This window comes from Microbacterium sp. M1A1_1b (genome assembly GCF_053345565.1).
The window spans coordinates 1-56,123 of record NZ_JBKFAJ010000004.1; the positions used below are offsets into that span (position 1 = coordinate 1).

At 70.7% G+C, this 56,123-nt stretch carries 55 protein-coding genes (1 of these 55 running past the window's edge); 27 read left to right on the forward strand and 28 right to left on the reverse strand.

What is annotated here, in order from left to right; all coding sequences use genetic code 11:
* Positions 1–91 precede the first annotated feature (91 nt).
* From ACLBWP_RS10470 to ACLBWP_RS10480, 3 genes are all read right to left on the reverse strand, one after another.
* On the reverse strand, positions 92–730 hold the full coding sequence (locus ACLBWP_RS10470) for a TetR/AcrR family transcriptional regulator (RefSeq protein ID WP_243564472.1): 639 nt from the start codon (positions 728–730) through the stop codon (positions 92–94).
* Positions 731–813: 83 nt separating this feature from the next.
* The gene (locus ACLBWP_RS10475; protein ID WP_243563532.1) at positions 814–1,362 is read right to left on the reverse strand and encodes a MarR family winged helix-turn-helix transcriptional regulator; all 549 of its coding nucleotides are present in this window, start codon (positions 1,360–1,362) and stop codon (positions 814–816) included.
* An 18-nt stretch (positions 1,363–1,380) separates the two neighbouring features.
* Positions 1,381–1,563 carry a hypothetical protein gene (locus ACLBWP_RS10480; protein ID WP_243563533.1) on the reverse strand — a complete coding sequence of 61 codons (183 nt, stop codon included), beginning with the start codon at positions 1,561–1,563 and terminating at the stop codon, positions 1,381–1,383.
* A 181-nt stretch (positions 1,564–1,744) separates the two neighbouring features.
* Between ACLBWP_RS10480 and ACLBWP_RS10485 the strand changes: the two genes are divergently transcribed.
* Positions 1,745–2,425: an SDR family NAD(P)-dependent oxidoreductase gene (locus tag ACLBWP_RS10485; RefSeq protein ID WP_447655140.1), complete on the forward strand. Its 681-nt coding sequence runs from the start codon at positions 1,745–1,747 to the stop codon at positions 2,423–2,425.
* Between the two features lie 3 nt (positions 2,426–2,428).
* On the forward strand, positions 2,429–2,854 hold the full coding sequence (locus ACLBWP_RS10490) for an NUDIX domain-containing protein (protein ID WP_447655141.1): 426 nt from the start codon (positions 2,429–2,431) through the stop codon (positions 2,852–2,854).
* Between the two features lie 14 nt (positions 2,855–2,868).
* On the opposite strand, the gene ACLBWP_RS10495 is transcribed toward ACLBWP_RS10490, so the two are convergent.
* The gene (locus ACLBWP_RS10495) at positions 2,869–3,381 is read right to left on the reverse strand and encodes an AAA family ATPase (protein WP_447655142.1); all 513 of its coding nucleotides are present in this window, start codon (positions 3,379–3,381) and stop codon (positions 2,869–2,871) included.
* Between the two features lie 90 nt (positions 3,382–3,471).
* Here ACLBWP_RS10495 and ACLBWP_RS10500 point away from each other — a divergent pair, with 90 nt between their 5' ends.
* On the forward strand, positions 3,472–4,704 hold the full coding sequence (locus ACLBWP_RS10500; RefSeq protein WP_447655143.1) for an ATP-binding protein: 1,233 nt from the start codon (positions 3,472–3,474) through the stop codon (positions 4,702–4,704).
* Between the two features lie 28 nt (positions 4,705–4,732).
* Here ACLBWP_RS10500 and ACLBWP_RS10505 read toward each other — a convergent pair whose 3' ends face one another.
* Positions 4,733–5,470, reverse strand: coding sequence for a GntR family transcriptional regulator (locus ACLBWP_RS10505; RefSeq protein WP_243563537.1), 738 nt, complete (start codon positions 5,468–5,470; stop codon positions 4,733–4,735).
* A 132-nt stretch (positions 5,471–5,602) separates the two neighbouring features.
* Between ACLBWP_RS10505 and ACLBWP_RS10510 the strand changes: the two genes are divergently transcribed.
* The 8 genes from ACLBWP_RS10510 (at position 5,603) to ACLBWP_RS10545 (ending at position 12,626) form a co-directional block, all read left to right on the forward strand.
* Positions 5,603–6,466, forward strand: coding sequence for a class II fructose-bisphosphate aldolase (locus ACLBWP_RS10510; RefSeq protein ID WP_447655144.1), 864 nt, complete (start codon positions 5,603–5,605; stop codon positions 6,464–6,466).
* Positions 6,463–7,251, forward strand: coding sequence for an HAD-IA family hydrolase (locus ACLBWP_RS10515; protein ID WP_447655145.1), 789 nt, complete (start codon positions 6,463–6,465; stop codon positions 7,249–7,251). The genes ACLBWP_RS10510 and ACLBWP_RS10515 overlap by 4 nt, the downstream gene beginning before the upstream one ends.
* A complete protein-coding gene (gene dhaL, locus ACLBWP_RS10520) occupies positions 7,248–7,877 on the forward strand; it encodes a dihydroxyacetone kinase subunit DhaL (RefSeq protein WP_447655146.1) in 630 nt (209 codons plus the stop codon). Before ACLBWP_RS10515 ends, dhaL begins: the two co-directional genes overlap by 4 nt.
* Before the next feature lie 146 nt (positions 7,878–8,023).
* Positions 8,024–9,019, forward strand: coding sequence for a dihydroxyacetone kinase subunit DhaK (gene dhaK / locus ACLBWP_RS10525; RefSeq protein ID WP_447655147.1), 996 nt, complete (start codon positions 8,024–8,026; stop codon positions 9,017–9,019).
* A gap of 56 nt (positions 9,020–9,075) precedes the next feature.
* Positions 9,076–10,296, forward strand: coding sequence for a formaldehyde dehydrogenase, glutathione-independent (fdhA, locus tag ACLBWP_RS10530; protein WP_243563542.1), 1,221 nt, complete (start codon positions 9,076–9,078; stop codon positions 10,294–10,296).
* Positions 10,297–10,460: 164 nt separating this feature from the next.
* On the forward strand, positions 10,461–10,661 hold the full coding sequence (locus ACLBWP_RS10535) for a hypothetical protein (protein ID WP_447655148.1): 201 nt from the start codon (positions 10,461–10,463) through the stop codon (positions 10,659–10,661).
* 43 nt (positions 10,662–10,704) lie between these two features.
* A complete protein-coding gene (locus tag ACLBWP_RS10540; protein WP_447655149.1) occupies positions 10,705–11,958 on the forward strand; it encodes a sensor histidine kinase in 1,254 nt (417 codons plus the stop codon).
* Entirely contained in the window at positions 11,955–12,626 is a 672-nt protein-coding gene (locus ACLBWP_RS10545) for a response regulator (RefSeq protein WP_243563545.1), read from the forward strand. Before ACLBWP_RS10540 ends, ACLBWP_RS10545 begins: the two co-directional genes overlap by 4 nt.
* Here the strand turns inward: ACLBWP_RS10545 and ACLBWP_RS10550 are convergent.
* The 11 genes from ACLBWP_RS10550 to ACLBWP_RS10600 all read right to left on the reverse strand — a co-directional run bounded on the left by ACLBWP_RS10550 (position 12,623) and on the right by ACLBWP_RS10600 (position 27,310).
* Positions 12,623–13,066 (reverse strand): VOC family protein, encoded by a 444-nt coding sequence (locus ACLBWP_RS10550; RefSeq protein ID WP_243563546.1) that lies wholly within the window; start codon positions 13,064–13,066, stop codon positions 12,623–12,625. The two genes, ACLBWP_RS10545 and ACLBWP_RS10550, sit on opposite strands and share 4 nt — an antisense overlap.
* A gap of 21 nt (positions 13,067–13,087) precedes the next feature.
* Positions 13,088–13,879, reverse strand: coding sequence for a triose-phosphate isomerase family protein (locus tag ACLBWP_RS10555; protein WP_447655150.1), 792 nt, complete (start codon positions 13,877–13,879; stop codon positions 13,088–13,090).
* The gene (locus ACLBWP_RS10560) at positions 13,876–15,582 is read right to left on the reverse strand and encodes a dihydroxyacetone kinase family protein (protein ID WP_447655151.1); all 1,707 of its coding nucleotides are present in this window, start codon (positions 15,580–15,582) and stop codon (positions 13,876–13,878) included. The genes ACLBWP_RS10555 and ACLBWP_RS10560 overlap by 4 nt, the downstream gene beginning before the upstream one ends.
* Entirely contained in the window at positions 15,579–16,961 is a 1,383-nt protein-coding gene (locus ACLBWP_RS10565) for an MFS transporter (RefSeq protein ID WP_447655153.1), read from the reverse strand. The genes ACLBWP_RS10560 and ACLBWP_RS10565 overlap by 4 nt, the downstream gene beginning before the upstream one ends.
* 87 nt (positions 16,962–17,048) lie before the next feature.
* Positions 17,049–17,816, reverse strand: a complete 768-nt coding sequence (locus ACLBWP_RS10570; protein WP_447655154.1) for an SDR family NAD(P)-dependent oxidoreductase — start codon at positions 17,814–17,816, stop codon at positions 17,049–17,051.
* Positions 17,817–17,827: 11 nt separating this feature from the next.
* Entirely contained in the window at positions 17,828–18,781 is a 954-nt protein-coding gene (locus ACLBWP_RS10575) for a 3-hydroxyacyl-CoA dehydrogenase family protein (RefSeq protein WP_447655155.1), read from the reverse strand.
* Entirely contained in the window at positions 18,778–19,776 is a 999-nt protein-coding gene (locus ACLBWP_RS10580) for a sugar phosphate isomerase/epimerase family protein (RefSeq protein ID WP_447655156.1), read from the reverse strand. The genes ACLBWP_RS10575 and ACLBWP_RS10580 overlap by 4 nt, the downstream gene beginning before the upstream one ends.
* 572 nt (positions 19,777–20,348) lie before the next feature.
* Complete coding sequence (locus ACLBWP_RS10585; RefSeq protein WP_447655157.1) at positions 20,349–21,065, reverse strand: GntR family transcriptional regulator; 717 nt, start codon at positions 21,063–21,065, stop codon at positions 20,349–20,351.
* 37 nt (positions 21,066–21,102) lie between these two features.
* On the reverse strand, positions 21,103–22,968 hold the full coding sequence (locus ACLBWP_RS10590; protein WP_447655159.1) for a S9 family peptidase: 1,866 nt from the start codon (positions 22,966–22,968) through the stop codon (positions 21,103–21,105).
* Entirely contained in the window at positions 22,965–24,761 is a 1,797-nt protein-coding gene (locus ACLBWP_RS10595) for an N-acetylglutaminylglutamine amidotransferase (RefSeq protein WP_447655160.1), read from the reverse strand. The genes ACLBWP_RS10590 and ACLBWP_RS10595 overlap by 4 nt, the downstream gene beginning before the upstream one ends.
* Positions 24,761–27,310 (reverse strand): glutamate--cysteine ligase, encoded by a 2,550-nt coding sequence (locus tag ACLBWP_RS10600; protein WP_447655161.1) that lies wholly within the window; start codon positions 27,308–27,310, stop codon positions 24,761–24,763. Before ACLBWP_RS10600 ends, ACLBWP_RS10595 begins: the two co-directional genes overlap by 1 nt.
* A gap of 165 nt (positions 27,311–27,475) precedes the next feature.
* Between ACLBWP_RS10600 and ACLBWP_RS10605 the strand changes: the two genes are divergently transcribed.
* Positions 27,476–28,822: an alpha/beta fold hydrolase gene (locus ACLBWP_RS10605; protein ID WP_447655162.1), complete on the forward strand. Its 1,347-nt coding sequence runs from the start codon at positions 27,476–27,478 to the stop codon at positions 28,820–28,822.
* Entirely contained in the window at positions 28,819–30,408 is a 1,590-nt protein-coding gene (locus ACLBWP_RS10610) for a GMC family oxidoreductase (RefSeq protein ID WP_447655163.1), read from the forward strand. The genes ACLBWP_RS10605 and ACLBWP_RS10610 overlap by 4 nt, the downstream gene beginning before the upstream one ends.
* 478 nt (positions 30,409–30,886) lie before the next feature.
* Here the strand turns inward: ACLBWP_RS10610 and ACLBWP_RS10615 are convergent, their stop codons facing one another.
* The 5 genes from ACLBWP_RS10615 to ACLBWP_RS10635 are packed head-to-tail and all read right to left on the reverse strand — an operon-like array spanning position 30,887 to position 36,546.
* Positions 30,887–31,756 carry an ABC transporter permease gene (locus ACLBWP_RS10615; protein ID WP_447655164.1) on the reverse strand — a complete coding sequence of 290 codons (870 nt, stop codon included), beginning with the start codon at positions 31,754–31,756 and terminating at the stop codon, positions 30,887–30,889.
* Positions 31,753–32,676, reverse strand: a complete 924-nt coding sequence (locus ACLBWP_RS10620; protein ID WP_447655166.1) for an ABC transporter permease — start codon at positions 32,674–32,676, stop codon at positions 31,753–31,755. Before ACLBWP_RS10620 ends, ACLBWP_RS10615 begins: the two co-directional genes overlap by 4 nt.
* On the reverse strand, positions 32,673–33,881 hold the full coding sequence (locus ACLBWP_RS10625; RefSeq protein WP_447655167.1) for a polyamine ABC transporter substrate-binding protein: 1,209 nt from the start codon (positions 33,879–33,881) through the stop codon (positions 32,673–32,675). The genes ACLBWP_RS10620 and ACLBWP_RS10625 overlap by 4 nt, the downstream gene beginning before the upstream one ends.
* Positions 33,878–35,068 carry an ABC transporter ATP-binding protein gene (locus ACLBWP_RS10630; RefSeq protein ID WP_447655168.1) on the reverse strand — a complete coding sequence of 397 codons (1,191 nt, stop codon included), beginning with the start codon at positions 35,066–35,068 and terminating at the stop codon, positions 33,878–33,880. Before ACLBWP_RS10630 ends, ACLBWP_RS10625 begins: the two co-directional genes overlap by 4 nt.
* 29 nt (positions 35,069–35,097) lie before the next feature.
* Positions 35,098–36,546, reverse strand: a complete 1,449-nt coding sequence (locus ACLBWP_RS10635; protein WP_447655169.1) for a gamma-aminobutyraldehyde dehydrogenase — start codon at positions 36,544–36,546, stop codon at positions 35,098–35,100.
* 113 nt (positions 36,547–36,659) lie between these two features.
* Here ACLBWP_RS10635 and ACLBWP_RS10640 point away from each other — a divergent pair, with 113 nt between their 5' ends.
* The 4 genes from ACLBWP_RS10640 to ACLBWP_RS10655 are packed head-to-tail and all read left to right on the forward strand — an operon-like array spanning position 36,660 to position 41,282.
* A complete protein-coding gene (locus ACLBWP_RS10640) occupies positions 36,660–37,142 on the forward strand; it encodes an Lrp/AsnC family transcriptional regulator (protein ID WP_056120925.1) in 483 nt (160 codons plus the stop codon).
* Complete coding sequence (locus ACLBWP_RS10645; RefSeq protein ID WP_447655170.1) at positions 37,139–38,569, forward strand: aspartate aminotransferase family protein; 1,431 nt, start codon at positions 37,139–37,141, stop codon at positions 38,567–38,569. The genes ACLBWP_RS10640 and ACLBWP_RS10645 overlap by 4 nt, the downstream gene beginning before the upstream one ends.
* A gap of 2 nt (positions 38,570–38,571) precedes the next feature.
* The gene (locus tag ACLBWP_RS10650; protein WP_447655171.1) at positions 38,572–39,936 is read left to right on the forward strand and encodes an NAD(P)/FAD-dependent oxidoreductase; all 1,365 of its coding nucleotides are present in this window, start codon (positions 38,572–38,574) and stop codon (positions 39,934–39,936) included.
* Positions 39,937–39,965: 29 nt separating this feature from the next.
* Positions 39,966–41,282: a flavin monoamine oxidase family protein gene (locus ACLBWP_RS10655; RefSeq protein WP_447655172.1), complete on the forward strand. Its 1,317-nt coding sequence runs from the start codon at positions 39,966–39,968 to the stop codon at positions 41,280–41,282.
* A 147-nt stretch (positions 41,283–41,429) separates the two neighbouring features.
* Here ACLBWP_RS10655 and ACLBWP_RS10660 read toward each other — a convergent pair whose 3' ends face one another.
* The 3 genes from ACLBWP_RS10660 to ACLBWP_RS10670 form a co-directional block, all read right to left on the reverse strand.
* Positions 41,430–41,738: a hypothetical protein gene (locus ACLBWP_RS10660; protein ID WP_447655173.1), complete on the reverse strand. Its 309-nt coding sequence runs from the start codon at positions 41,736–41,738 to the stop codon at positions 41,430–41,432.
* A gap of 516 nt (positions 41,739–42,254) precedes the next feature.
* Complete coding sequence (locus tag ACLBWP_RS10665) at positions 42,255–42,662, reverse strand: DUF4304 domain-containing protein (protein ID WP_447655174.1); 408 nt, start codon at positions 42,660–42,662, stop codon at positions 42,255–42,257.
* Between the two features lie 4 nt (positions 42,663–42,666).
* Entirely contained in the window at positions 42,667–44,436 is a 1,770-nt protein-coding gene (locus ACLBWP_RS10670; RefSeq protein ID WP_447655175.1) for an RHS repeat-associated core domain-containing protein, read from the reverse strand.
* Positions 44,437–44,448: 12 nt separating this feature from the next.
* Between ACLBWP_RS10670 and ACLBWP_RS10675 the strand changes: the two genes are divergently transcribed.
* Positions 44,449–45,033 carry a hypothetical protein gene (locus tag ACLBWP_RS10675; RefSeq protein WP_447655177.1) on the forward strand — a complete coding sequence of 195 codons (585 nt, stop codon included), beginning with the start codon at positions 44,449–44,451 and terminating at the stop codon, positions 45,031–45,033.
* A 143-nt stretch (positions 45,034–45,176) separates the two neighbouring features.
* Here ACLBWP_RS10675 and ACLBWP_RS10680 read toward each other — a convergent pair whose 3' ends face one another.
* The gene (locus tag ACLBWP_RS10680) at positions 45,177–46,103 is read right to left on the reverse strand and encodes an SDR family oxidoreductase (protein ID WP_447655178.1); all 927 of its coding nucleotides are present in this window, start codon (positions 46,101–46,103) and stop codon (positions 45,177–45,179) included.
* An 86-nt stretch (positions 46,104–46,189) separates the two neighbouring features.
* On the opposite strand from ACLBWP_RS10680, the gene ACLBWP_RS10685 reads away from it, so the two are divergent.
* The 5 genes from ACLBWP_RS10685 to ACLBWP_RS10705 all read left to right on the forward strand — a co-directional run bounded on the left by ACLBWP_RS10685 (position 46,190) and on the right by ACLBWP_RS10705 (position 49,112).
* Positions 46,190–47,080, forward strand: a complete 891-nt coding sequence (locus tag ACLBWP_RS10685; RefSeq protein WP_447655179.1) for a helix-turn-helix transcriptional regulator — start codon at positions 46,190–46,192, stop codon at positions 47,078–47,080.
* Positions 47,077–47,364 carry a hypothetical protein gene (locus tag ACLBWP_RS10690; protein WP_447655180.1) on the forward strand — a complete coding sequence of 96 codons (288 nt, stop codon included), beginning with the start codon at positions 47,077–47,079 and terminating at the stop codon, positions 47,362–47,364. Before ACLBWP_RS10685 ends, ACLBWP_RS10690 begins: the two co-directional genes overlap by 4 nt.
* Positions 47,364–47,915 (forward strand): hypothetical protein, encoded by a 552-nt coding sequence (locus ACLBWP_RS10695; protein ID WP_447655181.1) that lies wholly within the window; start codon positions 47,364–47,366, stop codon positions 47,913–47,915. Before ACLBWP_RS10690 ends, ACLBWP_RS10695 begins: the two co-directional genes overlap by 1 nt.
* A 110-nt stretch (positions 47,916–48,025) precedes the next feature.
* Positions 48,026–48,568, forward strand: coding sequence for a DUF4240 domain-containing protein (locus tag ACLBWP_RS10700; protein ID WP_447655182.1), 543 nt, complete (start codon positions 48,026–48,028; stop codon positions 48,566–48,568).
* 43 nt (positions 48,569–48,611) lie between these two features.
* Positions 48,612–49,112, forward strand: a complete 501-nt coding sequence (locus ACLBWP_RS10705) for a tetratricopeptide repeat protein (RefSeq protein ID WP_447655183.1) — start codon at positions 48,612–48,614, stop codon at positions 49,110–49,112.
* Here the strand turns inward: ACLBWP_RS10705 and ACLBWP_RS10710 are convergent.
* On the reverse strand, positions 49,084–49,647 hold the full coding sequence (locus tag ACLBWP_RS10710; protein ID WP_447655184.1) for a TetR-like C-terminal domain-containing protein: 564 nt from the start codon (positions 49,645–49,647) through the stop codon (positions 49,084–49,086). The two genes, ACLBWP_RS10705 and ACLBWP_RS10710, sit on opposite strands and share 29 nt — an antisense overlap.
* Entirely contained in the window at positions 49,640–50,491 is an 852-nt protein-coding gene (locus tag ACLBWP_RS10715; RefSeq protein WP_447655185.1) for an alpha/beta fold hydrolase, read from the reverse strand. Before ACLBWP_RS10715 ends, ACLBWP_RS10710 begins: the two co-directional genes overlap by 8 nt.
* 103 nt (positions 50,492–50,594) lie before the next feature.
* Between ACLBWP_RS10715 and ACLBWP_RS10720 the strand changes: the two genes are divergently transcribed.
* From ACLBWP_RS10720 to ACLBWP_RS10730, 3 genes are read left to right on the forward strand one after another with little or no spacing between them, the layout of a single operon-like run.
* Entirely contained in the window at positions 50,595–51,467 is an 873-nt protein-coding gene (locus ACLBWP_RS10720; RefSeq protein WP_447655186.1) for a phosphotransferase family protein, read from the forward strand.
* Between the two features lie 4 nt (positions 51,468–51,471).
* Positions 51,472–52,557, forward strand: coding sequence for a nitrilase-related carbon-nitrogen hydrolase (locus ACLBWP_RS10725; protein WP_447655187.1), 1,086 nt, complete (start codon positions 51,472–51,474; stop codon positions 52,555–52,557).
* Positions 52,554–53,564 carry an agmatine deiminase family protein gene (locus ACLBWP_RS10730; RefSeq protein WP_243563578.1) on the forward strand — a complete coding sequence of 337 codons (1,011 nt, stop codon included), beginning with the start codon at positions 52,554–52,556 and terminating at the stop codon, positions 53,562–53,564. Before ACLBWP_RS10725 ends, ACLBWP_RS10730 begins: the two co-directional genes overlap by 4 nt.
* A 40-nt stretch (positions 53,565–53,604) precedes the next feature.
* Here the strand turns inward: ACLBWP_RS10730 and ACLBWP_RS10735 are convergent, their stop codons facing one another.
* Positions 53,605–54,723, reverse strand: coding sequence for an alpha/beta hydrolase (locus ACLBWP_RS10735; protein WP_447655188.1), 1,119 nt, complete (start codon positions 54,721–54,723; stop codon positions 53,605–53,607).
* Positions 54,724–54,968: 245 nt separating this feature from the next.
* On the opposite strand from ACLBWP_RS10735, the gene ACLBWP_RS10740 reads away from it, so the two are divergent.
* A protein-coding gene (locus tag ACLBWP_RS10740; protein ID WP_447655189.1) for an NAD-dependent succinate-semialdehyde dehydrogenase crosses the window boundary here: on the forward strand, positions 54,969–56,123 show its 5' portion. 216 nt of this gene lie beyond the right edge of the window; 1,155 of the gene's 1,371 nt are visible here — the first part of the coding sequence; it begins with the start codon at positions 54,969–54,971; the stop codon falls past the right edge of the window.

The window sequence follows — 56,123 nt, forward strand, 5'->3', positions numbered from 1 at the left end:
GGGTGGAGAACCAGCTACCTGCGGCTGGTGAGCGCTCCGGGTGTTTCCCGGCTGGTGACAGTGATTCGGCGCCCCTGCCGGAGTGGTTTGGTCAGTTCTCGTCCGTTACCACTTCGTGACCAACCGCCCCTGCTGCGGGCACCAACGACTCCAGCAACCGCAGCACCCGTTCGCCGTCGACCGCCTCGGGATCCAGCAACCACTGCACCTGCAACCCGTCCGACGCGGCGATGCTCAGCGACGCCAGATCGGTCGGGTCCAGATCCGCACGGATCCGCCCGTCCGCCTGGTCCCGCGCGATCAGCTCGGACAGCTGCCCGCGCAGCCGGGCGAAGCGCTCCCGCATGAACTCGGTCGTCGAGGGGTGCCCCTGCCCGACCGCGTCGGCCGCCAACGTCGTGTAGAGCTGCACGAGCCCGGGGACCTCGCGGTTCCGGCCCGCGCTCTCACGCATGTCCCCGATCGCCGACTGCAGGCGGTCGGGAGCGTGCTGCTCGCGGACCTCGTGCTCGCGGTACACGGCGAGCAGCAGTTCGTCCCGCGACGGGAAGTAGTGCCGCAGCGCCGCGTGGGTGATGCCGAGCGCCTCGGCGACGGACCGCAGCGACGACGCGTCCACGCCCTGTTCGGCGACCATCCGGATCATCTCGTCGAGGATCTGCGTCCGCCGCTCCGCGCCCTTGCGGTAGCTGCGCCGGGGCGCGGTCTCGGCGTCGTCATCGGCGGTCATCCTGTCAACTTACCGCTGGAAGGTTTCCGGTGGGGGAAACCGACGGGAGGCACGGTGCGGGCTGGCACCGGGCCTCCAGTCCGTCAGCTGGTCGCGTCGACCGTCTCGCGCACCGTGTACTCGTCGGCTGGCTCCGGCACCGCCTCGGCGAGCGCTCCGACCACCTGGCCGAGCGCGTGCGCGACCGCCTGGTTGTCGCCGTCGGACAGCCCGTCGAAGACCTCGACCACGATCTGGTGGAAGTGGGCGTAGGACGCCTCGATCGTGGCGGCGGCCTGCTCCGTCGGCTCGAGCACCTGTGCCCGGCGGTCGGACGGGTGCGCCGTCCGCACGACGTCTCCGCGCTCGACCAGGGCGTCCACCAGCTTGGTGACCGAGGCGTTCGACACCGCGAGCATCACCGCCAGGTCCTTGGGCCCCATCGCCCGCTCGTCGCGGTGGGCCTGCAGCAGGTACCGGACGGCCAGGAACTCGTTCTTCGACATGCCGCTCTCGGTGCGGGCGTGCTCGATCTGCTGCTCCTCGGCGTGCTGCAGGCGGAGCAGGGCGTCGACGGCGCGCTGGGCTGCTGCGGACCGCGGCTGACGGCCGTACAGGTGGTGGTGCTCGCGGCGGACGACGGTCAACGGCATGGGGTCAGGAGCTCCTGGTCAGGAACGGGGGACCGAGAAGAAGTCGGCGTACGAGGGCTCGGTGCGCCGGGACAGCAGCGACGGGTCCTCGATCCGAGCCGAGACCCAGGCGTCGATGACGTCCGGGGCGGTCAGGCCGACGCGGGGGTGGGAGCCGGCGATCCGCGTGTTCCGCTGGACTCCGAGGTACGTGCTGCGCATGCGTGCTTCCACCTTCCTGGCCATCTCGATGCGTCCGTGTCGGACGCCGAGAGTGTTTCAGAACGTGAACGGTTCGTGCAATGAACGGTTCGTCTTCTGTACGTTTCGCGCACCGAACCGTTCGAGGCCGCCGCCGCGGAGCGGGCCGGACGTGCGGGGTGGCCGGGGATAGCGTCGAGTCATGGACCTCCAACTCACAGACCGTGTCGCGCTCGTCGTCGGAGGGAAGGGCTACATCGGCGCCGCCGTCGCCGACCGACTCCGTGCAGAAGGGGCCACGGTCGTCGTGGCCTCTCGAAGTGCCGGCGACGACGGCGTCGCGATCGACACCGCCTCGCAGGAGTCGGTCGATGCCGGTGTCCGCGCGGTCCTCGAACAACACGGTCGGATCGACGTCCTGGTCGTCACCGCAGCTCCGAGCGCGGGAACGCTCGACCCGGCCCGCAAGTCCGACCCCGACCAGGTCGCCGGCGCGGTCGACGGCAAGGCGCTCGGGTTCCTGCGGGTCGCGAACGCCGTGCTGCCCGCGCAGCGCGACGCCGGCTTCGGTCGGGTCGTCGTGATCAGCGGACAGAACGCCTACATCTCGGGCAACATCACCGCGTCACTCCGCAATGCGGCGACGAACATCATCGCGAAGAACCTGGCCGACGAGTCCGCCGGGTCGGGCGTCACCGTGAACGTGGTCAACCCGGGTACCGTGACCGACGAGCCGTCGGGCAGCGTGCAGCGCGGCGCCGGCGGCGAGTCGAGCCCGCAGCAGATCGCCGACCTGGTCGCGTTCCTGTCGTCGCCACTGTCGGTCGTGTCCGGCGAGTCGATCTCGATCGCGCACCGGATGCTCGGGTCCGTGTCGGTCTGACCCGTGCCCCGCGACGTCGCGAAGGTCGTCTGCTACGTCGTGCACGCGGAGCACCTCCTCGTGTTCACGCACGACGGGCTGCCGATGACGGTGACGGGCGTGCAGGTCCCTGCCGGCACCATCGAGCGCGACGAGTCCCCGGAGCACGCAGCGGAGCGTGAGCTGTTCGAGGAGACCGGACACCGGGGTTCCGTGCTCCGTCCGCTCGGCGTCGAGCGCTACGACCTCCGTCCGGCGCGCGACGAGATCGCGGTGCGGCACTTCTTCCTGATGTCGATGGCCGACGTGGACCTCGACGAGCGGTGGCAGGCCGGTGAGGCCTCGCGGTCGGACGGTGGGCCCGCGGTCTCGTGGACGTGCTGGTGGCTGCCACTCCGCGACGCGCATGTGCTCGCCGCCGGCCTGGGTGCGCAGATCGGGGCCGCATGACCGCGCCGCCGGGATCAGGACCGGATCTGGTCGGCAAGCGCCGCCACGACTGCCGCGTCGTCCGTGCGCGCGGCGTCGACGACCAGGGCGCCTTCGTGGGTGGGTGGCTCGAAGGTCGCCGCGTGCTCGGCGAGCACGGCGTCGGTGACGTCCGCTCGGAGCCCTGACCGACGGTTCGACCGGACCCGGGCCCGCTGCAGCTCCGGGTCGATCTGCACCCAGACGAGGACGAAGGGCACGCCCGCGCGGTCCGCGTCCGCACGCCACGCGTCACGGACGAACCGCGGTGACCCGGTGTCGTCGACGATGACGTGCGTTCCGTCCGCGAGCATGCCGGCCACCCGTTCGTGGGCGATGCGGTTCGTCGTCGCCCACTCCTCGAGCGGGATGCCCTGGCCGCCGTCCAGCCCGCGCTCGTCGTTGATGCGGTCGAGGCTCGTGATCTGGGCACCGAGCTCCTCGGCGAGGCGCGCTGCGAGGGTGCTCTTGCCGGAGAAGGACAGTCCGCAGGTCAGCACCAGTGCCATGCGCCGAACCTACAAGCAGGTCGGCTTGATAAGTTTATCAAGATGGCCTGGCACCCGCGATAAATTTATCGTGACGCTACGCTGTCCGACATGCGGTCACCTCTCTCGAATCCGTTCCAGCCCGGCTCGGATGTCGTTCCCGATGTCTGGGTGGGTCGGGTCGAGCAACTGAGCGACTGGAGGGACGTCGTCCGTCCACGACGGCTCGCTGGGCTGTACGAAACCGGGCGGACGATCCTCGGTGAACCCGGCACGGGCAAGTCAAGTCTCGTCCGTAAGATCGCGCGCGACGCCGCGGACGCAGGCGACTGGGTGACCCCACAGATCCGGATGCCATCCGGCGCCGATCCGCTGAGGCTCGTTGCCGCCGCCGTTCTCCGGCTGGCCGACCGAGCTGGTCTGCGCTCGTCATCGCGGCAACGCGTGCTCGATCTCCTCGCCCGGGTCGAGCAGGTCGCGGTCTCCGGGTTCTCGTTGGGAATGCGACCAGGCGAGGGACAGGAACCCTTCACGGCCTTGTTCGAACTGCTCGTCGAGCTCGGTCAGGCCGCGATCGAGAACAACGTGGTCGTCCTGATCCACATCGACGAAGTGCAGAACATCGCGGACGAAGCAGCGCTCTCGCAGCTGCTCATCGCCCTCGGAGACGCTCTGGCGCACGAAGTGACTATCACGGCACCCGGCGGCGTCGAGATCGAACGGTTCCTCCCGATCACGGTGTACCTCACCGGGCTGCCGGACTTCGAGGACATGGCTGGGGCCCGGAAGGGCGCCACGTTCGCCCGCCGCTTCCGAACGGTCACGCTGACCGCACTCGCTGAAGACGACCTGCTCGCGGCACTCCAGCCGTTCGTCCTCGACGGCTGGCAGACCGCTTCGCCGGACGGGACTCCAGAACGGGTCTGGATGCACCCGGAGGCCGTCCGGGCGATCGTGGCGCTGTGCTCCGGCGAACCGTTCCTGTTCCAGCTTGCCGGACAACGCGCCTGGAATGCCTCGGACCGACCGATGATCTCGTCCGACGACGTCCGCGCGGGATGGCGTGGTGCGGAGGGCGAGGCGTCGGCACACGTCGAGCGGATCCTCAACCGCCTGCCGCCCCGCGAGCACGAGTTCGTGGACGCGATGGCCGCACTCCCACCAGCCGAGCGACAGCTGACGAACATCGCTGCTCGGATGGGGATGGCATCTGCCACGCAAGCGGGCCCGTCATCGCAGCGACTGGACAGAGTGCGGGGGATCATCACCCGGGGACGGCTGTACTCGTTCCGCAATCGAGCAGTCGAGGCGTACCTGACCTCGGACTGGCCCCGCGTCGACTGATGTCATCCGGTGGCTTCACCGCGGTGGGTCAGGGCCGCGTGTAGTCGAACTGCAGGCGCATCCGGTCCCCGCGGAACACGATCGTCGAGTACTCGAACCGGGTACCGGCCCGGTCGGAGATGACGTCGGTGAGCTGCAGCGCCGGGTCCCCGCGGCGCAGGTCGAGCAGGGTGGCGTCGGACTCGGCGACGGCAACGGCCTCGAGCGTCTCGGCAACGTCGTGCATCGCCAGGCCGAAGGCGTCCTCGAGGACCACGCAGAGTTGCTCACCGACGACGTCGAGCCCGGCGAGGGTCGGGGCCATCGCCGCCGGCACGAACGAGCGGTGCACGCTCAGGGGCTTGCCGTCGACCGATCGCAGTCGCACGATCGCGAACACGTCGTCGTCGGCGCCGAGTCCCAGGCGGTCCCGCACACGCGCCGGAGCGGGGCCGCGGTCGAGCGCGACGAGCTCGGTGGTGATGTCGTACCCGAGCACCTCGAGCTGCTCGCGGATGCCGCGGTAGGCGGGTGACACCGCGCTGATCTTGTCCGGCGCGACGAACGTGCCCTTGCCCGGGACGCGGGTCAGCAGGCCGTCGGCGGCGAGCTTGTTGAGCACGCCGCGCACCGTCATGCGGCTCAGCCCGTAGTGCCGGTTGAGCTCGTTCTCGGACGGGATCCGCTGACTCGGCAGCCACTCACCGCTGGCGATCTTGGCCGTGAAGATGTCCTCGAGCTGCTGGTAGATGGGCACGACGGAGTCGCGTTCCACTGCGTCGATCACGGACCACCTCGCTGCTCGGCCGACTCACATCGGATGATCGGTCAGTTTACTTGTCGAGCCCTGTCTAGACAGGTACAGTCCGAGCACGTCGTCGATGCGGACGACCATCCCACGACGGAGTGAGGAGTGCCGATGGACGTGTCCACCAGGGCGATGACCAGGACGGCCCGCGATGACGGGTACGCGGTCCCGGCCGTGAACGTCTTCGACGAGCTGAGCATGCGCGCGGTGATCGCCGCAGCCACACGGACACAGGCACCACTCATCGTGCAGATCTCCGTGAAGACCGTCCGGAGCTCGGGGACCGCGTTCACCACGGACCTGTTCCGAGCCCTCACCCGCGACGTCACCGTGCCGGTCGCCCTGCACCTGGACCACTGCCCGGACCGCGCCGTGCTCGACGACGTGATCGCCGCCGGCTGGTCCAGCGTCCTGTTCGACGCGTCGGACCGCGACCTGGACGCCGCGGTGCGTGAGACCGGCGAGGTGACCGCGACAGCGCACGCCGCGGGCGTCGACGTGGAGTCCGAGATCGAGAACATCCTGGGCGTCGAGGACGGGGTCGGCAGCGACGCGTCACGGCACGCGTACTCGGTCGAGCAACTGGCCGACGTCGCCGCACGGACCGACGCCGACCTGGTCGCCCCGCAGCTCGGCACGAGCCACGGCCTGTACAAGGCGGACCCCGTGCTGCTGCCCGAGCGCGCGGCCGAACTCGCGGCGCTGACCGACCGGCCGATCGTCCTGCACGGGGGCACCGGCCTGAGCGCAGCGGACTTCCGCTCGTTCATCGACGCCGGGGTGTCGAAGATCAACATCTCCACCGCGGTCAAGCACGCCTACATGCGGGCCTCGCTGGCACACCTCGAACAGGCCCGCGCATCCGACAGCTGGGACCCGCCCAAGCTCGTCACCGCGATCGAGTCCGCCGTCACCGACGTCATCGCCGAACACGTGACGTGGTTCGGCGCGGACGGCAGGGCCGGGCGCCGATGACGCACGCGCTGGTGTTCGACTGCGACGGCGTGCTCGCCGACACCGAACGCGACGGCCACCTGCCGGCCTTCAACGAGACGTTCGCGCACTTCGGCCTGCCGGTCCGGTGGAGCGAGGACGACTACGCGAGCGTCCTGCGGATCGGCGGCGGCAAGGAACGCCTGGCGTCGTTGCTGACACCGGACTTCGTGGGCCGAGCGGGCCTCCCGTCCGACCCCCAGGACCAGCGGGCCGCCGTCGCCGAGTGGCACGCCGAGAAGACGCGCCGGTACACGGCCCGGGTCCGGGCGGGCGCGCTGCCGGCTCGACCCGGCATCGCACGCATCGTGCACGCAGCGCACGACGCCGGATGGCGACTGGCGATCGCCTCGACGTCGGCCGAGGCGTCGGTGCGAGCGGTGCTCGAGCACGTCGTCGGCCAGGACGCGGCCGCGTGGTTCGCGGTGTTCGCCGGTGACGTGGTGCCGCGCAAGAAACCGGCGCCGGACGTCTACGAGCTGGCGATCCGCGAGCTCGGCGTGCCCGCGGACGAGACGGTCGTGGTCGAGGACAGCGCCAACGGCCTGCGCGCCGCCGTCGCCGCCGGGTTGTGCACCGTCGTCACCGTCAGCAGCTACACCGCCGACGAGGACTTCACCGGCGCCGCCCTGGTCGTCGACAGCCTGGGCGACCTGCCCGACACCCCGGACCGGGTGCTGCAGGACCCGCACCACGTCGAGCCGGCCGGTCAGGTCACGCTCGACACCCTCACCGAACTGCTGCGACTGACCGGAGGACGACCGTGACCACCGAAGCCACCACCCGACTGGCGACCGTCGTGCAGCGCATCGCGCAGACCTGCGTCGACAACGAGACGGCCTTCTCGGACCTGGACGCCGTCGCCGGGGACGGCGACTTCGGGTACTCACTGGCCCGCGGGTTCGAGATCGTGCTCGCCGAGTTCGACGGGTACGACCAGGAGGACCCCGGCGCGTTCCTGCAACGGGTCGCGATGACGATGAGCAGCCGGATCGGCGGCACGTCCGGTCCGATCTGGGGCACCGCGTTCCTGCGGGCCGCAGGGGTCGTCAAGGGCAAGCGGGACCTGGGCACCGAGGACGTCGTCGCCATGCTCCGAGCGGCGGTCGAGGGGATCAAGAAGCGCGGTGGCGCCGACCTGGGCGACAAGACCCTGCTCGATGCGATCGTGCCGATGACGGACGCGATCGAGGCCGACGCCGGCGGGGACTCGGACGGTGCTGCGATCGCCCGCCACGCCGCCCAGGTCGCACGGAGCGCGGCGGACGCGACCTCGGCGCTGCAGGCCCGGCGTGGCCGCGCGTCGTACACCGGCGAGCGCAGCATCGGGTCGCCGGACCCGGGCGCCGTCGCCGTCGCGGTGCTGGCCGAACGCATCGCCGAGACCTGGTGAGACCCGACCCGACCCGACCCGACCCAGCCCGACCGGACCCAGCCCGACCGGACCCAGCCCGACCCGAGACACCCCGACCCGAACCGGCCGGTCCGAACCGACCCGAGCCACCCCGCGACCCATCACGAAGGAGTGAGGCACCCGCAATGAAGAAGTTCGTCAACGACCCGAAGCAGTTCGTCCCCGACATGCTCAAGGGGCTCGCACTCGCGAACCCCGACACCCTGACCTACGACCCCGAGTACAACCTCGTGGTCCGGGCCGACGCCCCGAACGACGACAAGGTGTCGATCGTGCAGGGGTCCGGCTCGGGGCACGAACCCGCGCACGTCATGGTCGTGGGCAAGGGCATGCTCGACGCCGCCTGCCCCGGTGACGTGTTCGCCGCACCGCCGACGGACTACGTGATCGCGGCCGCCCGACGGGTGAACAGCGCCAAGGGCGTGCTGCTGCTCGTGAACAACTACACGGGCGACAAGATGGCGTTCGAGATGGCCGAGGAGTTCGCCGAGGCCGAGGGCATCAAGGTCAGGACGCTCTTCATCGACGACGACGTCGCGGTCAAGGACTCCACGTACACGATCGGCCGCCGCGGTGTCGCGGGGAACTTCTTCGTCATCAAGGCCGTCGGTGCCGCGGCCGAGGCGGGAGCGGACCTGGACGAGGTGGTGCGGGTCGGCGAGAAGGTGAACGCGGTGACGCGCACGATGGGCGTCGCGCTGACGGCCTGCACGCCCCCGGCCAAGGGCTCCCCGCTGTTCGAGCTCGGCGACGACGAGATCGAGGTCGGTGTCGGCATCCACGGTGAACCCGGGCGGGCACGGCAGAAGATCGTGCCGGCGGACGAGATCGTGGACATCCTGCTCGACCCGATCGTGTCCGACCTGCCCTTCTCGAGCGGGGACCGGGTCGCGCTCATGGTGAACGGGCTCGGCGGCACCCCGATCAGCGAGCTGTACCTGCTGTACGGGATCGCGCACGAGAAGCTCGTCGCGCAGGGCATCACCCCGGTGCGCAGCTACGTCGGCGAGTACTGCACGTCGCTCGACATGGCCGGGGCGTCGATCACGCTGGTCAAGCTCGACGACGAGGTCGAGGAACTGCTCGCCGCCCCCGCCGAGATCCCGATCCGCACGTTCTGACCACCAGACCACGGCGTCGGATCCGGCGCCGCCGCACTGTGACCAAGGAGGATCACATGGCAACGAACCACGCAGTCGCGTACAAGGGACCGGGGCAGGTCGAGGTCATCGACGTCGACTACCCGACCTTCGAACTGCACGACGGGCCGGGCGTCAACCCCGCCAACGTCGGGCGCAAGGTCAACCACGGCGCGATCCTGCGCACCGTGGCGACGAACATCTGCGGCAGTGACCAGCACATGGTCCGCGGTCGCACCACCGCTCCCACCGACCTGGTGCTCGGGCACGAGATCACCGGCGAGGTGGTCGAGGTGGGCCCGGACGTCGAGTTCATCAAGGTCGGCGACCTGGTGTCCGTGCCGTTCAACATCGCCTGCGGCCGCTGCCGGAACTGCAAGGAGCGTAAGACCGGCATCTGTCTCAACGTCAACCCGGACCGTCCGGGCAGCGCGTACGGCTACGTCGACATGGGCGGCTGGGTCGGTGGACAGGCCGAGTACGTGCTGGTGCCCTACGCCGACTGGAACCTGCTGAAGTTCCCGGACAAGGACCAGGCGATGGAGAAGATCCTGGACCTGGCGATGCTGTCCGACATCTTCCCCACCGGGTTCCACGGCGCGGTCACCGCGGGCGTCGAGGTCGGTTCGACCGTCTACGTCGCGGGCGCCGGCCCGGTCGGACTCGCCGCCGCCACGGGGGCGCTGTTGCTCGGTGCGAGCGTCGTCATCGTCGGCGACATGAACGCCGACCGCCTGGCCCAGGCCCGCAGCTTCGGCTGCGAGACCGTGGACCTGACGAAGGGCGACCCGGCCGACCAGATCGACCAGATCCTGGGCGAACCGCTGGTGGACTGCGGCATCGACGCCGTCGGGTTCGAGGCGAAGGGCCACGGGTCCGGATCGGGTTCCGAGGCGCCGGCGACGGTCCTCAACTCGCTGATGGACGTCACGGCGGCCGGCGGAGCGCTCGGGATCCCCGGGCTCTACGTCACGGGTGACCCGGGCGGGGTCGACGACGCCGCCAAGAAGGGCTCGCTGTCCCTGAGCCTGGGCACCGGCTGGGCGAAGTCGCTGTCGTTCACGACGGGCCAGTGCCCGGTCATGAAGTACAACCGGCAGCTGATGATGGCGATCCTGCACGACCGGACCAGCATCGCGGCGAACGTCAACGCCAAGGCGATCGGCCTGGAGGACGCTCCGCGCGGCTACGCCGAGTTCGACAAGGGTGCGGCGACGAAGTACGTGCTGAACCCGAACGGCCTGATCAAGGCAGCCTGATCACGGCGGCCTGAGGGCCGGCACCCCACCGGACGGGAGGCTCGGTGCCAGCTGGCACCGGGCCTCCCGTCCGCACGTGGTCCAGCCGGATCTCGCCCGGACGACCCAGCGCGTTCACCCGCTGGAGCGATGTCCGGACCGTCGCGAGCACCGAGGCTGGGACCATGCCCACCTCGACCACCCGCACCACCGCCGCCACCCTCGTCGTCATCGCCGTCGTCATCGGGGTGGCCTGCTGGGCGATCGGTGGCGCACACGCCCCGGACAGCACCGACACTCGCAGCAGCGACAGCAGCACCGTCTCCCGGACCGTCGGCAGCTCCGGCGTCACCGTGACCAGCGGCACCGACAGCACAGCGGGATGAGCGCCACTCACCACCGTGTCGGGCGCCGTGCGATGATCGAGCCGTGAGGGACGGGCGCGGGTTCATCAGGCCGCTCCCCCTGCGGTCGATCGTGGTCGACCTGGCGTGGGCACTGGTCGCCGCCGTGGTCTTCCTGGCCCCGATCGACCTCGAACTCGAACACGCGAGCCTGCTGGCCGTGGTCGCCGCGACGCTCGCGATCGCCGTCCGTCGTCTGTCCCCGTCCGGCGCGATGCTCGTCGCGGTCGCCCTCGGTGTGGTCCAGGTGCTCGGTGGTGAACGCCCGTCACTCGTCGACCTCGCCCTGTTCGTGGTGGTCGGCAGCGTCGCGATCGTCGGGACGCGGACCGAGGTCGTGCTGGCCGGTGTGCTGTCGGTCGTCGCCGGCGCCACCGCGTCGATGTACCTCGCCCACACGGGGTACCGGTTCGCGGTGCTGTTGAACGGCCCCCGCGACCAGGCCGCGATCGTGCTGGCCGCCCCGGCGTTGGCGCTGGTGTCCGTGTGGGCGACCGGCCTGGCGACGCGGGCGGTCCGGTCGCAGGTCCTCGAGTCGGTCCGCCGCGCCGATGCCGAAGCCGCGGCCAGCCGGGCAGAAGAGCTGGCCAGCCGCGCCGAGGCCGTGGCCACCCGTGCCGTCGACGAAGCCGAGTCCGAACGCATCCGCGCCGACATCGCCCGCGACGTGCACGACGTGGTCGGCCACTCGCTGGCGGTCATCATCGCGCAGGCGGACTCGGTGCCGTTCCTCGACGACGAGGCCCGCATCCGCGAGGTCAGCGCGACGATCGCCAGCACCGCCCGCAGCTCGCTGGTCGAGGTCCGTCAGGTGCTCGGGCACATCGACGGCTCGGACATCGGCACCGATCCGGCGTCGCTCGAGGCGATCGTGCAGGGCATCCGCGAAGCCGGGGTCGACGTCGAGCACACCGTCCGCGGTGACGCCGGTTCGCTGGGCCACGAGACCGGCACGGCAGCCCGTCGGGTGCTGCAGGAGATGCTGACGAACGCGCTGCGGCACGGCGCTCCCGGTGGCAGCGTCACGGTGCGCGAGACCTGGCGGTCGGCAGACCTGGTGCTCGAGGTGGAGAACGCGGTGCCCGTCGTCGAGCAGCCCGTCGGCGAGGGGCTCGACATCGACCCACGCCCGTCCACCGCGGGGTCCGGCCGCGGCCTGACGGGCATGCAGTCCCGCTTGGCCGCCCTCGGCGGGTCGTTCGACGCCGCCGTCCTCGACGCCGTGTTCAGTGCACGCGCCCGCATCCCGTTCGACGTCCATGGGGGGACCAACCGATGACCGATCCGATCCGCATCCTGCTCACCGACGACCAGGCCCTGTTCCGCGCGGGCCTGCGCGTCGTGCTCGACGCCCAGCCCGACATGGTCGTCGTCGGCGAGGCCTCCGACGGCGCCGAGGCGCTCGCACTCGTCCCGGATCTCCGGCCGGACGTCCTCCTGCTCGACATGCGCATGGCGGGCATGGACGGTGTCGAGACCGTCCGCCGGCTGTTCTCCGGTGCGGTCGAGGGTCCGCTGCCCCGCGTGGTCGTCCTGACGACGTTCGGCCTGGACCCGGCGGCCGCCACGGCGATCCGCCTGGGCGCGAGCGGGTTCCTGCTCAAGGACACCACGCCGCCGTTCCTGTTCGCGGCGGTCCGGGCGGTGCACGAGGGGAGCTCGGTGATCGCGCCGAACGACCTGTCGCAGCTGTTCGGCGCCGACGTCGAGCGTGCGCCGGCCCCGCAGCCGTCCGAGTTCCAGACGCTGACCGACCGCGAGCGCATCGTGTTCGGGTGGGCGTCGCGCGGGCTGTCGAACGCGGAGATCGCGGCGCGGGAGTTCGTCACCGAGTCCACGGTCAAGACGCAGATCTCGAGCATCCTCGGCAAGCTGGCGCTGCGCGACCGGGTGCAGCTGGTCGTCTACGCGCACGACCACGGCCTGGCCGGCGCCCGCGACGCCTAGTCCGCGGCAGGCGCCTGGTCGGCAGTAGGCGCTGCCCCAGCAGCCGGGCCCTGGAACCCGATCAACCACGTGACCCCGAAGCGGTCACGCACCTGCCCGTCGTGGTCGCCCCACGGCCGGAGCGTCAGCGGGTCGAGCACCGTGCCGCCCTCGGCGAGCGCGTCGAACCACCGTGCCGAGGTCGCCGCGTCCGCCGCTCCGAGCAGCGCGAACAGCACGCCGTCGACGACCGTCGGGTGCTCGCCGTCGGCGGTGTCGGCCGCGAAGACGTCGACCGGACCGCGCAGCTCGCCGTGGGCGATCGCGTCGCCCGGCCCGTCCTGACGGCCGAACTCGGCGAAGGTGTGCCGCTCGACCGTGCCGCCGAACACCTGCTGCCAGGTGTCGAGGGCGTCGGCGGCGGTTCCGGAGAAGTGGAAGTACGGCACGGGTGCGCTCATGCAGGAACCGTACTGCTGCGCTCAGCCGAGGGCCAGGACCTCGTCGAGCACCTGTTCGACGGCGGCGGGGTCGTGGGCGAACCGGCCGAGGAACAGTCCGCCGATGCGTCCGTGGCCACGCGTCAGCAGACCGGGTCCGGCGCTGCCGCCGTACAGCACCGTGCTGCCTGCCAGCTCGGCTCGCCTCGCCAGGTGCGCCGCCAGACCCTCGAGCACCGCGACGACGTGCTGGTCCGGCGCGGGCTCGGCCGCGCCGATCGCCCACACCGGCTCGTAGGCCACCGTGAGTGGTCCGGTCACGCCGGCGGCGTCGGACTCGGACAGCGCGCGGTCGAGCTGCGCGGTCACGTCCGACACGGCGTCGTCCGTCGCTGCGTCGTCCGTCGCTGCGTCGTCCGCACGGGAGGGCCGGGTCGTCTCACCGACGCAGACCAGCGGCCGCAGGTGGTTGCGGAACGCCGCGTGCACCTTGGCGGCGACGACCGCGTCCGTCTCGTGGAACAGCGCGCGGCGCTCGGCGTGCCCGATCTCGACCAGGTCGACCCCGATCTCGTGCAGCTCGGCGCCGGAGACCTCACCGGTGAAGGGCCCGTCGTCGGCCCACCCGAGGTCCTGTGCGGCGAGCTGCACACCCGACCCTGCGAGCAGCTCGTGTACGGGCACGAGCGCCGGGAACGTCGGCGCCACGAACAGCGTCGCCGCGCCGGACAGCACGGCCGGGTGCCGACGGGCGATGTCCGCGACGGCCCCCGCCCACGCCAGGGTCCGGGCGTGCGAGAAGTAGGTCTTCAGCGAGATCCCGATCGTGGTCACGGCGCCACCGCGGCGACGATCAGCGCGAAGGACACGGCTCCCGGGTCCGCGGTGCCGACGGCCTGCTCGGCGTGGGTCCGCGCGCGGCCCTTGCGCGGGAGCATCGCGGCGGTCGCGTCGGCGGCCGAGCGCGCCGCGTCGGACGCCGCGCGCCAGGCCTGGGCAACGGGTGCTCCGCCGTCGAGCTGCTGACGCAGGACCGTGTCGAACGGCACGAGCGCGTCGACCATCGTCTTGTCACCGGGGACCGCGCCGAAGGCCAGCACCGCTTCGGTGGCGGCGTGCACCGCGTCCGCGACGCGCGCACCCGTCGGACGCTCGTCGTCGCCGAGGACGCGACCCAGGGCCTCCAGTCCGGCTCCCCAGATCGCGCCGGAGGTGCCACCGGCCCGGTCGGACCAGGCGTCCGCGGCGATCCGCAGCACGCTCCCCGCACCGGCACCGGCCTCGACCGCATCGGCCGCTGCGGTGTCGGCCGCGTGCGCACCGCGCTGCATGCCGATGCCGTGGTCCCCGTCCCCGGCAACCGCATCCAGCCGGCCGAGGTCGTCGGCGTGCTCGTCGACGACGGCTCGGGCGGCGGCGAGGGCGCGCGCGACGGATGCGCCGACCTGGCGTGAGTCGTCGGACGCGGGGCCGATGGTGACGGCCTGCAGGTCGGCTTCGGCCTCGGCCGCGGCGACCGGCTGCTGGGGCAGCGCGCCGCCCTTGCGGAACGCGGGGGTGTGGGCCGGCGCTGCCCAGAGTGCCTCGAGTTCGTCGTCCAGCCAGAACAGCGTGAGCGACACCCCGGCCATGTCGAAGCTCGTGACCAGCTCACCGACCTCGGGTTCGACCAGCACGGTGCCGGCGTCGGCGAGCAGCCGCTGCACCGAGCGGTAGACGACGAAGAGCTCCTCGTACTTGACGCTGCCCAGCCCGTTCAGGATCGGCACGACCCGTGCGCCGTCGACCACGACGCCCTCGGGGAGCTCGTCGAGCAGCCGCGTCACCAGCAGCTGGGCCAGTCCGTCGGCAGTCGGCACATCGGTCTCGTCGATCCCGCGTTCGCCGTGGATGCCCATGCCGACCGCCATCCGACCGGCCGGCACCGTGAACAGCGGCTCGGCTGCGCCGGGCAACGAACACCCGGAGAACGCGACGCCGAACGAGCGGGTCCGGTCGTTCGCCCGCTCGGCGACGGCCGTGACGGCGTCCAGGTCACGCCCTTGCTCGGCCGCGGCACCCGCGACCTTGAACACGCAGAGGTCCCCGGCGATGCCGCGACGCTCGTGCGCCCGGTCGGCCGGCCCGGAGACGACGTCGTCCGTCACCCGGACGGTCCGGACCGGGATCCCGTCCTGCTCGAGCGTGCGCGCCGCGGCGTCGAAGTTCAGGACGTCACCGGCGTAGTTGCCGTAGCTCAGCAGGACACCGCCGCCGTGCTCGGACGCACGGGCGACGCCGGCGACCTGCTGGGCGCTCGGGCTGGCGAACAGGTTGCCGAGCGCGGCACCCGCGGCCAGCCCCGGGCCGACCAGCCCACCGAACGCCGGGTAGTGGCCGGAGCCACCGCCGATGACGACGGCGACGGTGCCGTCCGGGCTCGTGGTCGACCGGGCGACGCCACCGTGCACGCGGCGCACCCAGCGGTCGTTCGCCGCGACGAAGCCCTCGGTCGCCTGGTCGGCGAAGTCCGCGGGGTCGTTGAACAGTCGGGTCATCGTGTCGTCTCCTTCGTCGCCACGTGCGAGGTGTCGAGCAACTCGTCGGCCCGGGCCCCGCGGAAGAACTTGGTGCAGAAGATCATCACCGCGGCCACGAAGGCGAGCACCCCCAGGGACACGATGCCGAACGCACCACTGTCGGTCGGGACCACCTCGTTGATGGCCGTGCGCATGATCGGGGCGACGAACCCGCCCAGGTTGCCGAGCGAGTTGATCAGGCCGATGCCCGCGGCGGCCGCGGCCCCGGTCAGGAACGCCGTCGGGTACGCCCAGGTGATCGGGCCGACCGCCAGGAAGCTCGCCACGGCCAGCGTGATGAACAGGATGCCGAGCACGGGCTGCCCGTTCGCACCCGCCCACGCCGAGCCCAGGATCGACAACCCCGTCGTGACGTAGAACATCGCGCCCCAGCGGCGGCGCCGTCCCACCGTGTCGGCGCGTGAGCCGATCAGGTAACAGGCGACGAGTCCGACCAGCCACGGGATCGCGGTGACCAGGCCGACCTGCCAGCCGACGTCCTGCCCGAGCAGCGACGACACCTGCTGCGGCAGGTAGAACGTCGTGCCGTACACGGCGACCTGCAGGCAGAAGTAGATGATCGTGAAGTACCAGACGCGGCCGCTGGCCATCGCCTTCCAGATGCCGGTCGGGCCGTCCTGGCTGCGGGCGGTGTCCTCGCGTTCCATCGCGGCCGTCAGCGATGCCTTCTCCCCCGGCTCGAGCCACTTCGCCTGCTGCGGACTGTTCGTCAGGAACACCACCGCGGCGACACCGGCCAGGACCGCCAGCACCCCTTCGCCCGCGAACATGACCTGCCACCCGTGGAACGGCGTGGCCTGGTCGCCGACGCTGATCAACCCGCCGGACAACGGTGCGCCGATCATCTGTGAGAACGGCTGTGCCAGGTAGAAGATCGCGAACATCCGCACGCGGACCTTGTTCGGGAACCACTCGGACAGGTACATGATGACGCCGGGGAACAGTCCCGCCTCGGTCACCCCCAGGATGAACCGCAGCACGATGAACATCGTGTCGTTCGTCGTGAAGGCGAACAGGGCGGCGACGATGCCCCACGTGATCGCGATGCGGGCGAGCCAGAACCGGGCACCGAACCGCTTGAGCAGCAGGTTCGACGGGATCTCGAAGATGGCGTAGCCGATGAAGAAGATGCCGGCGCCGAGCGCGAACGCCGCGTCCGAGATGCCACGGTCGACCCGCAGCGCCTCTTCTGCGAAGCCGACGTTGGTGCGGTCGAGGAAGGCGACGAAGTACAGGATGACGAGCATCGGCATCAGGTGCTTGGTCGCCTTGCCGATGGCGGACCGCAGGCCGGGGTCGTTGGTCGATCCGAGCGCGGGGGCAGGGGGCAGTGACACGGGGTTCGCTCCTTTGCGAGCACGGTGCGGGACTGGAGGCGCGGATCGCGCCGGTCACGACCGGTCACGTTCCGCGGGCGGCCGGGCCTAGTGCATGTACAGGCCGCCGTCGACGTTCAGGGTCTGGCCGGTGACGAACCCGGCGTCCTCGCTGATCAGGTACGCCACCGCCGCGGCGATGTCCCGCGGGGTGCCGATGCGGGGCAGGACCCCGTCGGCGGCCATCGCGGTCTTGCGTTCCTCGGTCAGCGTGCCGCCCATGATGTCGGTGTCGATCGGGCCGGGGGCGATCGCGTTGACGGTCACACCGCGCGGGCCGAGTTCGCGGGCGAGTCCCCGGGTGAGCCCGATGACGCCGGCCTTGGCGACCGTGTACGGCGTCTTGCTGAAGGTGCCGCCGCCGCGTTGTGCGGAGACCGAGGACAGGGTGACGATGCGTCCGTACCCGTTCGTCACCATCGACTCCGCCGCTCGCAGGCTGGCGAAGTGCACGCCGTCCAGGTTGATCGACAGCACCCGGTGCCACTCCCCCGGCGGCAGGTCCAGGTAGGCGTGCGCCGACGAGACGCCCGCCAGGTTCACGAGGGCGACGAGCGGCGCGAGCTCGGCCTCGATCGTGTCGAACGCGGCGCGGACCGCTGCTTCGTCGGAGACGTCCGCGCCGACGCCGACGGCACGGACGCCGTGCTGCTCGTGGACCTCGGCAGCGACGGCGCGTGACGCGTCGTCGTCCAGGTCGATGATCCCGACGTCCCACCCCGCCTCGGCCAGGTGGTGTGCGGTGGCGCGGCCGATGCCGCGCGGCGATGCCGCCCCGGTGAGGACGACCGTCCTGCTCTGGTGCTCGGTGCTCATGGTCGTCTCCCTCAGTGGATCGGTGCCGGGCCGAGCTCGTCCAACAGCCGCTGCATGGCGACGTAGGCACGGTTGCGGTAGGCGACCAGCTCGGGGGTGCGGTCGGCCGGCACGTCCAGGTAGCCCGAGCCTGACTTCGTGCCGAGTTCGCCGGCATCGACGTGCTGCTGCAGCGTCGGTGGTGTGGCGAAGCGCTCGGGCCAGCGGGTCTGCAGCGACTCGAAGCAGAACGCGTAGACGTCGAGCCCGGCCATGTCCGCGATGGCGAACGGGCCGAAGAACGGCAGGCGGAACCCGAACGTGGTGCGGACGATGGTGTCGATGTCGTCCGGGGTCGCGATGCCCTCGTCGGCGATCTTCGATGCCTCGTCGAACAGTGCGTACTGCAGGCGGTTCAGCACGAACCCGGTGGAGTCCTTCACCCTGGCGGACTGCTTGCCGGTGGCGGCCACCACGGCCTCGCCGACCTCGACCGTGTGGTCGTTCGTCGTCGGGTGCGGGATCAGCTCGACGCCCGGGATGAAGGGCGCCGGGTTCGAGAAGTGCACCCCGAGGAAGCGTTCCGGGTTCGTGACGGCCTCGGCGAGCGACGCGATCAGGATCGTCGACGTGTTCGACCCGATCACGGCGTCCGGGCGGGCGGCAGCGCTGATGCGGCGGAGGGTCTCGTGCTTGATCGCGAGCTTCTCGGGCACCGCTTCCTCGATGAAGTCCGCGGTCGCGACGGCGTCCTCGATCGTCTCCGCGGCACTGAGGTGCTCACGCACCCGCTCCACGGCATCCTCGGGGAACAGGCCGTCGGCGACGAACTGGGCGGTCTCGCCGAGCAGTCGGTCGAGGTTGGCGCGGGCGATGTCGCCCGAGACGTCGGCGATCCGGACGGTGTGCCCGGCCAGGGCCAGGACCTGGGCGATGCCGCCGCCCATGTAGCCGGATCCGACGACGGCGATGTCGAGGGTGCTCATCGAGTTGCTCCTTCGGTGGTGGTGCTGAAGTCCGCGGTCGCCAGGACGCCCCGGATGTACTGCTGGTTCGTGGCGCAGACACCCAGGCTGTCCCCGCCGTACTGCTCGGTCATGACGATGCCGCGGAACCCGTCCGCCACCGCGTCGCGCAGGACCTGGCGGTAGTTGATGAGCCCGGTCTCCATCGTGCTCGGGACGCTCGTCGCCCAGCTGCCGTCGGCCGACTCGTCGCGCGTGTAGTTCTTGACGTGCAGGTAGTTGGCGTAGGGCATGGTCTTCGCGAAGAGCTCGCGCCACTGCTCGACCGGGCGGTGCAGCCGGATCAGGTTGGCGACGTCGGCGTTCAGCCCGACGGTGTCGAGTCCGATCTCGTCGACCAGGCGGACCGCACTGTCGGCGGTGCCCAGGTACGTGTCCTCGTACAGTTCGAGCGCCATCGGCAGTCCGACCGACGCCGCGTGCTCGCCGAGTTCGCGCAGTCGGGACACCGCGGCGGCCCACACCTCGGGGTCGTCCGGGTCCTTCGGGCCCTGCGCCGTCCAGAACCACAGCGCGCGCTTCTGGGCGTCGTTGAAGGGCTGGTGCAGACCGGTCGAGAACACCTGCATGCCCCACTCGGCGGCTGCGTCGATCGTGCGGTGCGCGTACGCCAGGTTCTCGGCCTCGTGTCCGGGCTGGATGACGCTGCGGCGCTGCAGGTGCACGGACGGGATCCCGATGCCGTGCGCCCGGGCGACGGCGAACAGCTCGTCGCGGCGCGAGGGCTCGAGGTCGGCGGGGCGGATGTGGCTGTCGGCGAGTTCGGCCAGCGAGAACCCCGCGGCGGCGATCTGGCCGAACACGTCGTCCCACACCGCCGGGTCCGCGTCGTGCATGGCCACGCCGTCGCGGCCGACGGCGGGGAAACCGTGCAGGCAGGCGGCGATCGGCCACGTGTCGGCGGTCCAGGTCGTCGTGTCCCAGTCCTGCTGGACCCAGTCCTGCGGTGTGCTCACGGAGTGCTCCCTTGCGACTACGGTGTGCGGTTCGTCTCTGAACCTCTTTCCTGTAGGAAAGATACTCCGACCACGGCAGATCGCAACAGGTCGTACCGAAGTGGGACCAAACCCCTCTGACGGGGGGCTCCGAAGAAGACCGGGCTCGGAGGATCAGGACGCCCGTGCCGCTGACCCGAACTTCGGCACGGGCGTCCGTCCCCGTATCAGGACGACGACTCCCCGGCAGGCCGCTGACCCGAACTTCGGCACGGGCGTCCGTCCCCGTCACAGAGGATCAGGACGTCGCGCCTCCACAGGCCGCTGACCCGAACTTCGGCACGGGCGTCCGTCCCCGTCACAGAGGATCAGGACGTCGCGCCCCCACAGGCCGCTGACCCGAACTTCGGCACGGGCGTCCGTCCCCGTCACAGAGGATCAGGACGTCGCGCCCCCACAGGCCGCTGACCCGAACCTCGGCACGGACGTCCGTCCCCGTCACAGAGGATCAGGACGTCGCGCCCCCAAGGGCCGCTGACCCGAACCTCGGCACGGGCGTCCGTCCCCGTCACAGAGGATCAGGACGTCGCGCGTCAGAGCGTGTGGGACGCGTCCGCCCGCGACCGCTCACGCACGGCGTCGATGTGCGCCCGCATCGCCGCGACCGCCGCAGCTGGATCGACCGCCAGCGCGTCGATGATCGCCTGGTGCTCGTGCACGGCACGGTCGGTGTCGTCGTCCCCGCCCTCGACCATCTGCCGCATCCGGTGCACCCGGGTGGTGATGGCCTCGGACATCTCTTGCAGGAACGGGTTACGCGTCGCGTCGAACAGCACCTGGTGGAACTGCCAGTCGCTGCGGAAGAAGCGGGCCATCGTCTCCTCGGACGCGGCCCCCGCGCCCACCCGCGCGATGTCGGCGGCGACCTCGGCCTGTTCGGCGAGCGCAGCCTCCAGTCGGGCGCGCAGCGCCACCACGTCACCGCGAGCCGCCAGGTCGACCGCACCGGTCTCGACGATCAGGCGCGCGTCGAACAGTGCCTCGAGCTGCTCGCCGGCGAGCGGCGGCGCCACCCGGTAGCCCTTGTTCGCCTCGCGCACGACCAGACCGGTCCGTTCGAGCTGCACGAGCGCTTCGCGCACCGGGGTGGGCGAGACGCCCAGGGTGCGCGCCAGACCGTCGATCGACAGGCGCGTGCCCGGTTCGACGTCGTGGCCCATCAGCACGTCGAGCACCCGGTCGTAGACCCGGTCGCGCAGCCCGCGCTGCGTGATCCGTTCCGCTCCGAAGCCGGGCACCGTGGTCGTCACACCGTCGATCCTAGAGAGTCGGTGTGCGCGGCCGGAGTCACGCCAGACGCGCCGACAGGAAGTCCACCATGCTGCGCACCAGCAGCGCACGCGAGGACGCCCGTCGGTACTCGTGGCCCTCCCCCGCCAGCTCGACGTACTCGACGTCGTGCGCACGGTCGCGGAGCGCCGTGACGAGCTGCTCGGCCTCGCCGACGGGCACGTTCGTGTCGAGCTCGCCGTGCACGACCAGCATCGGCGCCGTGATGTCGTCGACCGCCCGCATCGGCGACAGCGACGCCAGCAGCGCCGCGTCGTCCACCGGATGGCCGTACTTGGTCGCCGCGGCTGCTGCGATCCACGGCTCGGTGTCGCGGTAGAAGGTCGCGAAGTCGCTCATCCCGCACACCGCCACGCCCGCTGCGAAGACGTCGGGCGTGAACGCGAGCGACGCGGTGGTGGCGTACCCGCCGTAACTGCGGCCCTCCACCGCCACGCGCGACCGGTCGGCGTGCCCGTTCGACACGAGCCAGCGTGCGCAGTCGACGACGTCGGCCAGCGCGTTCCACCGCAGGGCCAGATCGTCCGCGTGCACGAACGCGGTGCCCGACCCGGACGATCCGCGGATGTTCGGGGCGAACACGGTGATGCCCGCCGCGGCGAGCGCCTGGTGCTGCGGCGAGAAGGTCGGCCGCTCCTGCGACTCCGGGCCGCCGTGCAGGTGCACCATCGCTGCGCGACGGACGGGAGGCCCGGTGTCGGTGGCAGGCTCGGCCTGCGTCGACGGGGTGGTGCCGTCGACCGCCGGGTACAGCCAGCCGGTCAGCTCGAGGCCGTCACGGGCGGTGAGGCGTTCGAGGCTGGGTTCGACGAGCGCGACGTCGGGCAGGGTCGGCACGTCGGCGACGCGGGTCCACGTCAGGGCGTTCGTGTCCAGGCGCCAGAGTTCGCGCGGGCGGGTCGGGCCCTCGACCGCCAGGATCACACTCCGGCCGTCGCGGCTGAGCACCGGGTCGGTGACGACGGCTCCGGGCAGGTCCGGCACGGGTGTGCGCGAGGCGTCGTGCGTGTTGATCAGCTCGAGCTCGCTGCGCCCGGCGACGTTCCAGCCGAGCAGCAGCGTGCGGCCCGCGTCGTCGGCGTCCAGGAACTCCAGCTCGGCGTCGTCACGCGCGGCGATCGGTCGGGGATGCCCGCGCCAGCCGTGCGGGCCGACGGGCTGCGCGACGAGCTGGCGGCGAGGTGCCCCGGCCTCGGTCGCGACGTAGGCGACGAGGGGGCTGGTCTCGCTGGCGGGCGACGGCCGCAGGAAGGCGATCTCGGCCGAACCGGATGCCGGGTCGGTCAGCAGCGGGTGGCTCTCGTCCGTCAGCCGGTCGACCGCGACGACGAACTCCTGCCCGCGCTGCCCGTCGCCGATCACGACCAGGCGTTCCTCCACCGACAGGTCGAGCACGTGGATCAGCTCGCCCACCGCCAGGTCGTCGCGGTCGCCGGACACCGGGTCGACCAGGTACGCGCGGGTGGGCTGCTCGGGCTCGGTGGACGGCAGCGTGATCACGACACGGTGTCCGCTGCGGCTCCACGGCCCGAGTTCGGCGTGCTGGTACCGGGAGCCCGCGATCTGTGCGGCGTCGGTGCCGTCGGGGCGGACCACCCAGACCTGCTGCTTCACACCGCCGTCGGTCGCGATGGCCACCGCGAGCCACTCACCGTCGGACGACCACGAGACGCGGATGACCGGGTCCTCGGACAGGCGGATGCGCACCGGCTCGGACGGCGTGCCGTCGACGACGACGTCCTGCACGAACACCTCGGGGACCCCGTGCCGGTCGCTGACGAACGCGACGCGCCGGGCGTTCCGGGTCATCGTCGGTCCCCACGACCCCCATGCTGCGGTGAGCGCGTCGCCCAGGTGCGTCACCGGACGCCCTGTCGCTGCAGCCACATCTCGATCAGCCCGAGCTGCCACAGGGCGTTCGCGCCGATCTCGGTCCGGGTGGCGTTCGGGTCGGCGAGCATCCGTTCGACCGTACCGGGATCGAACAGGCCGCGCTCGCGGGCCTCGGGCGCGTGCAGCGCCTGGCGCACGCGCTCCAGGTACGGCCCCTCGAGCTGTCGGATCGCGGGCACCGGGAACGACCCCTTGGACCGGTCGACGATCGCGTCGGGGACGATCCCGCGCGATGCCCGCTTCATGACGCCCTTGCCGCCGTCGGCCAGCTTGAGCTCGGGCGGGATCGCGCCGGCGAGCTCGACGAACTCGTGGTCGAGGAACGGCACGCGCGCCTCGAGCCCCCACGCCATCGTCATCGTGTCGACGCGCTTGACCGGGTCGTCGACGAGCATGATCGTCGTGTCGCTGCGGAGTGCGGCGTCCACGCTCGTCTCGGCACCGGGGCGGGCGAACTCCGCGTCGACGAACGCCGACGGGGTGTCGTCGTCGCTCCGCCACCGCGGACCCAGCAGTCCCTGCAGCGCCGGCCACCGGCGGTCCATGAACACCGACCGGTACGCCTCGGCCGCCTGGTCGCGGGGCACGTCGGCCAGCGGCGGGTACCAGCTGTACCCGGCCAGGACCTCGTCGGCGCCCTGTCCGGACTGCACCACCTTGACGTGCTGCGAGACCTCTTGCGACAGCAGGTAGAAGGCGACGCAGTCGTGGCTGACCATCGGTTCACTCATCGCGGCGACGGCACCGTCGATGCCGTCGAGCAGCCGCGACGACGGGATGTGGATGCGGTGGTGGTCCGTGCCGAACTGCCGCGCGACCAGGTCGGAGTACGCGAACTCGTCGCCGGACTCGCCGCCGGCCGCCTCGAAGCCGATGCTGAACGTCGCGAGGTCCTGCTGACCGGCTTCGGCGAGCAGCGCCACGACGAGCGACGAGTCGATGCCGCCGGACAGCAGCACCCCGACGGGGACGTCGGCGACCATGCGGCGCTCGACCGCGGTGCGCAGCGAACCGATGAACGCCTGCTGCCAGTCCTGGTCGGTCCAGTCCGCTCGGGCCGGGTCGCGCTCGAACCGCGGTTCCCAGTACACGGTGTCGTGCGTGGAGCCGTCGGGCTCGACCACGCGGACGGTCGCGGGTGGGAGCTTGCCGACGCCGGACAGGATCGTTCGGGGTGCCGGGACGATCGAGTGGAAGGACATGTACGACGCGAAGGCGACGGGGTCGATGGACGTGTCGACGGACCCGCGGTCGCCGTTCCCCGCCAGGATCGCGGGCAGGGAGCTCGCGAAGCGCAGGCCCCCGGGCACCGCCGCGACGTAGAGCGGCTTGATGCCGAGGCGGTCGCGCGCCAGCACCAGGCGGCCGCTCGCGTGCTCCCAGATCGCGATCGCGAACATCCCCACCAGGTGGTCGACGAACGCCGTGCCCCACTCGGCGTACGCCGCGACGATCACCTCGGTGTCCGAGGTGGAGTCGAACGTGTGGCCCTTGCCGTGCAGCTCGTCGCGCAGCTGCCGGTAGTTGTAGACCATGCCGTTGTAGGCGATCGTCAACCCGAGCCGTGACACCACCATCGGTTGTGCGCCGGCGGTCGACAGGTCCACGATCGACAACCGCCGGTGCCCCAGGGCGACCGGGCCGCGCGCCCACAGTCCGTCGCCGTCCGGCCCGCGGTGCGTCAGGCACCCGGTCATCCGGGCCACGGCCGCGACGTCCGGGGTGGTGCCGTCGAAGCGGATCTCGCCGGCCAGTCCGCACATCAGCGTTCTCCTTCGGGTCCGACGATCCAGGTGTCCTTGGCGCCGCCGCCGCGCGAGGAGTTGACGACCATGCTGCCCTCGGGCGCGACCCGTGTCAGCGCGACGTCGGCCAGGTGGACGTCGTCCGGCCCGGTCCCCGTGACGTAGACGAACGCGCGCAGGTCGACGTGCCGCGGATCGAGTCCGGCCGGCCCGATGGTCGGGTGCGACGACAGCTGCACCACTTCCTGTCCGACCCATGCCGACGGGTCCGCGGCGATCCGTCGGCGGCGTTCGGCGACCTCGGGAGCGCTGGCGCTCGGGCCGATCAGGACGTCACGCCCGCCCTCGCCGTCGACGGGCTTGGTCACGAGTTCGCCGACGCGGTCGAGCACCGACAGCCGCTCGCCCTCGAGCTCGGGACGGTAGGTGGGAACGGACTCGAGCAGCGGCTTCTGCTCGAGGTAGTACCAGATCAGGTCGGGGACGTTGACGTACATCGCCTTGTCGTCCAACAGGGCGTTGCCGGGGGCGTTCGCCAGGTACACGCCGCCAGCCTGGGCGACGTCGAGGACCCGGGGGCCCAGGTCCGGCAGGCGGTCGTTCGTCAGGGCGCGGACGTCACGGTCGATCCGCAGGTAGAGCGCGTCGAGGACCTGACCGCTCGGCGCGTGCACCACGTGGCCGTCGACGACGTCGAGGTCCGACTCGGTCACCAGGTGCATGCCGGCACCGTCCGCCAGCCGCCGGTGCTCGTACCAGGCACCCGCGCCGGGACCGTCGGTCAACAGCGCCAGCACCGGGTCGGAGGCTCCGGTCACCGCCGTCGCGTTCGTCCGGAGCGTCGTGCGGAGCCGCTCCGGCACCGTGGCCGGGTCGCGCAGACGGGGTGGCCGTGGGGCTTCGGGCACCACGGCGTCCATCAGCTCGCGCAGCGCCAGCCCGTAGGCGACGCCGGACGGCGACCGCACGTTGTCCTCGAGCACCCGCCAGCCGCCGAACTCGTTGCGGACCAGGTCGAAGCCGATCACGGGCGCCCGAACGGCGGTGGCGGGGAGCCGCGCGGCGTCGGGGTCCCAGCCGTTCGCCCCGACGAAGTCGTCGTCGTCCATGGCGCCGTCGGTCACGATGCGCCGCGGCCCGTAGGCGTCGCGCAGGAACAGCTCGATCGCACGAGCCCGCTGCACCAGTCCGGCCTCGAGCTGCGCCCACTCGTAAGCGCTGACGGTGCGCGGCACCAGGTCGCAGCCGAACGCCTGGACGCCGCCGTCCACCACGAACCCGACCTCGTGCTCGCGGGCCCAGACGTCGCGTGCGGCGCAGTGCTCGATCGTGGTGTCGACGTCCCACCGGCCGAAGTACGCCGCCAGGTCGCGGAACGCCGGTCGGGGGCGTGCCCCGGGCCCGACGGCCTCGTCGCCCGCACGCACCCGGTACGACGGGATCGCGGCGACGTGGTGCTCGTCGCGGCCGGACGGGGTGCCCGCGGTGTCCTCGACCACCTGCGCCACGACGTCGTCGAGCTCGCCGCGTTCGGCGTACGCCGTGCGCTGCCGGTCGGTGGAGTTGCCCCGGGCCAGGGTGTCCTCGAGCAGGGCCGTCACGGTGCCCCAGTCGCCGAGTTCTTCGAGCTGCGGCCGCAGCCGTGACACGAGCTGCCGTACGGCGACCTCGGCCGGCAGCCGCTCCGGGTGCTGCCCGAGTCCGAGCAGGTCGCCGCTCAGGCCACTGCGGGCGGCCTGCCACATCGCCGCACGGTGCAGTGGCTCGCTGCGTGGGTGCCACTCGGCGCCGGACTCGACGGCCACCTCGGCCCGACGGACGGCGGCGCGGAACAGTCCGGCGATCAGCACGGCGTCGTCGACCACGGGCGTGGCATCGCAGACCCGCAGCTCGAGCGTCGGAGCGTGCGAGGACGGTCGCACGTCGAAGTACGCCATCTTCTTGTCGGCGATGACCCCGGACGCGATCAGGTCGTCGAGCACCTTGTCGTACTCGGCCGCGTTGTCGACCCGACCGAAGCTGCCGGCGGACGGCCAGCGCTGCCAGATGATGCTCCGGAACGACGCGTACCCGGTGTCCTGCCCGTTCCAGAACGGACTCGACGCGCTCAACGCGAGCAGTGCCGGCAGCGTCGGTGCCACGCGCTGGGCGATCTGCACCGCCAGGTCGCGGTCACTCACCCCGACGTGCACCTGCAGCCCGCAGATGAGCTGTTCGTCGACGAGCATCCGGTACTGCTCCTGCATCCGACCGAAGCGCCCACCGCTCGTGAGCTCGAAGTCGGCGTACTCGGACCGTGGCGCGGTGCCGGCGGCCGCGATCGTGACGCCCGACGGCGCGATCGCTGCCGCGAGCTCACGCCGCAGGTCGACGATCACCCGGCGCAGGTCGTCCAGGCTCGTCACCACCGGGGTGTTCGTCTCGATGGTGGTCCGCTGCAGTTCGGCGCCGAAGCGGTCGGCGGGCAGCTTGGGCAGAAGGCGCGGGGCCTTCGCGGAAAGTCGGCCGGACTCGAGGTCGATGAGGTGCAGCTCTTCCTCGGCGCCGAGCGTCAGCTCTGCACTCATGTCTGGAACCTACCGAAGGGACGCCCGGGTGCGCCCGCGTCGGACGAGATCGTCTCGCGCCCGTAACAATCTGCTGGTGCGTGGCCCCCGGAGTCCGTCGCTGTAGGTGGTCGCGGGGTACAGGCGCGCTGGGAGCGAGCGCGCGCGGCACCGTAGGAATGAGGGATGACGGCGACCGCGTTCTGCTTGCACGCCCTCGGGTCCAGCTCCGAGGAGTTCGCCACGATGCGGACCCGCCTGGCGGGGACCCTCGACCTGATCGGGATCGACCTGCCGGGGTTCGGTCGTTCGTCCGCCGCGACGGGCACCAGCGTCGAGGAGATGGTCGAACGCGTCGAGCGTGCCGTCGGCCGCAGTGGCGCGACCGAGTGGGTGCTGATCGGCCACTCGATGGGCGGGAAGGTCGCCTCGGTCGTCGCGTCGCGGACGATCGACGGCTCGAACGGGCTGTTCGGGCTGCGCGCCGTCGTGCTGCTCGCCGCGTCGCCGCTGTCGCCCGAGCCGATGGACGACGAACGCCGCCAGACGATGCTCGACTGGGCGGCGGACGGTGAGATCGGGGCCGATGAAGCCGACACGTTCGTCACCGCGAACACCGACGGCCCCCTGCCGCCGGAGCCGTCCGCGATGGCCGTGCACGATGTGCAGCGCGCCGACCCGCGGGCCTGGACCGACTGGCTCGTCCGTGGCAGCCGCGAGGACTGGTCGGCCGAGTTCCCGCCGAACCCCGTGCCCGCACTGGTGCTGGCCGGCGCGTCGGACGGTGACCTCGGACCCGAGGCGCAGCGCACCCTGAACCTGCCGCACTGGCCGAACGGCGAGTTCGACGTCGTGCCGGGCGCCGCGCACCTGCTGCCGTGGGAGCGCCCGGACCAGGTCGCCGAGCGCATCCGTGCCTTCTGGGAGCGCCGGGTCGCACCGAGCCCGGTCGTGCCGCCCACGACCGTGCGCGTGATCGCGTCGCCCCGTGTCAGCGCCCGGACCCGCGGGATCCTGGCCGTCCGTGCGCTGGCGGACGACCCCGGCGCCGAGCCCCGGGTGCTCTCCGCACAGCAGCTGACGACCCTGCGTGCGGTCGCCCGGGTCGTGGTGCCGCAGGACGGCCTGCAGGTCGACCTCGCCCTGCGCGTCGACGCCCAGCTCGCCGCGGGCGCCGGTGACGGGTGGCGTCCCGACGGGCTGCCCGTCGACGTCGAGGCGTACCGCGCGGGACTCGACGCCCTCGCACCCGATGCCGACCGGGGCGACGACCACCTGACGGCCGTGCTCGATGCCGTCACCCGGGGCGAGCACGAACCCGCCGCCGGGTCCCTCGACGCGGCGCAGCTGCAGGCCTGGGCCGAGGACGCCAGCGTCGACCTGGTCAAGCAGTGGGTCGCACACCCCGCCACGATGGCCGAGATCGACTACGACGGCTTCGCCAACGGTGGCGACGGCGTCCGCAAGCAGGGCTTCCTGCTCCTCGGAGCGGGCCAGCGCGAAGCATGGGAACCGGCGGGAGCCACACGATGAAGCTGAACGACCAGCGCCGCTACGACCAGGACGAGATCGTCGACGTGGTCGTCGTCGGCACCGGAGCGGGTGGTGCGCCGCTGCTGGCGACCCTGGCCCGACATGGCCTGCGGGTCGTGGCACTCGAGGCCGGCCCGAACACCGAGCCGGGCGACCACACCCCCGACGAGGTCGAGGCCCCCGGCGACATCAACTGGATGGACGAGCGGATCAGCGGCGGCAGCGCTCCGACCGCCTTCGGCCCGAACAACAGCGGCACCGGCGTCGGCGGGTCGACCCTGCACTGGGGTGCGTTCACGCCCCGGCCGAACGCGCACGACATCCGACTGCGGACCGACTCCGGACAGGGCGAGGACTGGCCGATCGACCACGACGAACTCGTGCGCTGGATCGAGCAGGCCGAGCACGACGTGGGTGTCGCCGGGCCCGCGCACTACCCGTGGGACCCCGCGCGCCGCTACCGGATGGGTCCGCCCGCCCGGAACGCCTCGTCGGACATGATGATGCGCGGCACCGCTGCCCTCGGCATCACCGCGACGGACGCCCCGGTCGGCCTGACCACCGAGGACCGCATGCAGGAGCACCACGGCCTGCGCCAGGCCTGTGTCGCGTGCGGCTCCTGCCACCAGGGCTGCCGGAACGGCGCCAAGGTGTCGATGGACACGACCTACCTGCCCGCCGCCGTCGCCTTCGGAGCCGAGATCCGGGCCGAGGCGTTCGCGCACGGCATCGAGCTCGACGCCGCCGGTCGTGTCGAGGCCGTCGTGTACCGACAGGGCGGCCGCGACCACCGCCAGCGCTGCCGAGCCCTCGTGCTGGCCGCCGGCGGGATCGAGACCCCGCGACTCCTGCTGCACACCGGCCTGGCCAACAGCAGCGGCCAGGTCGGGCGGAACTTCACGGCCCACGGTGCCACCCAGGTCTGGGCGACGTTCGACGAGTCGATGCGCTCGTACCGCGGGTACCCGTCGTCGATCATCACCGAGGACTTCATCCGGCCCGAGGGCGTGGACTTCGCCGGCGGCTACCTGATCCAGAGCCTCGGCGCGCAGCCCCTCACGCTGGCGACCTCGCTCGTCCGGGGTGGTGAGCTCCGCGGCGCCGCACTGGTCAAGGCCGTGCGGGACTACCCCCGCATGGCCGGCGTCGGCATCAACGCCGAGTGCCTGCCGTACGACGACAACCGACTGGTGCTGACCGACGAGGTCGATGCGAACGGCATGCCCGTCGCTCGCGTCACGTTCAGCCCCGGCGACAACGAGGCCGCGATCGCCGAGCACGCGATCGCCACGATGACCGCGATCGTCGAGGCAGCGGGCGGCACCGACGTCCGCGTGCTCGACCGCACCGCGCACACCGTCGGCACGGCGCGCATGGGCACCGACCCCGAACGCTCGGTGGTCGATGCCGCGGGCCGGTCGTGGGACGTCCCGAACATGTGGATCGTCGACAACTCGGTCTTCCCGAGCTCGCTCATCGCCAACCCGGCGCTCACCATCATGGCGCTGTCGCTCCGGACCGCCGAGCGGCTGCTGGCCGACGACGCACCTGCGGACCGCGCGCAGGCGGTGCACACCGCCGCCTGACGCGATGCATCGCTGACGGGAGGCGCGGTGCCCGCTGGCATCGCGCCTCCCGTCATCCGCCGTCGCGGTGATACATCACACAGGCTGGCCCCGTGGGGTGCGACACCGCCGGGTGGTGCCCCTGGGGCAAGCGTGAAGCCCACCACCGCAGCAACGGTGATGGGCTTCGGTTGCTCTCCGAGTGGAAAGCCGGGACGGACGTAAACCGTTCCCGAGTCTGAACGCTCGGGTCCAATGTAGCCGGACCCCGGTCCGGGTGCACGCCCGTCCCGGTCAGCTCCTCGTGTCCGCCGGCGCTGACACCTGCGAGGTGGTCTCGATGTCTGACGACACCGATCCCAAGCCCAGGCGTCAGGTGGTCTGGTTGGGGGTCGCGAGCTTGCTCGTGAACCTCGCCCGACTCCTGCTCGACCTGGTCCGGAAGGGCTGAGACAAGGCGTCCCGCGTCGGTGACCGCCGGCGCGGGACCCTCCGGGCCTCACCCGCGCGTCCGCGCCAACCGCCGGTTGAGCGCCCCGTTCAGCAGCGCGACGAGCAGCCCCACCGCGAACACCAGCGTCCCGAAGCACAGCACCTGCGGCGGCATCCCGGCCTTGGCGGCGCCGTACACGAACAGCGGGAACGTCACCGCGGGACCGGCGACGAACGACGTGATCACGTAGTCGTCGATCGACATCGCCAGCGCGAGCAGCCCCGCGGCCAGCATGCCCGGCGCGAGCAACGGCAGCGTCACGAGCCGGAACGCCTGGAACGGTGTCGCACCGAGGTCGCCGGCCGCCTCTTCGAGCGCGCGCGAGGTCCCGGCGATCCGCGCCCGCAGCACGACGACCACGTACGCCACGTCGAACGCGACGTGCGTCAGCAGCACCGTCAGGAACCCGGTGCCGAGCCCGATCGACAGGAAGAACGACAGGGACGCGGACCCGACGACGATCGACGGTGCGGCGATGTCGGCGAACACGACCGAGTTCACCACGCCGCGCCCCGGGAACCGGTACCGCTCGAGCGCCAGGGCGAGCGGCAACCCGATGGCGACGGACACGATCGCGGCCAAGAACGCGACGACGACCGAGGTGACGAAGGCCTGCCCGAGCCCGGACACGTTCACCAGGTTGGCGTACCAGTACGTCGTGAACCCGTTCCAGGCGAACGACAGCCGGTTCGTGGGGGCGTCGTTGAACGAGTACACGACCATGTAGACGATCGGCACCAGGGTGATCGCGATGACGACCCAGTACACGATCGCCAGCCACGGCCCGCGGCGGTTCACGCCGTTGCGGTGCAGGACCGGCGCGGCGACCGGCGATGCCGGTCCTGCGGACGAACGGGGCGGTGCGACGGCGGTCATACGAGGTCCTCGAGGTCGTCGGTGCCGGAGACGCGGGCGTAGATGAACAGGATGATGCCGAGCACGACCATCAGCACGGTCGACAGTGCCGCCGCGACGTTGTACTGCTGGTTGCCGGAGTAGGCGTCCTGGATCGCCTGCCCGATCGTGTACGTGTTCGTCCCGCCCAGCAGCGCCGAGTTGACGGGGTCGCCCACGCAGTCGATGAACACCAGGAGCACCCCGGCGAAGATGCCCGGGCGGGACAGCGGCAGCGTCGTGTGCCAGAACGCGCGGGCCTTGCCGGCGTACAGGTCGTTCGCCGCTTCACCCAGTCGTGGGTCGATGCGTTCGAGCGCGGCGTAGATCGGCAGCACCATGAACGCCAGGTCGTTGTAGGCGTCCCCGAAGATGACCGCCCCGCCGGTGCCCAGGATGTGGAAGTCCTTGCCCGCCAGTCCGAGGCCCTGCAGCACGGTGACGACGGGCCCCTGCGACGCCAGCACGAACGCCCACATGTCGGTGCGGATGACGAACGACACCAGGAAGCTGATGAACACGAGCATGAGCAGCGGGTTCTTCCACCGCGGCGACACCCGGAACGCGACGAAGTACGCCACCGGGTACCCGACGATGATCGTCACGACCGTGGCCGCCAGGCCGTACCAGAGCGACCGCAGCAGGAACGTCAGGTACGGCACCTGCGGGTCGACGAACAGCGACGAGTAGATGCCGAAGTTCCACGTGAACGTGTAGCCGTCGTCCGGGTTGCCCGACATCAGCGAGACGATCAGCCCGGACACCAGCGGGATCACGAAGAACACGCAGAGGTACGCGGTCCCCACCAGTGCGAGCAGGAACGGCGTGCTGCGACGACGCCCGCGGCGCACCGGCGCGGTGCCGGCGGGCCCGAGCCCCGGGGCCACCCCGACGGCGCTCACGACTGCACCACCGCGTTGAAGATGCCGTTCCACTCCGAGTACTCGTCGTAGTTGGCGAACACACGGAACTCGTGCGACTTCTCCAGCACCGACGCATCCGGGAACACCAGCGGACTGTCGGCCACGGTGGCGTCCTTGAGTTCGGCGCGCACGTAGTCCTCGGCTGCGGGCACCGGGCACACGTAGTTGACGTAGTCCTCGACGATGCCGGCGATCCGGGGCGTGTAGTAGTAGTCCATCCAGGTCAGCGCCGACAGCGGGTTGGCGGCCTGCTTGGGGATCAGCATGTTGTCGTGCCAGGTCATCTGGCCCTCGTCCGGCGTGATGAACTCCAGGTGCGGGAACCCGGACTGCTGCGCCTGGAACACGTCACCCGACCACGCCTGGGTGATCCACGTGTCGCCGTTCTCCAACCGGTTGATGTAGCTCTGGTCGTAGAACCCGGCGACGCTCGGCCGGAGCTTGCGCAGCCAGTCCTGGGCCTTCCGCCAGTCCGCCGGCGTCGAGGTCTCCGGCGCGATGCCGAGCGCCAGCAGCGCCAGCGACCCGAGCTCGGTGTTGTCGCTCATCAGCCCGATGCGCCCGCGGAACGCCGGATCGAGCAGGTCCTGGAACGAGGTGATCTTGCGCCCGGTGTACTTCGGGTTGTACGCCAGGCCCGTGAACCCGGTCTGCCACACGACGGAGTGCTTGTTGCCCGGGTCGTAGTTCGGGTCCTTCACCGCGTCCGACGCGTACTTGGCGAAGTTCGGCATGCGCGACCGGTCGAGCTGGCACACGAAGCCGTTCTTGATCATCTCGGTGAGCTCGTACCCGTTCGTCATGACGACCAGGTCGTAGCCCGTCGATCCCTGGGCCCGCAGGATCGGGGAGACGGTGGCGTAGAACGTCGCGTTGTCCTGGATCACCGCCTGGTAGTCGACGGCGATGCCCGTCTCCTGCTCGAACAGCCGCAGGGACTCGGACTTGCCGTGGTCGGAGTCGATGTACAGCGGCCAGTTCGCGAAGTTCAGGTCCTTGGTCTGCTTCGCGTTGCGCCAGAAGGCCGTCCAGTCGACGGGGTCGCCCTGCGACCCTGCCGACCCCTTGATGCTGCACCCGGTCAGCAGGGCGGCGAGCGCCGCGGCACCGCCACCGGCCAGCAGTCCCCGGCGACTGACGCGGGCGGACGTCAGTCCGCGCAGCAGGTCGGGTCCGGCGCTCATGCGACCGCACCTGCGGTGGCGGGCTGGCCGGTCTGGAGGCCCGGTGAGGGCTGGGTGGTGACGGTCGCGTCGGACGTGTGCGGGGCCTCCAGGCCGAAGCCGTGGTCGACACCCCAGGTGAGCCAGACCTCGGTGCCGGTGGCGACCCGCGGGCCGCCCTTCGAGTTCTGGGCGAACACCGACACCCGGCCGGCGCCGGGGACGTCGACCAGGTACTGCGTGCTGACGCCGGAGAACGAGACGTCGACGACGCGTCCGGGGCCGAGGATGTTGCGGCCGGGTTCGCGCGCGGGTTCGGCGGTGCGGATCTTGAGCTTCTCGGGGCGGACCCCGACGACCACGCGGCCCGTGGTCGCGACCGCACGGTCGGTCGGCACCGCCAACGTGCCGGCCGCGGTGCGCACGACCAGCAGCGGGCCGTCGGTGCCCTGCACGTCACCCTCGAGCAGGTTCGACTGCCCCAGGAAGTTCGCGACGAACGCGGTACGCGGGAGTTCGTAGAGGTCCTCGGGGCTGCCCATCTGCTCGATCCGACCACCGTTCATGACGGCGACCGTGTCGGCCATCGTCATCGCCTCTTCCTGGTCGTGGGTGACGTGCAGGAACGTCAGTCCGACCTCGGCCTGGATGGTCTTGAGCTCGAGCTGCATCTGGTGCCGGAGCTTCAGGTCGAGGGCGCCGAGCGGTTCGTCGAGCAGCAGCAGTGCCGGTCGGTTGACGATCGCGCGGGCCAGGGCGACGCGCTGCTGCATGCCGCCGGACAGCTGCGCGGGCCGCTTCGACGCGGATGCCTCGAGCTCGACCAGCCGCAGCGCTTCCTTCGCCTTGGTCATCGGGTCCGGGATGCGCCGACGCTTCAGGCCGAACGCGACGTTGTCGAGCACGCTCATGTGCGGGAACAGCGCGTAGTTCTGGAACACCGTGTTGACCGGCCGCTGGTAGGGCTTGGTCTCGGTGACGTCCTTGCCGCCCAGCAGGATGCTGCCGCTCGTCGGTTCCTCGAGCCCGGCGACCAGTCGGAGCGTGGTGGTCTTGCCGCAGCCGGACGGACCGAGCAGGGCGAAGAACGACCCCGCCGGGACCGTCAGGTCGAGGGTGTCGACCGCGGTGTGCCCGGGGAACGACTTGGTGATCTGCTCGAGCCGGAGATCGGCTCCCGATTCGGCGAACGTGCCGGTCACTGCCATGGTGCCTCCTGCTGCAGGTGGGATCGGGCTCAGCCGATGTGGGACATGACGTGCTTGATGCGGGTGTAGTCGTCGAACCCGTACTGGGACAGGTCCTTGCCGTAGCCGGAGTGGCCGAAGCCCCCGTGTGGCATCTCGGCGACGATCGGGATGTGCGTGTTGATCCAGACGCAGCCGAAGTCCAGGTCGCGGGCGAAGCGCATCGCCCGGGCGTGGTCGGTCGTCCAGACGGAGCTCGCCAGGCCGTACGCCACACCGTTCGCTGCACGCAGGGCGTCGTCCTCGGTGTGGAAGCGCTGCACGGTCTGCACCGGCCCGAACACCTCCTGCTGCACGATCCGGTCGTCCTGGTGCAGGCCGGACACGATCGTCGCCTGGTGGTGGAAGCCGCGGTCGCCGATCCGGTGCCCGCCGAGCTCGATCGTGGCGTGGTCGGGGAGCGTCTCGAGGAACGAGCGCACCTGCGCCAGCTGTCCGGCGTTGTTGACCGGACCGAAGAACGGAGCGTCGACGTCCGGGCCGCACTGCGCGTTCACCCGGGCCTCGGCGACCAGGGCGGCGACGAACTCGTCGTGGATGCCCTCCTGCACGAGCAGCCGAGTCGCCGCGGTGCAGTCCTGACCGGCGTTGAAGAACCCGGCGGCGACGATGCCAGCGACCGCGGCCGCGATGTCGGCGTCGTCGAACACGATCACGGGGGCCTTGCCGCCGAGTTCCAGGTGGGTGCGCTTGAGGTCGTTGGCGGCTGCCCGTGCGACCTCCATGCCCGCGCGGACGGACCCGGTGATCGACACGAGCTGTGGCGTCGGGTGGTCGATCATCGCGGCGCCGGTGCTGCGGTCCCCCACCACGACGTTGAGCACGCCCGGCGGCAGGAACTCGGCGGCGACCTCGGCGAGCAGCAGCGTCGACAGTGGTGTCGTGTCACTCGGCTTCAGCACGGTGGTGTTGCCCGCGGCGATGGCCGGCGCGATCTTCCACACCGCCATGTTGAGCGGGTAGTTCCACGGGGTGACCTGCGCGACGACGCCGATCGGTTCGCGGCGGACGAACGACGTGTGGTCGGCCAGGTACTCGCCGGCGCTCCGGCCCTCGAGATTGCGGGCGGCCCCGGCGAAGAACCGGAGCTGGTCGACCGACAGCAGGATCTCGTCCTGCACCAGGGTGGCGCGTGGCTTGCCGGTGTCCAGGGACTCCAGGTCGGCGAACTCCTCGGCCCGGTCTTCCATCGCGTCGGCGATCCGGAACAGCGCGAGCTGCCGTTCGCCCGGGGTCGTCCGGCGCCACTGCACCGATGCGGCCGCCGCCGACGTGAACGCATCGTCCACGTCGGCAGCGGTGGACACCGGGGAGACGCCGTAGACCTGCTCGTCGGTCGGGTCGACCAGGTCCATGACGGCGTTCCCACGGGGCTCGACGAACGCGCCCCCGACGAAGTTCCGCACAGGGTGGGTGACGGTGCTCGTGGTGTCCGGCATGGCGGTGATCCTGACACGGAAAACGGCGGTTCGGAAGACTTGTAACAACGGAAATCGTCGCGAAACACGTTGTTCACAACGAAATCCCTTGCACAGTGTCCGATCCCACTGTCATGCTGTCCGGCATGGCGGCAGCACCACGACGTCCGGGTCCGATCGACGACATCTCCAAGCGCATCATCGAACAGCTCCAGGCCGACGGCCGCCGTCCGTACGGCGAGATCGGCAAGGCGGTCGGTCTCAGCGAGGCGGCGGTCCGGCAGCGCGTACAGAAGCTGACCGAGACCGGCGTCATGCAGATCGTCGCGGTCACCGACCCGATGCAGCTCGGCTTCCACCGGCAGGCGATGATCGGCATCCGCGTCAACGGTGACACCCGCAAGGTCGCCGACGCACTCGAACAGCTGGCGGCCGTCGACTACCTCGTGATGACCGCCGGAAGCTTCGACCTGATGGTCGAGGTCGTCTGCGAGGACGACGACGACCTGATCGAACTACTCAACGGCACGATCCGGGCCATCCCGGGCGTGACCGGCACCGAGACCTTCGTCTACCTGCAACTCCGCAAACAGCTCTACGACTGGGGAACGCGATGACCATCACCGACCGACCGACCCGCCTGGGCTCGTACGACCCGTTCGCACCCGTCGACGACGCCGCCCTGCAGCAGAAGTCCCGCGATCACCTGTGGATGCACTTCGCGCGCCACGGTGCCAACCAGGCCGGCGCCGACGTGCCGATCATGGTGCGCGGCGAGGGCCACCACGTGTACGACAGCCACGGCAAGGGCTACATCGACGGCCTGTCCGGGCTGTTCGTCGTCGCCGCCGGTCACGGCCGCAAGCGTCTGGCCGAGATGGCGGCGAAGCAGGCCGAGACGCTGTCGTTCTTCCCGATCTGGTCGTACGCGCACCCCGCCGCGATCGAGCTCGCGGACCGGCTGGCCGACCACGCCCCCGGTGACCTGAACAAGGTGTTCTTCTCGACCGGTGGCGGCGAGGCCGTCGAGACCGCCTTCAAGCTCGCCAAGCACTACTGGAAGCTCCGCGGCAAGCCGATGAAGCACAAGGTGGTCTCCCGCGCGGTGGCGTACCACGGCACCCCGCAGGGAGCCCTTGCGATCACGGGCATCCCTGCGATGAAGCAGATGTTCGAGCCGCTCACCCCCGGTGGCCTGCGTGTGCCGAACACGAACTACTACCGCGCCGACGAGATGGGCTTCGCAGGGCAGTCGGAAGAGGAGTTCGGCGTCTGGGCGGCCGAACGCATCCGCGAGATGATCGAGTTCGAGGGCCCGGACACCGTCGCCGCGGTGTTCCTCGAGCCGGTGCAGAACTCCGGCGGCTGCTTCACCCCGCCGCCCGGGTACTTCCAGCGCGTGCGCGAGATCTGCGACGAGTACGACGTGCTGCTGGTCTCCGACGAGGTCATCTGCGCGTTCGGCCGGATCGGCACGATGTTCGCGTGCGACACGTACGGGTTCGTGCCGGACATGATCACGTGCGCCAAGGCGATGACCTCGGGGTACTCCCCGATCGGCGCGACCATCATCAGCGACAAGCTGTTCGAGCCGTTCTCGAAGGGCGACACGACCTTCTACCACGGGTACACGTTCGGCGGGCACCCGGTGTCGGCCGCGGTCGCCATGGAGAACCTCGACATCTTCGAGGAAGAGGGTCTGCTGGCCAACGTGCAGCAGAACGCCCCGCTGTTCAAGGCGGAGCTCGACACGCTGCGCGACCTGCCGATCGTCGGTGACGTGCGCGGTGCGGGGTACTTCTACGGCATCGAGCTCGTCAAGGACAAGGCCACCAAGACGACCTTCGACGCCGACGAGTCCGAGCGGCTGCTGCGCGGGTTCCTGTCGAAGGCGCTGTTCGACGCCGGACTGTACTGCCGCGCGGACGACCGGGGCGACCCCGTCGTGCAGCTCGCGCCGCCGCTCACCATCGGGCAACCCGAGTTCCGCGAGATCACCTCGATCCTGCGGAGCGTGCTGTCCGAGGCCGCGTCGAAGATCTGACCGTGACGGGCTACCGGGGCGTCTCGTTCTGGCTGGACCAGCTCGTGGCCACCGGCCGCGACGACCTGACGCCCCGGCCACCCCTGGACGGCGACCGCACGGCCGACGTCTGCGTCATCGGCGCTGGACTCACCGGTCTCTGGACCGCGTGGTACCTGCTGCAGGGTGACCCGAGCCTCCAGATCGTCGTCGTGGAACGCGAGATCGCCGGGTTCGGCGCGTCCGGCCGGAACGGTGGCTGGTGCTCGGCCCTGTTCCCACGGTCGGCCGCGTCGATCGCCGAGCACGACGGCCTGCAGGCCGCGCTCGCGATGCGCCGGGCGATGCGCGGCACCGTCGACGAGGTCGGGCGCGCAGCGGCCGAGGCCGGCATCGACTGCGACTACGTCAAGGGCGGCACCGTGCTGTACGCGCGCTCCGCGGTGCAGGACCGCGCGGCCCGCGACGAGGTCACCTCGTCTGGCGCGTTCGGTGACGACATGGTGCACCGGTCGGCAGCCGATGGTGACGCCGCCGGCACCGTCGGTGTGGCGTGGACCCCGGACTGCGCGCGGGTGCAGCCCGCCGCGTTGGTGCGCGGACTGGCCGCCGCCCTGGAGGCCCGTGGTGTCGTGATCGCGGAGCACACGCCCGCCACGTCGTGGGCCCGAGGGCGCGTGGTCACCACCCGTGGCACGGTCACCGCCGGCGCGGTCGTCGTCGCGGTCGAGGGCTACGGCGCGCAGCTGCCGCAGACGCGCCGCCGGATCATGCCGCTGTACTCGCTCATGATCGCGACCGCACCACTGCCCGCCGCCGTGTGGGACCGGATCGGGCTCGAGCACGGGCAGACGTTCTCGGACTACCGGCACCTGCTGGTCTACGGGCAGCGCACCGCCGACGACCGCCTGGCGTTCGGCGGACGCGGTGCCCGCTACCACTGGGGGTCGGCGATCCGCCCCGGGTACGACCGGGTCCCGCGGGTGTTCTCACACCTGCGATCCGCCTTGGTCGACCTGTTCCCGGCGGTGGCCGACGCACCCGTCACCCACACCTGGGGCGGACCGCTCGGGGTGCCGCGCGACTGGTGTGCCTCGGTGACGTGGGACGGCGCCGTGGGCACGGCCGGCGGCTACGTCGGCGACGGGCTCTCGACGACGAACCTGGCGGGGCGGACCCTCGCCGACCTGGTGCGCGGGGTCCGCTCGGACCTGACCGCACTGCCGTGGGTCGGGCACCACTCCCCCGACTGGGAGCGCGAGCCGCTGCGGTTCCTCGGGGCGAACGCCGGACTGGTCGCGACCGACCTTGCCGACCGCGAAGAAGCACTGACCGGGCGGGCGAGTATCGCCGCGCGGCTGATGGCGCCGCTGACGGGCGGCCACTGATGGAGGACCACTGATGGGACGGTTCCGTGATGGGTGCTGACGTGATCGTCGTCGGAGCGGGTGTCGCCGGGCTGGCCTGTGCGCGGGCGTTGGTGCTGGCCGGCCACGACGTCGTCGTGCTCGAGGCACGCGACCGCATCGGCGGGCGCACCTGGACCGACTCGGCCCTGGGCGTGCCGGTCGACCTCGGGGCGTCGTGGATCCACGGCATCGACGGCAACCCCCTGTGGCAGCTGGCGTCGGCGTTCGGCATCGACACCGTCGAGTTCACGGTGGGCAGCTTCCAGTTCGACGGGCGACCGATCGCGTGGCACGACCCCTCGGGCGCTCGTGTCACCGACCCCGCGGCCTTCGTGGCCGACCTGCACACCGTGGACGAACTGCTCGACGATGCGGTGGCTGCAGCGCCGACCGGGACCTCGTACGCTGCCGTCGTCGAAGCCGTGGTGGCGTCCCTCGGGTGGTCCGGTGACCGTGCACTGCGTGTGCAGGAGTACCTGGCGCACCGCTCCGAGGACCTGTGTGGCGCACCCGTCACCGACCTCGACGCCCACGGGCTCGAAGAGGAGCACGTGCCCGGTGACGAGGTCGTGTTCCCCGGTGGCTACGGCCAGTACGCCCGGGCGCTGGCCGACGGGCTGGACGTGCGGACCGGGGTCGTCGTGACCGAGGTGGCGCAGAACGACGAGCGCGTCCGGGTGACGACCGCCGACGGCGCGGTGTTCAGCGCCGCGTCGGCCGTCGTGACGGTGCCGCTCGGAGTGCTGCAGGCGGGCGACGTCGTCTTCGACCCGCCGCTGCCCGACCCCGTCGCCGGTGCGATGCAGCGGCTCGGGTTCGGCGTCTACGACAAGGTGTTCCTGCGCTTCCCGACGCGGTTCTGGGGCCCGGACTGGGTGATCCGGCAGCAGGGGCCCGCCGGGGTCGACTGGCACTCCTGGTACGACCTGTCCCGGGTGAGCGGGGAGCCCGTGCTGGCGGCGCTGGTCGGTGGTGCTGGTGCCCGCCGGCTCGAGCAGCTGACCGACGACGCGATCGTCGCCGAGGGGCTGGCTGCGCTGCGACGGATGTTCGGTGACGCGGTGCCGTCGCCCGATGCCGTGCGGATCACCCGATGGGCGGCGGACCCGTTCGCGCGGGGGTCGTACTCGTACCTGCACGTGGGGGCATCGACCGAGGACCTCGACCTGCTCGGCTCCCCGGTCGGCCGGGTGCAGCTGGCGGGCGAGGCGACCTGGGGTGAGGACCCGGCCACGGTGCACGGTGCGCTGCGTTCGGGGCTGCGGGCGGCCTCCCGGACCGTCGGTCGACCGATCACCGCGCGCGAGCTGGCAGGTCCGCTGTGACCTGGTACCCCGCCAGCTCGCCCAGGGGAGCTGCGCACCCCGAACGGGATCTGTTCACCGCCTCGCTACGCGGACCGGGTCCCTGACTGAAGTGCCGAGCCGCGGCTCGACTCTTTCAAGCGACACCTGAGCATCCTCGCTGCACTTTTAGCAGAGGGACGGGCAGGGAAGCGAAGCCGCGACGAAGAACACGGTTGCCGTGATTCCGATGAATCCGATCACGGCAGCTGAGGCCGGCACCCAAAAAGAGAGTCTACGAGCTCGGATCATCAGTGCCGCCGTCACACTCGAAATGATCACCAAGAAAATCTGCCCCACAACAAGCCACGTGGGAACACTCAGGTAAACGTCCCCGATCATGCCACGCCAGTGCTCGCGCAACAAAGCTAAGGGGATCAGCATCAGCATGCCGAGGATTTCGAGTATCCCACTCGTGAGCAGGTCGATTGGGCGCACTGCTCGCTTCTGGGGAACAGAACCCCAAGAAGCCACCGAGGAGGAATCAGTGCTTGAGTTCTTTCTCATTCGCCATTTCCCCCGGGATTACAGGACGTCCGGACCGGGAACATATATCCGCGAAAATGCGGCGGCCCCTCACCGAGCTGAAAATACGTTTCCCACGGCACTACTCTGTGGCGTACGCTCGGATGTGAATTCTGCGATCGAACCAAATCAGGAATATATCCGTAGGCATTCAGAGTTGCTCTGTATACTCATTGATTGCATAACAGCCGAAACGATGAAAAAATAGGGGGCCGGGCCCGCCGGAATTCGGCTCACTAAAATACGGAGTCAGAAGAGCTCGCTTCCACCGCCTCGGTGGTCTCATCCACCCTCCCGTCGATTCCTTGACGCTTAGCTTTTTCGAAAACGCTTCCTGATGTCTGCGTACATGTCGGTAGCCTAATTTGCCGCGGCGGGCAACTGCCTCGTCATCCGACCAGGAAAAGGGGCCGTGACGACTACTGAAGATCAGAAGTTGAATGCCTCTGCCGCACGATCATTGAGGAGAGCGCCTTCGAGTAAGTAATGACCGTCGGCAGTCCGGAAATATTCGACGGAGAGTTTCGATAAAAGAGGAACAATTCTTTCGCGGAGATAGAGTTCGAACTCCTCTTCCAATTTTGGATTGTCATCTACGAGGATTTCTTGAAGGTCGCGCTCATCATTCGCCCATTCATCGATTCTTGTCATCACATCGGGCTGAGCGGACGATTCATCAAAGCGCAACTCGACATCTATGTAGCTGCGCCCACCGTACCTTGAGCGCAGCAGAACCAGCGCGGTTGAAAAATCTACACCTTGCCTAAGCCACGTCTTCCGATTTTTTTTGAATCCAAGTGGTTCAAGATTCTCGGAAAGAAGAGTTTCGACAGACAACGGACTACCTCCTTTTGTAGGGCTTGTAAGTCTGAACATGGCCCGTAAAACGTTTCCCATGAGGAAACTGCTTGTTTAGCTCCCGAATGTATCGACGCAGCTGACGCTGGCCAAGTCGGATTGAGCGTGCATTGTTCGGTTTCAACTCGATCACATGCCGGGTTCGCAGATTCACCGCGTCCGCTCTCATCCGGGTCCCGTTAATTCTAAACTCCTTCACGTACCCGCGGCCATAACTCCAGTCCTTGTGCATCTGTCGCCCATATGCGGTGGCGCCAGTCTCGCCGTTTACGCGGCTGCCACGGCCGGCACTCCCGCGACCGGCCCAACCTCTACCCCCAACATAACCTCGACCAGCACCCGCACCTCCGCCCCCGCCCCCGTCTTTCGGTATCGCCAGTCCGGATAGGTCGGAGTCATTCTCAGGATCACTCGCGTACGCATAAGCGTTGTTTGTGCCGCCCTCCACCGGGTCGACTTGAATAAAGCGGCCGATCGCGGCGACGTACTGACGTGCACCCATCTCGATCGTGGCGATCGAGCCCAGGTGCTCGGCGAGCTTCTGGTGCTGGCCGAGCCAGCCGTAGTCTGCGTTGCCCTGCTGCGTGTCAGGCCCGGCCTGGTTCGCGGGTGCGGTTCCGAACAACCCGGTGGCCTGGTCCATGGTCTGACCGAACGGGTCGTACACCGGCAACGTCGGGGTCGTGATCGTCCCGGCACCGTCGGTGGTGGTGATGATGTCGCCGTGGATGTTCGGGTACGACCACACCGCAGTGTTGTTGCGGTACTCCACCGTCACACCGCCTGCCAGCGGCAGATCCCACTCGGTCAGCTTGCTCGAGCCGTCGTAGACGAAGTCCGGGCTGTCCCCGTCGCCGGTGAACCCGTACCGGATGACCGTCGTCGTCCCATCAGCCGCCTGCTCGGTGCGCTGGACGATGCGGTCCGACGCGTCCCGGACGTAGGAGACCTTCGAACCGTCGTCCAGAGTGGTCTGGACGTGGCGGTCCTGTCCGTCGAACGCCAGCGTCTCATCGGCCAGCCGGGTCGTGTTCCCGTGCGCGTCGTACACGAGCTGCGCACCGGTCAGGGACTGGTTCACCGGCGTTGCATCAGTGACTGGGTTCGTGACCGTGGTGCCGAGCAAGCGGTCGGCTGCGTCGTAGCAGGAGGCGACCTGGGTCGCCGCTCCCACCGGGTTACCGGAGGCATCCAGGAGCTGGTCCGACGAGGAGGTCCGGTTCCCGTTCTTGCCAGCCGCAGCGATCGCGCCGGCCTGGGCGCATGTCGCCGGGCCGAACCCGTACGTCAACTGGTGCCGCGGGATCGACCGAGCCACGAGCCTCCCGGCCGCGTCGTAGGAGTACGACGACGTGTTCGTGGAGGTGCCGTTCGACGTGGTGTCCTGCAGGATGTCGCCGGACTGCGAGCGGACCACTTGGTCCGTGACCTGCGGCTGGTTGTTCGGGAACGACCACGCCAACCCGGTCAGAGCTCCGGTGCCGTCCTTCGTCACCGTCGCCGAGGTCCCGTTACCGCCGTTGCCGTCACCGGACGGGTAGGCCACCGACGTGACTTCGCCCTGCTGGTACGTCGGCACCGCGACGACCTTGCCGTCAGCGGTGAACTGCGTGACCTTCGAGTCGATGTCGTAGCTCTGACCCGTCGTGTGCTGCACACCGTCGGCGGTCACCGCGAGCGACGACGGTGCTATCTTCGGGGTACTCACCGGCGGCGTGAACGTCCTGAGCGACCTTGTGCACGGGAACTTCACGAGGTTACAGAAATGACTGAGAAAAAGACCTCCTTTCCGAAGCAGTACCTGCTGCCGCTCGCGGGACTGGTCTTCGGGGTCTTAGGACTCCTCGGCAACGGAGGAGGACTCCGTCCACTCCTCATCTGTCTTGCAGTGGCGTCCTTTGTCCTCGCGGCAATACTCATCCCGATGTACGCACAGGTGACACTCATCGAGCGTCGACTTCGGGAGCTTGCCGCCGAGGATCCAACTTCCGTCCAACTTGCAGGCTGGCTGCTGAACCGCGGGCGAATCCCCCTCGGGCTTCCAAGCAACCGGTACGTACGCAAGCCAATCGGGATCAGCATCTCCTCCGATCACGTCACCTTCCGCAACCGGCGCGGGAGCTTTGACGTCACAGCCGAACTGTTCGGCATCCGTGCCATCGACTACGACGTCATGGAACAGGTCCGGAACTCCGCGCCTCGCCTGAAAGGAGGGATCGAAGTCGACTGCGACCGTGGGCGGGTTTGCGTTCCGATTGTGCGACCCGGCACCAACGGACGCGTCTTCGCGTCACGCGCCGAAGTCCAGGCGATCATCGATCGTTCCGCGCAAAGCAAGCTGTCTCACTGACTGTCGGCTCCGACCGTGACGCTCATCTGGCCGTTGAGCGCCGATCGGTGGTGCCGTAGGCGTCCTTGATCGTCTGCGTGTCCACGAAGGAGGTGTTCGTCGATGCTGCCGGTGCCTGCGCCGGCAGGGTGCGGGTCAACGGTTCACCCCAGCGCCGTCAACGTTTCCGAGACACCCCACAGGCGTTCCGCCTCACTCGAGCTCCGCATCGGCGCCCACGGCTCGACCCGTCCCGCGGCTCCGCCGGCACCACCCAGACCGGTCGGCCCGGTGAACCCGCCGTCCATGTCGGCAGCGGTGGCAGCGAGCAGCGCGGGTTCTCCGGCGGACGCAACAGTCCCGACCAGCAGCCCGCGCGCCGAGAGCCACCGGATGACCCGGACCTGCGGGGTGTCCCGACCCCGGCCGACCTCGGGCCGCGCCGCCAGCAGGCTCGTCGGCGCGACGCCCGGGTGGCTGACCGCGCTCGTCACACCCCAGCCCTCGGCGCGGCTGCGGCGCGCGAGCTCGAACCCGAACAGCGCGCAGGCCAGCTTGGACTGCGCGTAGGCACGCATCCCGTCGTACCGCCGCTCGAACTGCAGGTCGTCCCAGTGCATCGCGGCACCGCGGGCCGCGATGCTCGTCTGCACCACGACCCGCCCTTGCGCAGCACGCAGCAGCGGCATGACCCCGGTGACCAGGGCGAAGTGCCCCAGGTGGTTCGTGCCGAACTGCAGCTCGAACCCGTCCTGCGTCACCTGCCGTTCCGGCGGGGTCATCACGCCGGCGTTCGCGACCAGCACGTCGATCGGGGTGCCGTCCGCGACCAGCCGTTCGGTCAGCGTGCGCACCGACTCCAGGGACGACAGGTCCAGGTCCTCGGTCCGCAGCCGCGCCTGGGGCACCTGCTGCCGGATCCGGTCCTCGGCCGCGGCGCCCTTCGTGCGGTTCCGGACCGGCATCACGACCTCGGCGCCGGCGGCCGCAAACCGGGTCGCGATGCCCAGGCCGATGCCGTCGCTGGCGCCGGTCACCAGCACCCGCTGCCCGGTCATGTCGTGCAGGGAGATCTGCTCACGTCGTGTCATGGGGACGATGCTGTCCCGGTCGGCGATCGGCATCCACGGCCTGACGATCCGTGGCTCAGCGGAGCGGGTCGGTGGAGGATGAACCCGTGATCGATCGTCCATCCCTCGCCGACTTCCTGCGCACCCGTCGTGCCGCACTCCAGCCGGAGGACGTCGGGCTGCCGCGCGGGCAACGTCGCCGGACCGAGGGGCTGCGTCGCGAGGAAGCGGCGCTGCTGTCGAACATGTCCGTCGACTACTACGCGCGGCTCGAGCGGGAGCGCGGTCCGCAGCCGTCCGAGCAGATGCTCGCGGCGATCGCGCAGGGGTTGCGGATGAGCATCGACGAACGGGACCACCTGTTCCGGCTGGCCGGGCACGAACCCCCGGTACCCGGTGCGGGCGGCGACCACGTCAGTCCGGGCATGATGCGCATCCTCGACCGGCTCGTCGACACCCCGGCCGAGGTCGTCACCGAACTCGGCGAGACCCTGCAGCAGACACCACTCGCGGCGGCCATCTCCGGCGACGCCTCCACCCGGGTCGGCAACGCACGCAGCATCGGGTTCCGGTGGTTCACCGACCCGGAGGCGCGGGCGCTGCACCCCGAGGACGAGCACGCCTTCATGTCGCGGCTGTACGCATCCGGACTCCGCATGGTCATCGCCCGTCGCGGCGCTGCATCCCGAGCGGCTCGGATGGCGGACGAGCTGCTCGCCCGGAGCGCGGAGTTCCGGCAGGTCTGGGCCCGGCACGAGGTCGGGATCCGGCCGCGCGACGTCAAGCACTACCGGCACCCCGAGGTCGGGCTGCTGACGCTGCAGTGCCAGGTCCTGCAGGACCCCGACCAGTCACACGCGCTGCTGGTCTACACGGCAGAGCCGGGGAGCGAGAGCGCCGACCGACTCCGACTGCTGTCGGTCATCGGCTCGACCACTCCCCGGCCCCCGGACTGGGCTCCACGTCGAGCCCCGCGACCTCGTACGCTGCCGTCGTGACGACTCCGCAACCCGTGCCCCGCTTCGGCTCGACCCGCGGCGAGTTCGCGATGCTGGTGGTGCTGACCGTCGTCGGGTCGTTCCTGCTGCCGGGCGGCGGGGTGCTCGTCGCGTTCCTGACCCTGTTGACCGGCGTCCGCGACCATCCTCGACGTCGCCGCACGCTGTTCATCGTCGCCGTCGGCATCCTCGTGCTGCAGGCAGCGTTCGTCGCCGTGGCGATCCTCGGCCCGACCGAGGTGTGCACGAGCTTCGACGGCGGCCCGACGACCTGCACGACCTGATGACCGACGCGTTCACCGATGCACCGCCCTTCGCCGTGTTCCTGAACGGGTCGTACGGCGTCGGCAAGACCTTGGTGCTCGACCACATCGGGAACCTGCTGGCCGCCGCGGGCCGGCCGTTCAGCCTGATGGACGTGGACTGGTTCCACCGGTCGTGGCCCGTCGCCGGACACGATCCCGACAACACGGCGATCGAGGCGCAGAACATCGCCGCCGTGTGGGCGAACTACCGCACCGCCGGACCGCGCCAGCTCGTGATGAGCGGCGTGCTCGTGGAGCCCGCCGACGTGCGCCGCTCCGCGGACGCCGTCCAGATGCCGATCCGTTCCGTCCGGCTCGTGGCAAGTCCGCAGACCCTGGAGGCCCGGCCCGGCCGCCGGTACGACGGCGCACGACAGCAGGAACTCCGGTGGCACCTGGAGCGTGCCGCCGACCTGCAGGAACGACAGGCCGTCGCGGATCTCGACGAGCTGGTCCTGCCGACCGACGAGCACTCCCCGGCCCAGGTCGCGCAGCGAGTCGTCGAACACTTCGGCCTGGTGACAGCATGATCCGATCGCGTCGGAGCCTGATCGTGCCCGTTGCGCTGCTGGTGGTCCTCGGAACCGCCTCGTGCGCGGCACCGCACCACGCAACGAGGGCTTCCCCGGTTCCTGCCGTGATGTCCGAGACGCGGTTCTGGAGTCTGCTCGACCAGGCTCGCGGCGGTGCCGACCCGACCGGCCGGTCCGCGTCGCCCGCACACCTGCGGTCCGTGCTCACGCGCCTGTCGACCGAGGACGTCGAGTCGTTCGACCTGCGGTACGGGCGCGAACTGGGAGCACTGGACCGCTGGTCGATCTGGGACGCCGGCTTCGCGGTGGCCGACGGGATGTCGGACGACGGCTTCGAGTACTTCCGCTCCTGGCTGATCGGCAAGGGCGAGGTCGTCGCGCGACAGGCCTCGACAGACCCGGACGGCCTGGTCCGGTACCTCGCCGCCGCCGACGCGTCGAAGGACGACTTCGACAACGAGGAGCTGGAGTACGTCGCCGACGACGTCCTCGAGCATCGACTCGGCGATGACCGGGCGGACGACTTCGACGACCGCGCGATGCTTCCGGGTGAGGACGATCCGTCGGGCAGGCACCTGCCGGAGTCGGCGATCGACGCGCACTACCCGCAGCTCGCCGCGTGGGCCGAGGCGCACCCCGCGGCGCAGTGACGGTTCCCCGCGCCCACGGACGCGGACCTCGTAGCCTGGGGTGATGGACGCCACGGAATGGGAACGTCGGGTCGCTGACCTGTGGGCCGACGACACGGTCGACGACGAACAGCGGATCAGCCGGATGCGTGACCTGGCAGCCGATGCGCCCCATCCGGCGCTCGGCGCGTTCGAGCTCGGCGGCGCGTGCGACTCCGGCGGGCACGAGGCCGAGGCCGACGTGCACTACGCCGCTGCGACCGCCCAGGGCCTGGACACCGCGGACCCCGTCCGTGCCGCACAGATGGTCGTGCAGCACGCGTCGACCCTGCGCAACCTGGGCCGGGTCGACGAGGCGATCGCGATGCTCGACGCCGCACCCGAACACCCCGCGACCGGTGCTGCGCCGCGGGTCTTCCTGGCCCTCGCCCTGCACAGCGCCGGCCGGGCGGACGAGGCCCTCCGGGTCGCGATCGAGGCGATCGAACCGACACTCCCCCGCTACCACCGTTCGGTCCGCGCCTACGCGGCCGCACTCACGGAGCGCGCAGACCCCGGTCGATGAGGTCGATCATCCACGCGAAGCTCGCGTCGACGTCCGTGTGCATCTGGAAGCCGTTGGACGCTTCGAGCGTCGTGAAGCCGTGGAGCACGCTGCGGATCGTGCGGATTGCGTGGATCTGTTGCTCGGGGTCCAGGTCGTACCCCCGCACGACGGCCGCGAACGACTCGAGCGTCCCGTCCATCGCGACGGCGAGCGGGTCGTCGGCGCCGGTCGGGGTGGCACCGACGGTCGCGGCGTAGCGCCCGGGGTGCTGGCGGACGTACTCGCGGACCGCCTGCGCGGCCGCGATCAGGGCGTCGCGTCCGGCGCGGCCCTGTGTCGCGTGGCGGATGGCGTCGCCGAGCTCTTCGGCACCCAGCACGGCGATCCGGTGTGTCAGGTCCGCCAGACCCTGCACGTGTTTGTACAGCGACGGCGGCTTGACGCCCAGGCGGTCGGCCACGGCGTTCATGCTGAGCTGCGCGAGCCCGGACTCGTCCGCGATCTCCGCTGCCGCCGTGGCCACGGTCGCGGGGACCAGCCCGGCCCTAGGCACCGGCGGCCTCGGTGTGGAAGGCGGCGCGCAGGAACGGTGTGACGTGGGCAAGCACGGCGTCCGGCGTCTCGGTGTGCGGGTAGTGCCCGGCACCGTCGATGACGACGACCTGCCCCAGGCCGTCGCGCAGGTCGGCCACGATCCGCTCGCCCTCGGCGCGGGGATCGGCCCAGTCCGGGTCGGCACTGCCCTCGATCACCAGGACCGGACACCGGACCGCGGCGAGCTGGGCACCGGCGTCCGCGGGCGTGGTCTTCGCCATCGCCCGCAGCACTGCCATCCGTTCCGGCTGCTGCAGCGATGTCTCGATGCGCGCGCCTTCGGTCGCCCAGTCCGCGGGCTTGGCCGGGACCGCGATGTCGAGGTACCGCATCCACGCGGCCAGACTGCCGCTCGCGTACATCTGCATCAGCTGCATCATCCCGCGACGGACGCGCGCGTGGCGAACCAGCCCGAGCAGGTCGAGCGACTGCTTCCGGGTGAAGGGCGCGATCTCGACGACACCGACCACGACGTCCGGCGCGGTCGCTGCGGCGATGGTCGCAGCGCCACCGCTGATCGACTGCCCGACGATCACGGCCGGGCCGCCCAGGTGCCGGACCACCGCGACCAGGTCGCCGGCGATGTCCGTGCGCCCGAAGCCCGACCATCCGGTCGCGCTCGAGTCGCCGCAGCCGCGCAGGTCGACGTTGGCGACGCGGTACCCGGCGGCGACCAGCTGGGGCACGACGAACCGGTAGGAATGCCGGCTGTCGCCCATGCCGTGCGCCAGGACGACGAGCGGGCCCGATCCGGTGACCTCGACCGCGATGGTCCCCTGGCCGATGGTGAGGTGTTCGAGCATGACTGCCTCCTGGCGGTGATAACGTCGGCTAATTGCCGTAGCCAAAAGCTACTACCAATAGCCAAAGATGTCCAGGGGCGTGTCAGATCGGTAGCGTGACGGCATGCAGTGGGGCGACACGGGGCTCGACGACCGGCAGCTGGACTTCGTCCGACGCGCGGTCCCGGGCGCCAGGGTGGTGTCGAACGACTCGTGGGGACTGCTCGACACGGTCGTCCTGCACGTCGTGGGGGACCACCACGACGTCACCGTGAAGGCGTCCGGGCCGACGAACACCCACTTCCCGCGCGAGCTCCTGGCCCACCGTGCGTGGACGGCACCACTGGTCGCCTCTGGGGACACCGGCGCCCTGCTCGCCGCCGACGAGGCTGTGCGCGTGCTGGTGCTCGACCGCGTGCCTGGCCACCTGGCACTCGGTACCGCGGACGAACACGCACCGGACGTGCACCGGCAGTCGGGGGCGCTGCTCCGTCGCCTGCACGACCAGCACGCCGTTCGCGACGACGGGTACCTGCGAGCCGAGACGGCCAAGACCCTGGCCACCCTCGACACACCGCACCGGATCGAACCCCCGATCGCCGACCGTGTCCGCGGGCTGCTCGCACGGTTCGAACCCACGCCGGTCACCCTCGTCCCGACGCACGGCGACTGGCAGCCGCGCAACTGGATCGTGGACGACGGGCGACTGCGGATGATCGACTTCGGCCGGTTCTCCCTGCGCCCGCGGTCCTTGGACCTGACCCGACTGGCCGTCCTGCACTGGCAGGTCGACCCGGCGCTCGAACAGGCCTTCTTCGAGGGCTACGGCCAGGACCCGCGCGAGCCCGACGCCTGGCGGTGGCTGCAACTGCGCGAGGCCGTCGGCACGGCGGTGTGGGCGTTCGCGGTCGGCGACGAGCGGTTCGAGGCGCAGGGACACCGCATGCTGGCGGACGCCCTCGCAGCCTTCGACCGACCATCCCCTTGTGATCGTTGATCGCATGGTCAACAATGGCGGCATGGACGTCGTCATCGCTTCCCCGCTCCGGTCGCCCCTGCACCAGGACACGGAACGACCCCGCCGAACCGCGCGGGTGGCCCTCGTGCAGACGCGGTGGCACGAGGACCCTGTCGAACACCGCCGGGTGCTGGCAGACGGCATCGCCACCGCGGCGGCGAACGGCGCCAGCGCGGTGTTCCTGCCCGAGCTGACCCTGCGGCGCTACCCCGGCGACACCGCGGCGACCGGCGTCCCACGGGACCGAGCCGAGTCGCTTGACGACGGACCGACGATCACCTTCGCGCGTGAGCAGGCCGTGCACCACGGCGTCGCGGTGCACGGCTCGCTGTTCGAACGGCCCGCCGACGACGACCACCCCGAGGACCCACGCGGCTACAACACGGCCGTGCTGGTCGCGCCCGACGGCACCCTGGTGGGACGGACCCGCAAGACCCACATCCCGATCAGCGCCGGGTACCACGAGGACACCTGGTTCCGGCCGGGCTCCGACGCCGACCCCTTCCCGGTGTACGAGCTGCCGGGCACCGACGCCGTCCGCATCGGGTTGCCCACGTGCTGGGACGAGTGGTTCCCCGAGGTCGCCCGATCGTACGAGCTCGCCGGGTCCGAGGTGCTCGTCCACCCGACCGCGATCGGCTCCGAACCGAGCTTCCCCGACTTCGACACCGCCGGGATCTGGCAGCAGGTCATCGTCGCCAACGGCATCACCGCCGGGCAGTTCATGGTCGTCCCGAACCGCTGGGGTGACGAGGGTGCCATCACCTTCTACGGGTCCTCGTTCATCTCCGACCCCTTCGGCCGCGTGCTCGTCCAGGCGCCGCGCGACGCCGACGTGGTGCTGGTCGCCGACCTCGATCTGCCGGCCCGCACCGAGTGGCTCCGACTGTTCCCCTTCGCGCTGACCCGGCGACCCGACCTGTACGACGCGCTGACGGCCCCGGTCGACCACGAGCGCGACGACCACGGCGCGCTCGAGGCGATCCGGGCCTCCCTGGCGGTGCCGGCCCACGCACCGGCCGGCGCCGCGAAGACCGGACCGACACCGACGGACGGCGGCCGATCATGAGCTGGCGGATGCCGGCCGAGACGGCGCCGCAGGAACGCACCTGGATGGCGTTCCCCCGACCGGGCGTGACGCTCGGCGACGACGCGGCGAGCGCCGAGGCCGCACAGGTGGCGTGGGCGACGACGGCGAACACCATCAGCGAGCACCAGCCGGTCACGGTCGTGGTGGACCCGGTCGCACGGGCCGACGCCGACCGGCTGCTGTCCAGCGGGGTGACCGTGCTCGAAGCGCCGCTCGACGACGCCTGGATGCGGGACATCGGACCGACGTTCGTCGTGGACGACGCGACCGGCCGACATGGTGCCGTCGACTGGGTGTTCAACGGCTGGGGCGCGAACGCCTGGGCGACGTGGACCCGTGATGCCGAGGTCGCGCGCTTCGTCGCCGACGCGGCGGGCGTGGAGCGGATCCCCTCGCTGCTGGTCAACGAGGGCGGCGCGGTGCACACCGACGGCTCCGGCACCGTGCTGGTGACCGAGACGGTGCAGCTCGACCCACGACGGAACCCGCATGCTGACCGGACACGGGTCGAGGACGAGCTCGGACGGACCATCGGTGCCACGGACGTCGTCTGGCTGCCGCGCGGACTGACGCGGGACGACGGCGCGCTCGGCACCCGCGGTCACGTGGACATGGTGGCGACCTTCGCGTCGCCCGACGTGGTCCTGCTGCACGCGCAGCCGGATCCGGGCCACCCGGACCACCTGGTGATGCCGCAGGTCCGACGGGCGTTGGAACAGCAGACGGGCGCCACGATCGTCGAGCTGCCCGCACCCGCGACCCTGGCAGACGACGGCGGCCCCGTCGACTGGAACTACGTCAACCACGTCGTGGTGAACGGCGCCGTCATCGCCTGCGGGTTCGGTGAGCCGCGGGCGGACGACCGCGCGCGGGGCATCCTGGCCGACGTCTACCCGGGGCGGCAGGTGCACACGGTCGATGCACGCGAGGTCTTCGCGCGCGGCGGCGGGCTGCACTGCATCACCCAGCAGCAACCCGTCCGCTGATCAGGCCCGGGCGCCAGACCGGTCGCGGCCTGGGCGCTGATCAGGCCCGGGGCGCCAGGCCGATCAGCGGCTGCAACCACGACAGTCCGGCGGCGAGCGCCGGTCTGGCCATGGACCAGCTGTGCGATGCCTTCGGCAGGATCCACGTGGTGACGTGCATCCCCGCCACCCGCGCACGCTGCGACTGCACCGGGGTCACCTGGCCGTAGGCGTGGTCGTCACGACCCGCGGCGAAGAACGCGTTCGTCGACCGGTACGGCGCATGCGCGGCGAGCAGCGCCGCCGGCTGTGCTCGTCGGTAGGCGGCGGCGTTGCCGGAGAACCCCTCGGCGATCGTCTTCGCCACGGGTCCGATGGACGGGCCGTCCTCGCCGGCGACGTCGATGAGGTTCCCGAAGCGCCCCGGGTCCCCGGCACCGAGCTGGATCGCGCACGTGCCGCCCTGCGAGAACCCGCCGATCGTCCAGGCCGCGGAACCGGTCTGCACGCGCAGGTGCGTGGTGATCCACGCGGGGACGTCGTCCTCCAGGTACGTCGCGCTGTTGCCGAGCGGTCCGTCCACGCACATCGGGTTGGCCGACTGCGGGCCGAGCTGATCGGGCACGACGACGATGGGGGTCAGCCCACGGTCGAGCGTCGCGAGCGCGTCCATCGTCTCCTCGATGTGACCGCCGGTCTGCAGGTCCTCGGGGCCGGCTCCCCGGGACTGCCCGGACAGCAGCACGGCGACGGGCAGGGGCGGCGGGTCCGCGGTGAGCGCCGCCGGCGGCAGGTACACCAGCGCGTCGCGAGCGGTGAAGTGCGACCGGGTCGCCGGGATCGCGATGCGCAGCAGGCGACCCGCCGTCGGCATGTCGGCGGGCGGCGCCCAGGTGGTCGCCAGGTCGGCGGTCGCCGGGGCGGTCGTCGACCCCGGTGCCTCGGCCGCGGGGATGCCGCCGGCACTGGCCGACGGCGTCGGGGCGGTGGTCGACGGACGCGCGGAAGCGGTGCGCGTGGCGGTCGACGACGGGGACCCCGTCCCGAGTGCGCTGCTGCCGGGCGTTGCGGCGGCGGATCGGCCCCACCAGGTCGCCGCGACGCCGATGTTGACCGCGGTCAGGGCCGTCAGGACGACGACGGCGACGACGACCGCCTTGGAGCGAGATGTGTGCTGCATGGGAAGGCCGAGCGTAGGGAGCGGCGCCGGGAACACCCCCTCTGGCAAGCACCTCCGGCTGAGGGTCCGTCATGCCCGGTCCCAGCGCGCATCGGGCCAGTTGACAGCAAGCACCGCGACCGCGCCGGCGATCGCCACCGCGTCCATGTCCACGTTCGTCGCTGTACTCGGCGGCGAGGCCACGCCGAACGCGCCCGTCGGTAGGGTTCGGGCACGACCGTCGACCACTGAGCAGACGAGGCACCATGAGCGACACCATCTACGCCGTCACCGACCCGACCAGCGGCGAGGTGCTCCGCACCTTCCCCACGATCACCGACGAGGCCCTGCGCGACGCGATCACCGCCGCAGACCGTGCGCACGCCGCGGACACCAGCACCGTCGCCGACCGCGCTGCGCTGCTGCACCGCGTGGCCGAGCTGTACCGCGAACGGCGCGAGGACCTCGCCGCGACGATCGTGCGCGAGATGGCGAAGCCGATCGACCAGGCCCTGGGCGAGGTCGACTTCTGCGCCGACATCTACGACTACTACGCCGACCACGCCGAGGAGTTCCTCGCCGACCAGCCCATCACCCTGGCTGCCGGGTCCGAGGGCAGCGCCTTCATCCGGAAGTCCTCGGTCGGCGTGCTGCTCGGGATCATGCCGTGGAACTTCCCGGCGTACCAGATCGCCCGGTTCGCCGGCCCCAACCTGCTCATCGGCAACACGGTCCTGCTGAAGCACGCCCCGCAGTGCCCCGAGTCGGCCCTGGCCGTCGAGCAGGTCTTCACCGACGCCGGCTTCCCGACCGGCGCCTACACGAACGTCTTCGCGTCGAACGACCAGGTCGCCGACGTCATCGCCGACCCCCGCGTGCACGGCGTCTCCCTCACTGGTTCCGCCCGCGCGGGTGCCGCCGTCGCCGAGATCGCCGGCCGGAACCTGACCAAGGTGGTGCTGGAACTCGGCGGCTCGGACCCGTTCATCCTGCTGTCGACGGACGACCTCGACGCCGTCGTCGAGTCCGCGGTCATGACCCGGCTCGAGGGCAACGGTCAGGTCTGCAACGCCGCCAAGCGCTTCCTGGTGGCCGACCACCTGTACGACGACTTCCTGGCGAAGTTCACCACCGCCATGGCCGCGGTCGCCCCGACCGACCCCACCACCCCGGGGGCGGAACTCGGCCCGCTGTCGTCGCCCGCCGCCGCCGACCGGCTGCAGCAGCAGCTCGACGCCGCGACCGCCCAGGGCGCCACGGTCGTGACCGGCGGCGAGCGCACCGGCAACGCCTTCACCCCGACCGTCCTGACGGGCGTCACCCCCGACAACGACGCGTACCGCGAGGAGTTCTTCGGCCCCGTCGCCGCCGTGTACCGCGTCACGGACGAGGACGACGCGGTGCGACTGGCCAACGACACC

Excerpts from the sequence above, each read along its gene's own strand:
- ACLBWP_RS10470 (WP_243564472.1), bottom strand. The coding sequence starts at position 730 with ATGACCGCCGATGACGACGCCGAGACCGCGCCCCGGCGCAGCTACCGC.
- ACLBWP_RS10475 (WP_243563532.1), bottom strand. The coding sequence starts at position 1,362 with ATGCCGTTGACCGTCGTCCGCCGCGAGCACCACCACCTGTACGGCCGT.
- ACLBWP_RS10480 (WP_243563533.1), bottom strand. The coding sequence starts at position 1,563 with ATGCGCAGCACGTACCTCGGAGTCCAGCGGAACACGCGGATCGCCGGC.
- ACLBWP_RS10485 (WP_447655140.1), top strand. The coding sequence starts at position 1,745 with ATGGACCTCCAACTCACAGACCGTGTCGCGCTCGTCGTCGGAGGGAAG.
- ACLBWP_RS10495 (WP_447655142.1), bottom strand. The coding sequence starts at position 3,381 with ATGGCACTGGTGCTGACCTGCGGACTGTCCTTCTCCGGCAAGAGCACC.
- ACLBWP_RS10500 (WP_447655143.1), top strand. The coding sequence starts at position 3,472 with ATGCGGTCACCTCTCTCGAATCCGTTCCAGCCCGGCTCGGATGTCGTT.
- ACLBWP_RS10510 (WP_447655144.1), top strand. The coding sequence starts at position 5,603 with ATGGACGTGTCCACCAGGGCGATGACCAGGACGGCCCGCGATGACGGG.
- ACLBWP_RS10515 (WP_447655145.1), top strand. The coding sequence starts at position 6,463 with ATGACGCACGCGCTGGTGTTCGACTGCGACGGCGTGCTCGCCGACACC.
- dhaK (WP_447655147.1), top strand. The coding sequence starts at position 8,024 with ATGAAGAAGTTCGTCAACGACCCGAAGCAGTTCGTCCCCGACATGCTC.
- fdhA (WP_243563542.1), top strand. The coding sequence starts at position 9,076 with ATGGCAACGAACCACGCAGTCGCGTACAAGGGACCGGGGCAGGTCGAG.
- ACLBWP_RS10535 (WP_447655148.1), top strand. The coding sequence starts at position 10,461 with ATGCCCACCTCGACCACCCGCACCACCGCCGCCACCCTCGTCGTCATC.
- ACLBWP_RS10545 (WP_243563545.1), top strand. The coding sequence starts at position 11,955 with ATGACCGATCCGATCCGCATCCTGCTCACCGACGACCAGGCCCTGTTC.
- ACLBWP_RS10550 (WP_243563546.1), bottom strand. The coding sequence starts at position 13,066 with ATGAGCGCACCCGTGCCGTACTTCCACTTCTCCGGAACCGCCGCCGAC.
- ACLBWP_RS10560 (WP_447655151.1), bottom strand. The coding sequence starts at position 15,582 with ATGACCCGACTGTTCAACGACCCCGCGGACTTCGCCGACCAGGCGACC.
- ACLBWP_RS10570 (WP_447655154.1), bottom strand. The coding sequence starts at position 17,816 with ATGAGCACCGAGCACCAGAGCAGGACGGTCGTCCTCACCGGGGCGGCA.
- ACLBWP_RS10575 (WP_447655155.1), bottom strand. The coding sequence starts at position 18,781 with ATGAGCACCCTCGACATCGCCGTCGTCGGATCCGGCTACATGGGCGGC.
- ACLBWP_RS10595 (WP_447655160.1), bottom strand. The coding sequence starts at position 24,761 with ATGTGCGGACTGGCCGGCGAGATCCGCTTCGACGGCACCACCCCGGAC.
- ACLBWP_RS10600 (WP_447655161.1), bottom strand. The coding sequence starts at position 27,310 with ATGAGTGCAGAGCTGACGCTCGGCGCCGAGGAAGAGCTGCACCTCATC.
- ACLBWP_RS10605 (WP_447655162.1), top strand. The coding sequence starts at position 27,476 with ATGACGGCGACCGCGTTCTGCTTGCACGCCCTCGGGTCCAGCTCCGAG.
- ACLBWP_RS10610 (WP_447655163.1), top strand. The coding sequence starts at position 28,819 with ATGAAGCTGAACGACCAGCGCCGCTACGACCAGGACGAGATCGTCGAC.
- ACLBWP_RS10615 (WP_447655164.1), bottom strand. The coding sequence starts at position 31,756 with ATGACCGCCGTCGCACCGCCCCGTTCGTCCGCAGGACCGGCATCGCCG.
- ACLBWP_RS10625 (WP_447655167.1), bottom strand. The coding sequence starts at position 33,881 with ATGAGCGCCGGACCCGACCTGCTGCGCGGACTGACGTCCGCCCGCGTC.
- ACLBWP_RS10630 (WP_447655168.1), bottom strand. The coding sequence starts at position 35,068 with ATGGCAGTGACCGGCACGTTCGCCGAATCGGGAGCCGATCTCCGGCTC.
- ACLBWP_RS10635 (WP_447655169.1), bottom strand. The coding sequence starts at position 36,546 with ATGCCGGACACCACGAGCACCGTCACCCACCCTGTGCGGAACTTCGTC.
- ACLBWP_RS10640 (WP_056120925.1), top strand. The coding sequence starts at position 36,660 with ATGCTGTCCGGCATGGCGGCAGCACCACGACGTCCGGGTCCGATCGAC.
- ACLBWP_RS10645 (WP_447655170.1), top strand. The coding sequence starts at position 37,139 with ATGACCATCACCGACCGACCGACCCGCCTGGGCTCGTACGACCCGTTC.
- ACLBWP_RS10655 (WP_447655172.1), top strand. The coding sequence starts at position 39,966 with ATGGGTGCTGACGTGATCGTCGTCGGAGCGGGTGTCGCCGGGCTGGCC.
- ACLBWP_RS10675 (WP_447655177.1), top strand. The coding sequence starts at position 44,449 with ATGACTGAGAAAAAGACCTCCTTTCCGAAGCAGTACCTGCTGCCGCTC.
- ACLBWP_RS10680 (WP_447655178.1), bottom strand. The coding sequence starts at position 46,103 with ATGACACGACGTGAGCAGATCTCCCTGCACGACATGACCGGGCAGCGG.
- ACLBWP_RS10695 (WP_447655181.1), top strand. The coding sequence starts at position 47,364 with ATGACCGACGCGTTCACCGATGCACCGCCCTTCGCCGTGTTCCTGAAC.
- ACLBWP_RS10700 (WP_447655182.1), top strand. The coding sequence starts at position 48,026 with ATGTCCGAGACGCGGTTCTGGAGTCTGCTCGACCAGGCTCGCGGCGGT.
- ACLBWP_RS10705 (WP_447655183.1), top strand. The coding sequence starts at position 48,612 with ATGGACGCCACGGAATGGGAACGTCGGGTCGCTGACCTGTGGGCCGAC.
- ACLBWP_RS10715 (WP_447655185.1), bottom strand. The coding sequence starts at position 50,491 with ATGCTCGAACACCTCACCATCGGCCAGGGGACCATCGCGGTCGAGGTC.
- ACLBWP_RS10720 (WP_447655186.1), top strand. The coding sequence starts at position 50,595 with ATGCAGTGGGGCGACACGGGGCTCGACGACCGGCAGCTGGACTTCGTC.
- ACLBWP_RS10725 (WP_447655187.1), top strand. The coding sequence starts at position 51,472 with ATGGTCAACAATGGCGGCATGGACGTCGTCATCGCTTCCCCGCTCCGG.
- ACLBWP_RS10730 (WP_243563578.1), top strand. The coding sequence starts at position 52,554 with ATGAGCTGGCGGATGCCGGCCGAGACGGCGCCGCAGGAACGCACCTGG.
- ACLBWP_RS10735 (WP_447655188.1), bottom strand. The coding sequence starts at position 54,723 with ATGCAGCACACATCTCGCTCCAAGGCGGTCGTCGTCGCCGTCGTCGTC.